A 56,819-nucleotide genomic window follows, 5' to 3' on the forward strand; every position below is an offset into this window, starting at 1 on the left:
GGCCAGCGGACTCCTCGACCATGCGCACCGCGCGCTCCATCACCTCTGGGGAAAACTTGGTAGATTTGCGTTTCATAAGCTCCATTCTCTCAAATGTTGGAGCCTCCCAGATTTCCGGTCCGGTTCACTGAGCCCTCCTATGCGGAGCGGCGATCAACTAGCGGACTGGATAAGTATTCGGTTCAGCTATCAGGCTGGCTCAAGGCCGAAGCAAGTAAGCCTCGCAAGCAGCGACGCAATTTGAAGCAACTGCACCTGGAGCTAAAGGAGCTTGGGTACGAAGGATCATATGACCGCGTGGCGGCGTTTGCCAGGCAGTGGAAGGCGGGTCAATCGGAATGGGTCAATTCGGCGAGCAAACGCACACTTTATGGCTATAGCGTTGGGAAAGATCGTGACTGAGCTTTTCGGACGTCGACTACCATTGTTGGCGCGCGTGTCCTTGCCCCTGATTGTCGTTTTATTCGGGCTCTATTCGTTGCCGTTCAGTACACTTCGCAAAGAAAATACCGGACCGATTGCAAATTTTGCTGATTGGAAAATTTCGGCAGACCATTTGGCTGTCTCTAAAGCCGCGATGCGTCTGAGCGATGGTGGCCGGATTCTCGCGGCCGATGAAATCGCCGGCGTCATTTCCCGGTTCGAAAATCATCCGCGCTTAGTCAGCACACGAGGAATCTATCTGGACCTGACGAAACCCTTTTTCGGGGAACAAGAATTCGCCGCCAGGTCTGCCTTGTACGGTTTTATCACAAACAATACCCTCCAGGATTTGGACAAGGTGCGTACCAGTCTCCGTGAACTCGACGTTTCAGTCGTCGTCCTGTATCGCAATCTGGATAGCAAAGATCGCAGAGACTTGATGCTCGAAGAGCAATATCAATTACAAAGCGTTATAAACGGCTACTCCATATGGGTAAGGAACCAGCGAGAGCATAGTTAGGTCGTCGGATTCCACTGACACCTCGGTGAGGTGCGCTAGAATGTTGTCATGAGTGCACCAACCCTCGACCCCGGCCAGATCGCCTTCATGCGCAGCGGCGTATCGATCAGCGTGGCCAGTTGCGACCGCAACGGCATGCCGCAGCTGGTGCGCGCCATCGGCTGCCGCGTCAGCGACGACGGCCGCCGCGTCACCGTCTTCGTGCCGGAAAAGAAATCGCAGGCGGTGCAGCGCGATATCTTTGCCACCGGTGCCATTGCGGTGGCCTTCACCCAGCCGTCGACCCACCGCACCATGCAGCTGAAAAGCCGCGATGCCCGGGTGTCGGCGCTGCAGCCGGACGATGTCCAGCTGGTCGAGGCCTACCGCGACGCCTTCGTAGCCGAGGTGGGCGCAATCGGCTTCCGCGAGGCGATGGTGCGCACGCTGCTTTCCTGCCTGCCGGAGGAGTTGGTCGCGCTGAGCTTCTGTCCCAGTGAAGCCTATAGCCAGACGCCCGGCCCCAACGCCGGCAAGAAGCTGGAGGCCGGGGAATGAGCGCCATCATGCTCGACACCATCCGCGAGTGTTTTGAGGGCGTGATCCCCGCAGTGCTCGGCACGGCCGACCTGGACGGCATGCCGAATGCCTCTTACCTCTCGCAGGTGCAATACATGGACCGCGAACATATCGCGCTGTCCTACCAGTTCTTCAACAAGACGCGCGCCAACATCCTGGCCAACCCGAACGCGCGGCTGAAGGTCGTCAACCCGCATACCGGAGCGCAGTACACGCTGGCGCTGCAATACCTGCGCACCGAAACCTCGGGCCAGCTGTTCGAAAGCATGAAGGCCAAGCTGGCCGGCCTTGCCTCGCACGTGGGCATGGCCGGCGTATTCAGGTTGCTTGGCTCGGACGTGTTCCGCGTCACGGAAATCGTCTGCGTCGACCGCGACGTGGCGCCCCCTCCACCGCCGCCGCGCAATACGCTGGCCGCGCTGCGCCTGTGCTCCGAACGCTTGCTGGCCTGCCGTGACCTGGCGCAGTTGTTCGACGAAACCATGGCCTGCCTGGACGAGAAGCTGGGCATCAGCCATGCCATGCTGCTGCTGCACGATCCACAGGCGGGCTGCCTGTACACAGTGGCCAGCCATGGCTATGAACATTCGGGCGTAGGCTGGGAAATCCCGCTGGGGCAGGGCGTGATCGGCGTGGCGGCGCGCGAAGGCACGGCGATCCGCATCAGTCATATGACGGCCGAATATAGCTACAGCCGCGCGATCCGCCAGCAGGCGGAAGGCAGCGGCCTTGCGCAGTCCCTGCAGACCGAAATCCCGTTCCCCGGCTTGGCCGAATCGCGCAGCCAGCTGGCCGTGCCGATCCAGGGCTGCGAGCGCCTGCTCGGCGTGCTGTACGTGGAAAGCCCGCAGGACCTGCGCTTCACCTACGACGATGAAGACGCGCTGGTGACGCTGTGCGGTCAACTGGCGATGGCCATGCATATCATGCAGAACGTTCCTGCGCCCGAACCGGAACCGGAACTGGAGTCGGCGCCGGCTGTACAAGGGGCGCCTTTGGTGGTGCGCCATTTCGCCGATAACGACTGCGTTTTCTTCGGCAACGATTACATGATCAAGGGCGTGGCCGGCGCCGTATTGTGGGCGCTGCTGCAGGACTTTGTCGCGCATGGCAAGACCGCCTTCAGCAACCGCGAACTGCGGCTGGACCAGCGCGTGCGCCTGCCCGACGTCAGCGACAACCTGGAAGCGCGCCTGGTGCTGCTGGCGCGGCGCCTGTGCGAACGCGAGGCGCCTGTGCGCATTGAAAAGACGGGGCGCGGACATTTCCGCTTATGCGTCCAGCGTCCCTTGCAGTTGGCGGAAGCCTGATTATGCCGCCAGTGCCGGCGGCGCAGCCAGCGCTGCATCCAGCTTGGCCGCATCGCGCTCGCTGATCAAGCTGCGCGCCATGGCCAGCACACCTTCAAAAACCGGCGGCGGCATGCCGGCGCGCATGCCAAGCAGCATGCCTGCGCGTTCGGCCGGATTCAGCGCCGGGATCATCCAGCGCATGGTGGCCTGCATTTCCTCCGGCGGGATCACGGCCAGGATGCGTTCATGGATCGCATGCAGTTCCTCATCCGAATAGCAGGCCCACAGCACGGCATTGTGCTCGGTCTCCTCCAGGTTCATATGCACCAGGTTTTCGCCGACGAACACCGACAGCTGCAGGTGCAGGTGGTCCAAGTGCTGGAAGCGCGCGGCGCCGATGGCGCTGGCGCAGTGATCGCACAGTGCCAGCAGCTTGTCGATGGCCCAGTCGTGATGGTCGTGGTCGCCCTCCGCCACTTGCGCGGAGCCGCGTCGGCGCGCGTTCATCGCGGGGTGCACGAAGTCGTGCTCATGCTGCAGGTGCTTGCGCATCATGGACAGCAGCTCGCGCACCTGCGCCAGCGCGCCCTGCAAGTCGTCGTTATCGGCCGCATCGGTGCGGGACAGGCGCGCTTGGGTATCGCTCATGAAGTTGCGCAGCGCCTTATGGATGCCGGCGTACATATTGATTCGTGGTTTGTTCATTTCATTTGTCCTCGGGTTGGTACGAAGACAATGGTAGGCATTAGGACATCAGCGCGTTCTTAAAAACTCCCTCAGCAAACCTTAAAAACTTCTTAAGTTATTCGGCGGCGCCTAATAATGGTATCTGAAACGATTCGTTCCTTGCGGTAAGGGTAGCTGCATATGATGCGGCGAAAGGAGAAACGATATGAGCGTTATCAACCGCAAGCGCCGAGCCGTAGTCGGAGGCTTATCCACGCTGGCGCTGGCGCCTGCCGCAGTACTTGGCGCCGCCGCCGCGAAACCCGCTGCCCCGCCAAACATCCTGTTCATCCTGGCCGACGACATGGGCTGGGGCGACCTTAGCGTGTACGGCCAGACCGAATACCGTACGCCGCACCTGGACAAACTGGCCAGGCAGGGCGTCCGCCTGACTCAGGCCTACTCCAACTCCGCTGTTTGCTCGGCCACGCGTTTCGGCCTGATCACGGGCCGCTACCAGTACCGCCTGCGCGGTGGACTGGAGGAGCCGATTTCCGGAACGGGCAATCACGGCTTGCCGCCCGAGCATCCGACGCTTCCGTCCTTGCTGAAGCAGGCCGGCTATAGCACCGCCTTGTTCGGCAAATGGCATTTGGGCTATCTGCCGGCTTTCGGCCCCCTGAAAAGCGGCTATGACAGTTTCTTCGGCAATTATGGCGGCGCCATCGACTACTTCACGCACAAGCCGGGTGTCGGCCCGAACGTCAAGGAAGACCTGTACGAAGGCGAAGTGCCGGTCAGCCAGGTTGGCTATTACACTGACTTGCTCGGCGATCGTGCCGCCAATTACATCGGCAAGCAAGACCGCAGCAAACCATTCTTCCTGTCGCTGCATTACACCGCGCCGCACTGGCCATGGGAAGGGCCAAAGGATGAAGAAGTCTCACGCTCCATCAGCGCTATCTCCCACTACGATGGCGGCAACCTGGAAACCTATGGCCGCATGGTGGAAGCGCTGGACGCCTCGATTGGCCGTGTATTGGCAGCCCTGGAGCGGCGTGGCCTGGCCGAGAATACCATCGTCATTTTCACCAGCGATAATGGCGGTGAGCGCTTTTCGCGCACCTGGCCATTCAGCGGGCAAAAGTCCGAACTGCTGGAAGGCGGCATCCGCGTGCCCGGCCTGGTGCGCTGGCCGGCGCGCATCAAGCCCGGCCAGGTCAGCCAGCAGGTGGCCATCAGCATGGACTGGCTGCCCACGCTGCTGGCGGCGGCGGGCACCGCACCCGATCCGGCTTATCCGCCGGATGGCGCCAACCTGCTGCCGGTGTTGCTGGGCGAGCAGGGCGTGCAGCCGCGCAGCCTCTATTGGCGCTACAAGGCCAATGCGCAGCGAGCATTGCGCGACGGGGACTGGAAATACCTGAAAATCCGCGAGCAGGAATTCCTGTTCAACCTGGCCCTGGACCAGCGCGAACGCGCCAACCTTGCACAGCGCGAGCCGGAACGCCTGGCAGCCCTGCGCGCGCAGTGGGAGCGCTGGGATGCCGGGATGCTGCCGATCAGTGCCGATGTGCGCACGTACGGCGTCAGCGGCCGCGTGCAGGCCGATAAATACGGGCCAGAGTCAAACGGTAAGTAAAGTCGGGGTAAATAAAGTCGGGGTCAGCTCTGGCAATCGGACATGAATTTCGCATCGCGAAATTCATGTCCGATTGCCAGAGCTGACCCCGACTTTTAAGGTGAACGCTGCCGCGTTTTCAGGGTAGTGCCGTCGGGGCCGAACAGGAGGACGTGCTCGCCCATGCGCGGGCGGCCGTCGGGGCCGGGCTCGAGCGGGACGGGCGGGGTGGACTGGTAGAGCCAGACTTCGCGTCCGCTGTCGAAGCGCCTGCTGAGCTGGGGCGGACCGAAGGCGGCCAGGGCTGCCTTGCGGTCGCGTGGGGCGGCGGGGCTGGCGGGCGGCGGGTCGTCCATGTATTCAAAGCTGAGCAGGGTGTCGTCCGGCCAGCTGCGGTCCCAGATCGGGGCGAAGTAGCTGCGGTCGAGCAACACCTGGCAATCGCAGTAGGGCATTTCGCTGGCGGGCGGATTGCCGGCGTACAGGTCGTGGAAGGGCAGGGTGGCGCGCCGTTCGCCAGCCTCCAGGGTGATGGAGAACAGTGGGCGTTCCGTGAAGAACATGTAATTGCCCTGTGGGTCGCTGCAGACTTTATCAGGGCTGCGCAGGTACTCATCCAGCCAGGCGAACAGGTGGGCGTTGTTGGAGACCAGTCCGGCCTCCATGCCGACCAGGCATTCCAGCCGCAGGTCGCCCAGGCGCCGCCTGCCTTCCGGTACGCCTGGGCTGCGCACCTCCGCGCGCCAAGTCATGGACAGCGTCTTGCGGTTGGCCAGCACGGCGGCATCTTCGCGCCACAGCTGCGCGTCGGCATCGAGGGTGAAGCTGTTGTCGGCGGCTATTGCCACCGGCTTGGCCGTGGTGTCGCCCACCACCTTCAGCTTGATGCCGCGCATGTCCGTGCCCGGCTGGCGGGGCAGGAGGCGGAAGCGCAGTGTCGCCTGCGGCGCCAGCGCGTGCTCGCGCCGGAATAACTCCACGCCTTGCAGCATCTTGCGGTACGATTTGTCCACCGGCGAGCGGGTGCTGGGGACTTCCACCGTGGGGACCGACAAGGCCGCGGCTAGCAGCAAAGCAGTTTTCCACATAATTTCAGATTGTGGCATCCTCCTGTAATCAATGCATCCAGAATGCGCCAGCAGTGCGCACATTTACTGATGATCAATGACCCGCCTGTGCTTGAGAGTTTGTCTACCCGTTATGAACTTCTGGTGGCCAACATCAGCGACTATGCGATCTATATGTTGGACACAGGGGGCCGCATCAGCAGCTGGAACGCGGGCGCCCAGCGCTTTAACGGCATCAGTGAACGGGAGGCGCTCGGCACGCATTTTTCACGCTTCCATACGCCGGAAGACCGTGAGGCGGGCCTGCCGCAGCAGGCCCTGGCCACGGCTTTGCGCGAAGGCCGCTATGAGGCCGAGGTCTGGCGCGTGCGCAAGGACGGCACGCGTTTCTGGGCCAGCGTGGTGATCGACCCGATCTTCACACACGAAGGCGAGCATGTGGGCTTCGCCAATATCACGCGCGACATCACGGAGCGCAAGCAGGCGGAGGAAGCGCTGCGTGAAAGCGAGCAGCGTTTCCGCCTGCTGGTGCAGGGCGTGATCGATTATGCGATCTACATGCTGTCGCCCGAGGGCCTGATTACCAACTGGAACCTGGGCGCCGAACGCATCAAGGGCTATGCGCCGGAGGAGGTGCTCGGCACCCATTACCGCCGCTTCTTCACGGAGCCGGACAGGGCCAGCGGCGTGCCGGAGCGGGCGCTGGAAATTGCTGCGCGCGAGGGGCGCTATGAGAGCGAGGGCTGGCGCGTGCGCAAGGATGGCACGCAATTCTGGGCCCATGCCGTGGTCGATGCGCTCTATGACGATGACGGCTCGCTGCTCGGCTTCGCCAAAGTCACCCGCGACAACACCGAGCAGCGCAAGGCGCAGGAGTCGCTGGAGCAGGCGCGCGCAGCACTGTTCCAGGCGCAGAAAATGGAATCGATCGGCCAGCTCACGGGCGGCGTCGCGCACGACTTCAACAACCTGCTGGCGGTGGTCTCGAACGGCATCGATATCCTGCGTACCGCGCCGACGCAAGAGGCCAGTGCGCGCGTCCTGGACAGCATGCGGCGCGCGGTGGACCGCGGCGCCTCCCTGACGCAGCAGTTGCTGGCCTTCGCCCGCCAGCAGCCGCTGGCGCCCAGCGTGCATCAGTTGAACCGCCTGGTGAACGGCTTCGAGGGCGTGCTGCGGCGCGCGGCCGGGCCGCTGATGCGCTTCGAAATGGACCTCGATCCCCACCTGCGGCCGGCCTCGATCGACGAGGCGCGTTTCGAGGCTGCGCTATTGAACCTGGTGGTCAATGCACGTGACGCCATGCCGGAAGGCGGCACGCTGGAAGTCACCACGCGCAACGTCACCCTGGCAGAAAACCAGGCTGGGGCCCTGCCGGCAGGCGATTATGTGCGCGTGAGCGTGGCCGATACCGGCAGCGGCATGAGCGAAGAGGTGCGCCAGCGTGCCTTCGAGCCGTTTTACACCACCAAGGAAGTGGGCAAGGGCACTGGCCTGGGCTTGAGCCAGGTGTATGGCTTCATGGCCCAATCGGGAGGGGCCGTGACAATCGATACCGAAATCGGCAAAGGCACCACGGTGAACCTGTACCTGCCGGCGCTGGAAGGAGCGTTGCCGGAAGTGCGCTCGATGCGCGGCGGGCGCGAAGAGCGGGTGCTGATCGTGGAGGACGATCCGCTGGTGATGGAATCGGCGCGCGAGCTCTTCCAGAGCATGGGCTACAGCACCGTGCACGCCAGCGACGCGGCCGATGCGCTGCGCACGCTGCAGCGCGATGGCGAATTCGACGTTCTGTTCAGCGACGTGATGATGCCGAACGGGATGTCGGGCCTGGACCTGGCGCGCGAAGTGCGCAAGGGCTACCCGGCCATCAAGATTATCCTGGCCTCCGGTTTCCCGCAGGCTGACGAAGAATTTTCCATCGTCGGCAAGCCTTACCGCCTGGCCGACCTGGCCCGCCAGCTGCGCATGGGCTGAGGTACACTCTACGCCTTTACAGAAGCCGTAGGGGAGACACGATGAAAAAACTGGTATTGGGGGGACTTGCCATGCTGATGGCCGGCAGCGCCATGGCGGCAACGGTGCAGGACGTGGCGGAGCGCTACCGCAAGCTGGCGCTGGCGATCGGCCAGCATGACAGCAGCTATGTCGATGCCTATTACGGCCCGCCGGAACTGGAACAGCAGGCGGCGAAGAACAAGCAAAGCCTGGCTTCGATCAAGTCGGACGTGGCGCTGGCGCAGCGCGACATCGCGCAGCAAAAGGCCCGCGACGCCGACGAGGCGCTGCGCATCGAATTCCTGTCCAAGCAGCTGAAGGCTATGCATGCCCGCGTCGAGATGCTGGAAGGCCGCAAGTTCAGCTTCGACGAAGAGACCGCGCTGCTGTATGACGCGGTGACCCCGCACCACGACCGCGCCTATTACATGGCGCTGGTGGCGCAGGTGGACAAACTGCTGCCCGGGACCGAGCCGCTGCCGGAACGCCTGAAGGCCTTCCGCGCCAAACTGGTGATCCCGAAAGACAAGCTGAAGGCGGTATTCGACGCATCGATCGCGGCCTGCCGCGAGCGCACGGCGGCCTTCATGGAGCTGCCGAAGAACGAAAGCTTTGTGCTGGAATTCGTGACCAACAAGCCATGGTCCGGCTATAACTGGTACAAGGGCAATGCGCACAGCCTGATCCAGATCAACACCGAATTCCCGATCTATATCGACCGTGCGGTGGACCTGGGCTGCCACGAAGGCTATCCCGGCCACCACGTCTACAATGCCTTGCTGGAGCAGTCGCTGGTCAAACAGCGCAACTGGGTGGAGTTCAGCGTGTACCCGCTGTTCTCGCCGATGTCGCTGATTGCCGAGGGCAGCGCGAACTATGGCATCGAGATGGCTTTCCCCGATGAGGAGCGCCTCGCTTTTGAGCAGAAGGTGCTGTACCCGCTGGCGGGCCTGGATCCGGCGCTGGCGCCGCAATATGCACAGCTATTGAAGCTGCTGGGTAAGCTGAGCTACTCCGACAACGATGCGGCGCAAGCCTACCTGGAAGGGAAATGGACCCGCGAGCAAACCATCGAGTGGCTGGTGAATGTGTCGCTGTACCCGCCGGAGAAATCGGCGCAGCGCCTATCCTTCTATGACGCCAATCGCGGCTACGTGATCAACTACAACCTGGGCAAGGACATGGTCAAGGCCTGGACTGAAAAACATGTGACGGCCACCGATCCGGCGGCCGCCCGCAAGCAGCGCTGGGAAGCATTCAAGAGTTTGCTCTCGTCGCCGCGCCTGCCTTCCGGTCTTCGCTAGGCTTAAGCAGCTTTCTTGGAGCTCAGGCATTCCTTCATGAATGCCTTGCGCTCATCGCCCTTCTTGCCTGCCGCGTCGGCGTTGCAGGTCTTCATCTTGTCCTGCTGCGTCGCCGGCGCGGCAGGCTTTGCGCTCAGGCATTGCTTCATGAAGGCTTTGCGCTCATCGCCTTTCTTGCCTTCCGCTTCCTTATTGCAGGTCGTCATCTTCATTTGCTGGGGAGTCTTCGCCGGAGCCGGGTCCGCGGCAAAGGCAGCGGAACAAGACAGGGCCAGCACAGCAATGATCAGTTTTTTCATGGGCGGTTCCTCGTAACAGTTGGGTTGGTCTGCGCTTGTAACTATACATAGTTTTTGGCGGGCAAACACCTATAGTGTAAGTAGCTCTTCTGAAGGAGATTGCCATGAGCCGCAAATTCATCGATTGCCGGGAATTCCCCGGCGACACCTATTGCAGCGTTGCTATTTCGGCAGACAGCGAAGACGAACTGATTGAGATCGCCGTGCAGCATGCCATTTCGGCCCACAAGCATGCGGACAGCCCGGAACTGCGCAGCGCCATCCGCAGCATGATGCATGACGGCATGCCGCCGGAACATGTGATGCCCCCCGGCGCCAGCACGGGCGCAGCGGAAAGCGCACACCGGCACTAAGCCGCGCGCGCCGCAGTAGGCTGGGCTTCCAGGTAGCGGATCAGGTCGCGGCCCAGCACGCGCAGGCGTGCCGTGTCGACCTGGCGTTTTTTATAGGCGTCATGGCTGGCTGGACCTTCCAGCGTGCGGCCATGGCTGGCCTTGTCCATCAGCTGGATTTCATATTCGAAGAAGAAGCCGACGTCATAGTCCGGGCCGCTTGTCGCCGGATCGTCCGACGGCACGTGGATCATCTTGCGCACGGTGACCTGGATGCTATTGAAGCCGGCGCCGCTGTGCGGGTTGTCGGCGCGCGTCTGCGGCGAGGATATCTCCATCATTTCCGCATCCATTTTTTGCAGCAGTTCGGCCGGATAGCCGTCGGCGGCTTCCAGCAGGCAGCGGTATTGGGTGAACACTTCCTTGGCCGCTTCCATGTCGAGCAAGGTGTTGCGGGTGCGCTGGGAATCGACGTTGGTCACCGAAATTACATGCGCGCGCTGCAGGGTGCGCAGGGCCAGCAGGCATTCAAAACGGGTGTTGAACACCATGCGCACGCCAAGGTGGTCGAAGATGTCGGCTGCCAGGTAGGCGGCTTTTTGCAGCAGCTTGAGCAGGATGCTGGCGCGGCTCTTGTTGTTCTTGCGGTCAAAGTGCAGCAAAGGCAGGCAAATCTCGCCATCGCTCAGGTAATGCTGGCCATCTTCTTCGCGGATCACCTCATCCAGGCTGGCAAAAACCTGCTGGCGGATGGTGTTGAAATAGCGCAGTTTGAGGTTGTTATCGATGTAGAAAACGCCATGCATCACCTTCAGCACGGCGCAGGACCACATGCGGCGCAGTTCGACCTGCTCGTTGCCGTGCAGGGAGGCGAATACCAGCAAGTCCAGCGGGTCTTCCGGCAGCCGCACTTCCGCCGGGATCAGGGCTGCTTGTTCGGGTGTCAGGAAGGTGGTGCACACGAAGTCGAGCGCTTCACCGTGGGCTTTGGCGATCACTTCGCAGGCATGCGGATTGTCGATGTCGAAGCCGTATTCGCGCACGAATTCGCGCGCGTCGTGATGGTTGCGCAGGGCCAGTCCACCGAGGTCGATTGCCGACACGCCGGATGCGATGGCATTCAGGTAAGTCCAGTTCAGGGAAAACTTGCCCTGGCACTTTAGTGATGGATGCATGGTAAGGAAAGTATTGCAGCGTTGGGTGCATGCCGCAAGGTGAGGTGTTGTTTGCAGATCGTACTTGTGTGTTACTAAATAACTAATGTAAGATTTTCTCGGTGGTAACTTTTATAACGAAATAATTAGACAGGAACGACCGTGACCAATCCGTATTCCATGCCGCAAGCAGAGCTGACCGAAACCGTCGGCGACGAAACCTATGAACCGAAGTTTTTTGCCCTTGATGGCCGTATTGGCCGCGTGCGCTACTGGGCGTACAGCATTGGCTGGGGTTTGCTGATACTGCCGGTGATTATCCTGACCACCGGCCTGGGCGCATTGACCGGCTCCTTCAGTAATTCTGCCGGCGCCGGCGGCCTGATCGGCATGGGGATCAGCTATTTGTTGTCCACTGCTATTGGGATTCTGCTGGCACGCCGCCGTCTGGCGGACCTGGGGCAAACGCGTTGGTTGGCAGCGTTGATGGCGGTCCCCTACTTGAATGGACTTTTCGGGCTATACCTGCTGTTCGCACCAGGCGACGTGGACTCCAATGAGTACGGCCCGGCACCAGAAGCGAATTCGACGGGCGTGAAATTGCTGGCCTGGATTCCGGCTGTTCTGTTCATCCTCGGTATCGTTGCCGCCATCGCCATCCCGGCATATTCCGGCTACGCAGCCAAGGCACGCGCCGCACAAATGAGTAATGGCCAGTAATTGATGCAAAACCCTTACGCCGCGCCGCAGGCGGGCCTCGAGTTTCCGCTCGAAGCTGCCGGCGCGACGCGGCTGTTTGCATGGAATAGCCGTATTGGACGTGCGCGCTTCGTGGCGTACACCTTTGCCGGCCTGGTGTTCGCGGTTTTCTATTTTGCGGCCGTGGGCGCCGTTGGCAGGGCGCTCGATAGGTACTACATCCCTGGTGACATGGCCGTGTGGGGGCACATGGCGATCGTGTTTCTGGCGCCTGTGCTGGCCCTGGTGAATGCGACGCGCCGCCGCCTGCACGATTTCGATGTCAGTGCCTGGTGGGCTCTATTCCTGCTGTTCCCAATCTTCCAGTTTGTTTTCCTGATCTACCTGCTGGTGGCTCCAGGCACACCGAACGCCAATCGGTTTGGGCCGGTGCCGCCGCCCACTGAGCGCAGCGTCTTGGCTGCGGCGGTGCTGGGCGGTCTGGCCTTGCTGTGGCTTACAGTGCTCCGCTCTCCTTGATATCGAGGTAGCGGTTGAGGAGGGCGCTGGCCAACTGTTCGGGCGCGACGTCGACCAGGTGGCCGGCGCGCAGGCCGAGGCGGCGGATGGCTTCCTGGCGCTGTTGCAGGTAATGCTCGCTGGCGGCCAGGCGCAAGGCGTCGTCGAAGCCGTTCACCGGTGCGGTGCTGGCGGCATCCAGCGCGCGCTCGCGCAGGCTGGCGCACATCACCAGGTGGCGCGAGGACAGCAGGTCCACGGCCTGGCGCAAGGCCACATCATCTTCGTCGCGCACGTTCGTTACCAGCACCACAAAGGCGCGGCGGCCCAGGCGGTTCAGCAAGTCGTTGGCGGCGCGCAGGTAGTCGGGTGCGGCTTCGCCCGGCTGCAGGTCGTACACGCCGGCCAGCGTGCGGTCCAGGCCTATGCGGCCCTTGGCTGGCGGCAGCCAGCGGTTGTCCACGCCGAAACTCATCAAACCCACGGCATCGCCCTGCTTGCCGGCCACGAAGGCCAGCGTCAGTACGGCGTACAAGGCATGGTCGAAGTGGCTGGTGTCGCCGTCGCGCGCCAGCATGCGGCGGCCGGTGTCGAGCAGGAATACCACCTGCTGGTCGCGTTCGAGCTGGTATTCGCGGCTGATCGGCTTGCGGTGGCGCGCCGTGGCTTTCCAATCAATCGAGCGCAGGCTGTCGCCGCGCCGGTACTCGCGCAGCTGGCGGAAATCGGTGCCTTCGCCGCGCTGGCGCTTGACCAGCGAACCGGCGGTGGGCGCCTGGCGGTCGGTGGCGCGCAGGGCTTGTCCCAGCAGGCGCGCCACATCGGGGAAGACCTTGGCCGTTTGCTGCGGGCCGATGCGGTGGGTCGCTTGCCACAGGCCGAGCGGGCCGGCGATGCGCAGCCACGGCGTGCCGAATTCGCCGTCGCCGCGCTCCAATGGGCGTACGCGGTAGGCTATGGTGGAGAAGGCGCCCGGCGCCAGCCGCGTTGCGTGCGGCATGCCTTCCAGTTCCCAGCCCGCCGGGTAATCGTCGAACACGTCGAGCTGCAACGGCGCCGCGCCTTCGTTGTGGACGGTCAGGCGCACGTCGTGCCAGGCGCCGACAGGCAGCACGCCGGCCAGCTGGCGCTCGGCGCGCAAGGCGGGCCGGCGGCGCGCCAGCAGGGCGTCGGCGCCGGCCGCCAGCAGCAGAGCGCCGCCCAGCACCTGCCAGGGCAGCTGCAACTGCGGCCACACGCTGGCAGGCACGCCAAGCGCGGTCAGCCCCAGCAGGGCGTGGAACATACGGCGGGTTGGCTTCATCAGTTGCGCGGCGCGGCGACGGATTCGATCAGGGCGGCCAGCACGTCGTCCGCGCTCAGGCCATCGAGTTCGCTTTCCGGCGACAATGCAATGCGGTGGCGCAGCACGGGCAGGCTGGCTTTCTTGATGTCGTCCGGGGTGGCGTAATCGCGGCCGCCCATCAGGGCCATGGCGCGCGCCAGGCGGATCAAGGCGATGCTGCCGCGCGGGCCGGCGCCGACAGATACGCCGGGCCATTGGCGCGTTGCGCGCACCATGCGCACGGCGTAGTTGGCGACGGCGTCGTCGACGCGGATGCGCGCCACCAGCTGCTGCAGGGCGACCAGGGTTTCCGGCTTGATCAGGGTGCGCACCTGGGCCACTTCCAGCGAATCGCCGACGCGGTCCTGGGTCACGGCCAGCAGCATCGCGGTTTCTTCCTTCTCGCTCGGATAGGCGATTTGCGCCTTGATCAGGAAGCGGTCCAATTGCGCCTCCGGCAGCGGGTAGGTGCCTTCGCTTTCCAGCGGATTCTGGGTCGCCAGCACCATGAAGGGGGCGGCCAGCGTATGTGCTTCGCCTTCAATGGTGACCTGGCGTTCCTGCATCGCTTCCAGCAGCGCGGATTGGGTCTTGGCCGGCGCGCGGTTGATTTCGTCGGCCAGCAGCAGGTGGGTGAACACCGGGCCCTTGCGGATGCTGAAGGTCTGCTGGCGCTGGTCGAACACGGCGTGGCCCATCACGTCGGCCGGCATCAGGTCTGGCGTGAACTGGATGCGCGAGAAGTCGCCGGAGAAGGTCTTGGCCAGCGCCTTGACCAGCAGGGTCTTGCCCAGTCCTGGCACGCCTTCCAGCAGCACGTGGCCGCCCGCCAGGCAGCAGGCCAGTACCTGCTCCACGACTGCCTGCTGGCCGACGATGGCGCGTCCGATTTCCTCGCGCAGCTTCTGCACGATGTCGACTGCTTGCGACAGGCGATCGGCCGGGATGGCGTTGTTGGTTGGGGTGGACATGCTATCGCTCATGGTGGGCTCGCAATTGTTGGAGTATGGAGATCTGTCGTGTGAAATCGGCGGCGCGCGCGGCAGGTGCGCCCAGCAGGGCGTCGCTCACCAGCGCTTCCGGCAGTTGGGTCAGGCGCGCCAGGCGGCGTGCGCGTTCGTTGCCGTCCAGGGCGTGCAGTTCCGGCAGGCGGCGCAGCAACTGCTGCAGCGTGCGTTTGCGCACCGCTTCCAGCAGCAGGATGCGGCCTTGCGGCAGCTTCCACAGCCAGCGGCCGCTGGCTTCGATATGTTCGATCAGGGCGCGCCGCACGCTGTCGCCTGCCGGCAGCAGCGGGCCGAAACGGCGGGTGGCGTTCCAGGTCCAGAGCAGCAGCAGGGCGGCCAGGCCAAGCAGCACCGGGCGGCAGTGTTGCCACAGCCAGGCGGCCCAGCTGACGGTTTCGTTGTGCTGCACTACCAGGACCGGCGCTGTGGGGCCGCTTTGCGCGGCCAGCAGGAGCAGCAGCTCGCCGTGGTCGAACTGGCGCAGGCCCTGATTGTCGAAATAGCTTTCCACCCGGTCGGAAGCGACCATCGCCACTTTGCCCTTTCCTTCGGCGTAGACCAGGACGGACAGTTCAAGGGTGTCGCCCCACAACGGCGCTGGGCCCTTGCCTTCGAAGCGCTGCAGGCTGTCTTCCTGGCGGCGCAGTTCGATGGTGTTGGCGGCGCCGGGCGCGTTCAGGCAGACCAGGTGGGCGGGCGGTTCCGGCTCATCGTCGTCCTCCTCCTCATCTTCGTCCTTCTTGGCTTTGCGGGCTGCCGCCAGCTTTGCGCGGCGCTTGGCTTCCAGCGGGTCCAGGCGGCAGGCTTCATCCACACGCGTGCGGCCCGACATGGCGACGCCGAAGTGTTTGCCCATCGGGTCTGGCAGCTGTTCGCTGATGACCTCAGGCTTGTCGGCCTTGTCGTCGGAGTTCTGCACCCAGCCCGGCGTCATGATCAGGGTATTGCCGCGCTTGACCCAGTCCAGCAGCAGCCTGGCCTGGCGTTCATCCGGCTGGCGCGCATAAGGTGACAGCAGCAGCACACCGTCAGGCAACTGGTTCAGCAACTGGTAGTTGAGCATGGGTTCGAGCCGCACCTTGTGGCCGCTCGCTTCCAGCAGGCGCGTTGCGGCCAGCATCGGGTTCTTGACCTGCTCATCGGAGAAGTGAACCTGGCCGCGCCAGACCTTGTGGAAGAACAGATTCCATAATTCGTAGCCGCCGCCGGCCAGCAGCGCCAGGGCCAGCACGATCAGGAGGGAGTAGCGCCGTTTCATGCTGCCTCGCGATCGAAATGAGCCTGCCAGCTGCCGCACAGCGCAGACACGGTGTCGCTGGCCGGCCAGCGCGCGCCGTACGCTGCGTTCAGCCACAAGGTGGTGGCCTGGTCGGCCAGCGCCAGGCTGGCGTTATCCAGCTTGCCTGCCGCGTGTGCGTTGCGCGCGTGCGCCAGGCATTCGCCTTCGGTGTCGCCCTGGTGCAGGGTGAGCGACTGGCGGCTGACCAGGCGCGATAGCGTGGCGCGATAGAGCAGGGCCAGCGCGGCACGCTGCTGCCCTTGCTGCCACAGCGCGCGCACGGCGCTGGCGACGTCTTCCGGCAAACTCTCTTCGCGGATATCGAGGCCGCCGACTTCGGTGGCCAGTTTTGGCACGTGCGAGGACGAGAAATTGAAGCGCAGCGGCGCTGCGTAACGCCACAGCAGCCACACCACCAGGGCGATCGCCCCGATGATCACGCCGACCTTGAACACGCCGGCGAGGATGGCGGCCAGCCAGCGCGGCAGCAGGGGTTTGGATTTGTCCTTTTTCTTTTCTTCTTCCGGCGGCACGCGCAATTCCCATTCCTCTTCGCAGCGGTAGCCGCGCAAGTCGGTGTGTGCATAGACCTGGTCGAGCTGGCGCCGCACTTGCGCCTGTTCCGGCGAGAGGTCGGGGCCGCGGCCATTGCCTTCAGCCATCAGGTCCTTGGGCGGGGCGCAGTGCTGCGGGGCGGCGCCGGCGGCGGTTGCGGGAACCGGCTCGGCAGCCTGCACCGGCGGCGGCATGCCCAGCATGGCCATGGCCAGCAGCGGCGCCGCCATCAGCAGCGCGGCGGCATGGCGTGCCGTGGGACGGGCAGCTGGTGCGCGCAGCTGGCGCAGCACGATCTCCAGGTCCCAGGCTTCCAGCGTGGCGCGGCGATTCAGGTAAAGCGTGAAAGTGCAGGCCGTGTAGATCGGTCCGATCACAGCGGCGGCCAGGCACCAGGCGCCGGTGGCCAGGGCCGCCTGCAGCGCCGCATGGTCCTGCATATCGAAGAGGGCAAAGGGATTGGGCGTGGCGGCAGGCAGGAACAGGCTGACCAGGGCAAGCATGCCGAACATCAGCACCATTTCAAAGGTTGAGCAGGTGCCGCCGAACATCAGGGCCGCGCCGCCGGTGCCGTTGCGCGCAATGGTGGCGCGGCGTGCGGTGGCGGACTTGCCGCGCGCCTGCTCCAGAACCCACACCGGCTGGTGCAGGCCGCGACCGGCCATGAAGGGGCGCCACCAGGTCAGCATGCGGAACCAGCCGCCGCCCAGTTCGTGCGGCCAGGCGCGCAAGGCGGCGCGCCAGCTGGTTTGTTCACCGAACACCTGGCGTGCGAGCACGTGCAGCGGGGCCCGTTCCAGCAGGGGGCGCAGCCACCATGGCAGCAGCCAGCCGTAAATGGCGCCCGGCCAGTGCCAGCTGATCAGCACCGCCACCACCGACAGCGGAATCCAGAGCGCCAGCCAGGCCAGCCACACGTCGGCGCCGCCGGCGTGCAGCAGGGCGAAGCCAAGGTCCAGGCCTTGGGCATTGCTGCGCGGGCGCAGGTCCAGGCGCAGCTTATCGAGTTGCATGCTTGCCTTTCTCGCGGCCGGCGAAACCAAAGAACAGGAAGACCAGGGCCCAGCACACGGCGCCGACACTGAACTTGACTGCTGGCGGGAAGCTGCTGGCCGACCAGAAGGCTTCGAAGAAGGCGGCCAGCACGGTGAGCAGGGCGGCGCCCGCCACCACCGGGTACATCTGGATGCTGGCTTGCTGCAGGGCCTCGCGGCGGCGCAGCCGTCCCGGCTTGACCAGGGCCAGGCCGAGGCGGATACCGGACAGGCCGGACAAGACCAGGCCGGTCAGTTCAAAACTGGAATGGGTCACGACGAAGGACCAGAAATTGATGCGGGTAGCCGGATCGAGGCTAAGCCAGGCCGCCACCACGCCCATCTGCATGCCGTTGAACAGCACACTCAGCAAGGCCGGGATGCCGCCGAAAATGCCGCTGGCAAAAGTGCGGAAGCCGATCGAGACATTGTTCCAGATGTAGTGGCCGAACATCTGCACGTCGCCCTCGGTACCGCCGCGGCCGGTCTTGATCGCCGACGGTGAGTACATCTGGTGCATGCGCGCCAGGTCTTCCGGCGACGAGAACAGGTAAGCATTGTGCGCATCATGCGCCACCAGCAGGCCGATGGCGATGGCCGGGCCCAGAAGGCACAGCAGCACCAGCAGCAAGAGCTTCCATTCGGCACGCACGCGGCGCGGCAAGTCAAGGCGCAGCCATTGCAGCAGCACGGTGGGACGTTCCACCGCCACGCCGTACAGGGCGTGATGGCAGCGCGCCACCAAGCTGTGCAGGTAGGACACCAGCTGCGGCGAGTAGCCGCGCTGGCTGGCCAGCGCCAGGCATTGGCACAGGCGGCGGTATTGCTCCGGCAAGGCTTCGCGGCCCTCCGCGCCTTTGGCCAGCAGGGCGTCGATCTCGCTCCACAGCGGACCGTAGGTGGTTTCGAATTGGGCTTGTTTCATCGGACCAGTCCCGCCGCCATGCCGCGCAAGCGTTCCAGCGATTCTTCACCTTCGCGGCCGGTCAGCGGCGACGCGATGTCGGCCAGTTCCAGCATGCGTCCGTGCGGCAGCCGTTTTTCGCGTGCAAACAGGTCGGCCAGCGCGCGCTGCTGGTCCGGTGTTAGCGGGAATGGCAGCGGCAGCGGCGCCGCTTCCGGCACCTCGCTGCGCTTGGGCGGCTTGTCGCGGTACACCACCTGGGTGCCGGCCACGATATCGCCCAGGCGGCGGAAATGGCGGTCGCACAGCATGCAGAGCAAGCCGGAAGCATATGCCATCGGCAGGAAGTCCGCCACCAGCAGCAGGTTGCGCAGCACCGATTCGCGCCAGCGCACAGGCAGGCCGTCGGCGCGCAGCACCTGCAGGCCGACCACGTATTTGCCGAGGGTGCGGCCGCTGGCATACACCTCGCACAGCACTGGATAAGCCCAGTAGCCCAGGAACAAGGCCAGCAGGAACAAGCCGCTCGATAGTTTTCCGGAAGGGACGGTCGCGCCAAGGATGGCGGAAATGATACCGGTGACCACCAGCCAGACCAAAAAGTCGATCGCCCAGGCGTAAGCGCGTACCACGGGACCGGCGGGAGTCAGTTGCAAACGCACGCCTTCAGGGGTGATCAGTGACAGGCGGCCATCAAGGAAACAATTCATGTCTTTTATTTAACCATAAAATTTCCTTAATGAAAATGTTTTACGCCTGCCGCCTCCTCTAATTGTCGGTAATCACGCGACAGGCGCACCGAACCGATCGCTTGCCAGATCGCTTCGATACGCTGCGGGTCGCGCTCATAGGCGCCACGCGCCACCATCAGGTGCAGGTTGACGGTGGAAAAGGGCTGCTCCGCTTGCTGAACCCGGCCTTTGAAGCGCGCGTCTTCCTGCGCCAGTTTGCTCGCTTCCAGGCCTTGCAGGATGGCCGCGTCGAAGCCGCCGGCGGCCAGCATGCGCAGCGCATCGGCGGCCGACTTCACGGTTTCATGCGGGTCGTAGCTTTTTTCGCGCAATTGCTGGGCCACCAGGTAGCCTGATTGCACGACGACCGCCTTGCCGGGGACCTGCAGCTCGTGGCCGTCCCAGCGCGCATTGCCCCCAACACGCAGGAAGACCAGGGCAGTATCTTCAAACATGGCGCGCGATGGATCTTCCCGGCCGTCTGGCAGTTGCGGGATGCGCGACCAGGCGCGCCGGCTGACGGCGTCGGCGGCGCCAATGACACCGTCAACCTGGCCGAGCTTCAATTCACTCAAGCAGCGCTTCCACGGTTTGGGCGTGTAAGTGAAATGTTCGTTGAGGAGAGTTTCGACCCTTTTCAATAATTCGAAATTCAGGCCTTTGCCGCTGGGAGTGCTCCAGGGCCGCTGGTCGACATCTTCGTAGCAAAGGCGCAGCGGCGGGCCTTTCGCCGCATGGGCTGCCGTGCCGGTCATCAAAGCCAGCAGTACGCAGAGGCTTTTGTAGCTCATGCAACCAAGATTATCATGCGGGTGCACCCTGGCGGTTGTTTTGTTGGCATAATGACAGCGAATAATCTTTTCAGAGAGACGCAATGCGCGCAATGCGGCAGGCAATTTCAAGCGGGACCCAGCACCTGCGACCGGTGCAGGATGACGCGCTTTCGGCACGCTACGTCGAAATTGGGCTGGCGGTGCGCGAGGCTTTCCGTACGCCCGCCCTGCGTGAAACGTTTATCGCCCGCCTTAAACCGCACCGCCGCCTGATCGCCGGCAGCGTGCCGGCCGGCATACAGCAGCATGGCTTGCTGCCGGCGCGGGCGGCGACCTGCCGCTTGTCCGACGTTTCCGACGCCGACCTGGCGCAATGGCTGGTCGACGACGGCCGCCTGATCTACGGTGAATTCACGCAGCAGGAACTCGACAATTATTTCAACGAGATGGCGCCGTACCTGCCGCCGAAAGGCCATTTCATCGATCTGGGCAGCGGCTTGGGCAAGGTGGTCATGAGCGCGGCGCTGGCTTTTCCCGGCCTGCGCTGCACGGGTGTTGAGCTGCTCACCTACCGGCACGAAATGGCGCAGGTGCGGCTGGCGGAAATGCTGGCGGCGGGTGTCGCCGAAAACCGGGGCGTGGCGGCCAATGTAGCGCGCCGTATCCGCCTTGTGCAGCAGGACATGTTCGACGCCGATGTCAGCGATGCCTCCCTGGTGTATGTCTACAGTACCTGCTTTGCGCCATTGATGGACCGGCTGGCCGACAAGCTTGCGCGCGAATTGCAGCCGGGCGCGCTGGTGACCACGGTCACCTTCCCCATGCAGCACCCGGCCTTTGAACTGGTGAAGCAGTTTTCTCCGCCAAGCGTGGCGTGGACGACGGTATACCTGTATCGCCGCCGCAGCGCACTTGATCCGCTGCCGGCTGAACCGCCTAAATTCCTTTACGAGCAGGATAGCGCGGCATGGGAGTACGCTGTTCGTGCCGCCTTCGCCGCTTACGACGCGACATCAGGAGCCTGACGTGGATATCCGCGCGATGACCTTGCCCGAGCTGGAGATGGTGCTCGAATGGGCGGCGGCGGAAGGGTGGAATCCGGGCTTGTCCGATGCCGCCAGTTTTCATGCTGCCGATCCTGGCGGCTTCCTGCTCGGCACGCTGGATGGCGAACCGGTGGCCAGCATATTCGCGGTGCGCTATGGCAGCGGCTTCGGTTTTATCGGCGGCTATATCGTGCGGCCTGCGTTTCGCGGCAAGGGCTACGGCATGCAGATATGGCGCGCCGGCATGGCGCTGCTTGCTGGGCGCAACGTAGCGCTGGATGGTGTGCCGGCACAGCAGGCCAATTACGCCCGCTCCGGTTTCAGGCTGGCGCATCGCAATGTCCGTTACGAAGGGCGGGGCAGCACCTTGCCGGCGCCAAGCCGCGTGCTGCCGCTGGGTGCGGAAGATATCGATGAACTGTTGGCCTACGACCGCGCCTTCTTTCCTGAAGATCGGGTCGTGTTCATGCGGTGCTGGCTGCAGCAGCTTGGCAGCGTCATGCTCGGCGTGCGCGAGGGCGGCGCGCTGCTTGGCTACGCCGTCTTGCGTCCATGCCGTAACGGCTTCAAGGTTGGGCCGCTGTGCGCCGAGTCGCCGGACGTGGCGGATGAATTGCTGCAAGCCCTGCGCGGGCGCGTGCCAGAGGACGAGCCGATTTTCCTCGACGTGCCGGAGCCGAATGCTGCGGCGGTGGCGCTGGCGGCGCGGCACGGCATGCGCGCCTGCTTCGAAACCGCGCGCATGTACACGGGCGCCGACCCTGCATTGCCGCTTGCGCGCCAATATGGCATCACAACTTTTGAATTAGGCTGAAAAAGTGCTTGACCCTGACGTGGCGTCAACCTTGAGGATGGCTGCATGTACACCGTAAAACAGCTCTCCGACATCACCGGCGTCACCGGGCGCACGCTGCGCTACTACGACAGTATCGGCCTGCTCAAGCCTACGCGCATTGGCGATAACGGCTATCGCTATTACAACGAAGCGGCTTTGCTGCGCTTGCAGCAGATCCTGTTCTACAGGGAGATGGACGTGCCGCTGGCCGCCATCTGCGACATCATGTCGCAACCTGGCTTCGATGTATTGGCGGCGCTGCAAAGCCATAAGCAGGCGCTGGCCGGCCGGCTGCAGGAATTGCAAGGGCTGATTTCCACGGTGGACAAAACCATCCTCCACCTGAAAGGAAAGCAGACCATGAAAGCAGTTCAGATGTTCGACGGCTTGCGCGAGCGCCAGCACAAATACCAGCAGGAAGCGGAGCAGAAGTACGGCAAGGATGCCGTGCAAGCCTCGGCCCGCCAGTGGCAAGGCTACAGTGAAGGCAAGCAGCAAGCCCTGATCGATGAAGGCAACGCGATCTACGCTGAGCTGGCGGAAGCGATGCCGCATGGCGCCAGCAGCGACGGCGTGCAAGCCCTGGTCGCCCGCTGGCACGACCACATGCAGCACTTCTGGCCCGCTGAGCGCGAGCACCTGCCGCGCCTGGCCGCCACCTACCGCGACGACCCACGCTTCCGCGCCAACTTCGACAAAATCCACCCCGACCTCGCGCCTTTCATGGTCGAAGCCGTCAGCATCTACGCCGCCTGACGCGGAAACGCAGCGGCGTGGTTGACAGGGCTGCGCGGAGGCGCGGAGAATGGCTGCTCCACAACCCTGCTGGATAGGAGGAAGTCATGAAGCTCCGTCGTATCGCGCAGTACCTGGTTGTTGTTGCTGGATTCACGCTGGGCGGCGCCGCCATGAGCGCTGCGCCGGATAAGAAGAAGGCCGCGCCGCCCGACGACAAGGCGGCGATGGAAATGATGGCCAAAGCCGCCATGCCTGGCGAAGCGCATAAGAAGCTCGATCCGCTGGCCGGTAAATTCACGGTCAAATCCAAAATGTGGATGGACCCGTCCAAACCGCCTGAAGAAACCGACGGCTCCACTGAGCGCAAGTGGATCATGGGGAACCGCTACCTGCAGGAGAACTACCAGGGCAAGTTCATGGGCCAGCCTTTCGACGGCATGGGCATCCAGGGTTATGACAACGTGACGAAGAAGTACTTCGGCAGCTGGATCGATTCCGGCGGGACCGGCATGACGCTGGCGCATGGGGCCATGAACGGCAACACCATCAAGTACAAGGGCATGATGTCCGACCCAATGAGCGGCAAGGAAATCCCCTACACCATGAGCGTGGCCATTACCGACAACGACAACCACAAGCTGGAGATGTGGGGACCCGGGCCGAATGGCAAGGAAATGAAGTGGATGGAAATGAGCTACACCCGCGTCAAGTAGCCAAGTCCCCCCCGGCACGCCGATGCTGGTTCGCCTGCAGCGGCGTGCGCTGTGCCACCTCCAGCAAGATTCCCCACGTTGTCCGGCAGTAGAAGCCAGGCCCGCCGCGCAACTCCTGCAGCGCTGATAAGCCGGCAACCCCGGCAGCGGCCAGCTCCGCATGCTTGGCGCAGACAGCGCCGGCGTCATCGACCAGGAAGCCGATATGGAAAGTCTTCGGATAGACGGGCGCTTCGTTGCGGGTCAAGACCAGGGTAACGCCGCCGTCGCCGGACAGCACGGCCATGCCGCAGTTGCCCTTGGTAAGCAGCAGGGAAAAGCCGAAATGATCGGCCAGGAAAGCGGAAGCCGCAGCCACGTCGGGCACGGAAAGGTCGAGATGATTGAGTTGCATAGTCACTCCAATGTTGGTGGGCCCAACGGGAGTGCCTGGAGATCGACCGGCCACGCCCCGACGAGCCCGAGACGCAAATGCGCCGGGATCGTCGTGGGTTCTCATGCCTGACAGCGCATGGAGCAGAGCTCTCCGGAAGGAGAGGGGCCGGGCTTACCTGAAACCGGTCCTGCCTTTTTCGACTGGGCGGATCATAGCATGACTTCAGCTGCGGCCAAGGCGCGGTACTTTGCGCCCCGCAGCGCCGGACGAATCGGCCTCGACCCGGAACACGCCGACCGCTTGCAGCAGGGCCGCCGATTGCTGCTGCATGCTGGCCGCCGCCGCGGCGGCCTGTTCCACCAGGGCGGCGTTCTGCTGCGTCACCGCATCCATCTGCGAAATCGCTTCGTTAACTTGCGCGATACCGGCGCTTTGCTCGTGGCTGGCGGTGCTGATCTCGTTGACGATCTGGCGCACGCGGTGCACGCTTTCCACCACTTCCTGCATGGTGCTGCCGGCCTGGGCGACCAGCGTGTTGCCGACGCCCACCGTTTCCACCGATGCCCCGATCAGGTCCTTGATCTCCTTGGCCGCCGCAGCGCTGCGCTGCGCGAGGTTGCGCACTTCCGATGCCACGACGGCGAAACCGCGGCCTTGTTCGCCGGCGCGCGCCGCCTCCACGGCGGCATTCAGGGCCAGGATATTGGTCTGGAAAGCGATGCCGTCAATCACGCTGATGATGTCCACAATCTTGCGCGAGGAGCTGTCGATGGAAGCCATGGTCTCCACCACCTGCGACACCACGGCGCCGCCTTTCTGCGCCACTTCCGATGCGTTGGCCGCCAGTTCGTTGGCGGTGCGCGCGCTGTCGGCGTTCTGGCGCACGGTGGCGGTGAGTTCCTCCATCGAGGCGGCCGTTTCTTCCAGCGAGCTGGCCTGGCTTTCCGTGCGCGCCGACAGGTCGCTGTTGCCGGCAGCGATCTCGCTTGAGGCGGTGGCGATGGTATCGGTTGCCGTGCGCACCGAGCTGACGATGCGCGCCAGGTCGTCGCGCATGCCTTTCAGGGCGTTGACCATGCTGCTGTCGTCATCGCGCTTCACTTCGATCGGCACGGTCAGGTCGCCGCCGGCGATGCTGCGCGCAATCGAGGATGCGTAATCGGGTTCACCGCCCAGCTGGCGCAGCATGCCGCGTGCGATGAAGACGCCGATGCCGAGCAATACGGCAGCCAGCACCACGGCGCCCGCCGCAAACGTCATGGCGCGCCCGCGCACGGTGGCATCGACCGTATCGACATACACGCCGGAGCCGAGGATCCAGCCCCATGGTTCAAATCCTTTGACGTAGGAGACCTTTTGCACCGGCTTGTCGCTGCCCGGCTTCGGCCACATGTAATCGACAGGGCCGGCGCCGGCCTTCTTGACCATGTTGACGAATTCTACAAACAGGAATTTCCCGGTCGGGTCCTTGTTGGTACTGAGGTCTTTGTTATCGAGCTCGGGTTTGATCGGATGCATGATCATCTTCGGCTGCATATCGTTCAGCCAGAAATATTCGCCGTTGCCATATCGCAACACCTTGATCGCTTCCATGGCCTTTTTCTGGGCTTCGGCGCGAGGCAGGGCGCCGCTGGCTTCCTGCTTTTGGTAATAGTCGAGTATGCCGTACGCGGTTTCGACCGCCTGCCGCACATTGCTAGTGCGTTCTTCGAGGATGAGCGTGCGTTCGGAAATGAGGAAGATTGCGGTAAGAATGATGATGCCGAGGATGGCCCCGGCGTTGAGCACTGCCAGCTTCTTCGCAATGCTCATCGACTGCGTGAAATTCATGGTTTGCCTCCAGCTGTATCAATCTTTTTATGAACCCAGCATGGCACGGACCGTAGAAAAAGAAAAGGCCCTCGGTCGAGGGCCTTGGACTGCATTTACATTTTATTATTTGGCGCGCTTGGCCGCGCTTTGGTCACGAATCGCGCGGAACTCGGAGTCGCTCGACCAGTTTGGCCAGGCCTTCGATTCGGCCAGGTCGCGGCCCAGGCTATACAGCACGCCCAGGTCGCGCGCCATGCCGGTGAACGGCCACTCGGCATGCCACTCGTCCGAAGGCTGGTGGTAGTTATGCTCGGTGTACGCTTCCTGTGCGGCCTTGCCAGCGGCCAGGCCGCCTTCGATCCAGTCTTCGCCGGAGTCGAGCGACAGTGCGGGCACGCCGCGCTTGGCCATCGAGAAGTGGTCGGAGCGGAAGAAGTAGCCGGCTTCGGTGTGCGGATCAGGCATATAGACGACGTCGACGGCCTTGAACTTGGCGATCAGCATATCCAGCAGGTCCAGCTTGGCGCTGCCGGAAATGGTGAAGTTGCGCGTCGGGCCGTATGGGCTCAGGGCATCCATATTGATCATGCCGACGGTGGTCGCCAGCGGGTAGACCGGGTTGGCGGCGTAGTACTCGGAACCGAGCAAGCCTTTCTCTTCCGCAGTCACAGCCAGGAATACCACGCTGCGGCGCGGCGCAGGCGCCTTGCCGTACACGCGCGCCAGTTCCAGCAGGGCGGCGATGCCGGTGCCGTTGTCGATGGCGCCGTTGTAGATCTTGTCGCCCTTGGCATCCGGTTCGCCGACGCCCAGGTGGTCCCAGTGGCCGCTGTAGATCACGGTTTCGTTGGGAGCGGTGGCGCCTTCGCGCACGCCCAGCACGTTCTTCGACTTGATCACTTGCGTGTCCACAGCGTAGTGGGCCGACAGGCTCACGCCTTTCAGTTCCATCGGCTTGAAGTCGCGCGTCTGCGCCTGCTTCTTGGCCGCTTCGAAATCGAGGCCGGCGCGCTTGAACAGGTCTGCCGCCACGTCGCGCTGGATCCAGGCTTCCATCGGCGCATGCGCCTTGGCTGCATCTTTGCGCACGATGTCGTACATGGTGTTGGTGTTGGAATTCTTTACGGTCGCCCAGCCGTAGGAAGCTGGCGCGGTTTCGTGCACGATCAGGGTGCCGATTGCGCCCTGGCGCGCCATTTCTTCGTACTTGTAGGTCCAGCGGCCGTAGTAGGTCATTGCCTTGCCGCCGAAATCGCCTTCGCCGGTTTCGAAGTCCGGGTCGTTGATCAGCACCACGGCCAGCTTGCCCTTCAGGTTCATGCCCTTGAAGTCGTTCCATTTGCGCTCAGGCGCGTTCACGCCGTAGCCGACGAACACCAGCGGCGCTTTGTCGAAGTCCACGCGCTTGGCGCCATTCATCGCCGCGCGTACCGCGATCTGCTCGCCTTGCGCGAACGGGATGCTGTCTTTGCCGGCTTGCGCCTTCAGCGTCATCGGGCCCTTGATTTCAAAACGGCCCAGCGGCACTTCCTGGTACCAGCTGCGCTTGCCCTTGACCATGTCGCCGCCCGGTTTCAGGCCGGCTGCTTCGAATTGTTTGGCGATGTATTCGGTGGCCTTTACTTCGCCGGCGGTGTTCGGGCCGCGGCCTTCGAATTCATCGGATGCCAAAACTTTAACGTCTTGCGACAGGTGCTGGGGATCGATCTTAGGCACGTCTTGCGCATGCGCTGCGGTAACAGCGAGTAGCACGGTGGCCAGCGCGGTATGTTTCACTGGTAACCTCCTGGGATGGGTGAATGGGACTAAAACCCGGCAAGTATCGGCTTTGCGCGGCCGCAGGTCAAATTCCCGTGGCTGTGTAACACAGTGTTGCTGGAACGGCCGCAGCCGCCCGGGCGGGCCTCGCCTGCGGCATACTTCGCATGATTTTTTTTCACCGGAGCTTTAACGAATGAAACGCACAATCCTCGGCAGCCTGATTTTTGGCCTGGTTTGTTCCCACGCTTTCGCAGCGGACCTGCAATCGGGCATCGACAAGGCCGGCATCGACCAGCAAGTCCGCGCGCAGGACGACTTTTTCCGCTACTCGCAAGGCAAGTGGCTGAGCGACGTGGAGATCCCGGCAGACCGTTCGAGCTGGGGGGCGTTCAACGTAGCGCAGGAAAAGGTGGAAGGCCAGCTGCGTTCCATCATCGAAAAGGCGGAGCAGGACAAGACGCGCCAGCCAGGTTCCGATGCGCAGAAGATCGGCGACTATTACGCCAGCTTCATGGACCAGGCGCGCCGCGACGCACTGGGCCTGAAACCGCTGAACGAGGAACGCGCCCGCATCGCCGCGCTGTCCGACAAGAAGGGCATCGCCACGCTGGCGGCGCACCTGGAGAGCATTGCCAACGCCTCCCCGCTCGACATGAGCGTGCGCCAGGACGCGAGGGATTCGACGCGTTACGTGGTCGGCATCCACCAGTCCGGGCTGGGTTTGCCGAGCCGCGACTACTTCCTGTCCGATAAGGATGCGCGCCTGAGCGACATCCGCGCCAAGTACCAGCTGCACGTGGAAAAAATGCTGGCGCTCGCCGGCCATGCGCAAGCGGCGCAGGAAGCGGCGCAGATCGTGGCGCTGGAAACCGACATCGCCCGGGCCCAATGGTCCGGCGTACAAAACCGCGACCCGGTCAAAACCTACAACAAACTGTCGCTGGCCGAACTGAAAGCGCTGATGCCAGGCTTTGACTGGGACGCCTACCTGAAGGGCGCTGGCGTAGCGGGCAAGATCGATTCCGTGATCGTCGGCCAGCCAAGTTTCCTCGCTGCGCTGGACAAGCTGATTGACGCCACCCCGCTGCCGGTGTGGAAGGCTTACTTCGAATTCCACCTGGTCAGCTCCTTCGCGCCTTACCTGTCGCAAGACTTTGTGGACGAGAACTTCGCCTTCCGCGGCGGCGTGCTGGCTGGTACCAAGGAAAACCGTTCGCTGCAAAAGCGCGCGATCGCGGAAGTAAACCGCGAACTGGGCGAAATGGTGGGCAAGGCCTATGTCCAGGAATACTTCCCTGCCGAGCGCAAGCAGCAGGTGCTGGAAATGGCGCAGAACTTCATCATCGCCTTCCGCGAAGGCATCGACACGCTGGAGTGGATGAGCCCGGAAACCAAATTGCAGGCAAAAGCCAAGCTGGCCAAGATCAACGTCAAGGTCGGCTACCCGGACAAATGGCGCGACTATTCCCGGCTGACGGTGGAGCGCAACGACCTGGTCGGCAACATCCTGCGCTCGCGCGAATTCGCCCACAAGCTCGCTGTCGAAAAGCTGGGCAAGCCGGTGGACCGCGCGGCATGGAGCATGACGCCGCAAACCGTCAACGCCTATTACAGCCAGACGTTGAACGAGGTGGTCTTCCCGGCGGCCCGCCTGCAAGACCCGCTGTTTGACCCGAAGGCGGAACCGGCCATCAACTACGGTGCGGTGGGCATCTCCATCGGCCACGAAATCAGCCACGCCTTCGACGACAAAGGTTCGCAATACGACGGCGAAGGCAACCTGCGCAACTGGTGGACCAAGGAAGACGGCGAGAAGTTCGCGGCGCGCGGCAAGATGCTGGTGGCGCAATACAACGGCTACAGCCCTGTCCCCGGCTACAATGTCAATGGCGAGTTGACCCTGGGCGAAAACATCGCCGACAACGCAGGCTTGATCATGGCCACCCGCGCCTACAAGATCTACCTGAAAGGCAAACCCGCCCCGGTCATCGATGGCTACACTGCCGAACAGCGCATCTTCCTGGGCATGGCGCAAGCCCGCCGCGGCAAGGCGCGCGACGCGGCGCTGATCCAGCAGGTGAAGTCCGACCCGCACTCGCCGTCCGAATTCCGCGTCAACGGCAGCCTGAAAAACCACCCCGGCTTCTACGACGCCTTCGGCGTGAAAGAGGGCGACAAGATGTACCTGCCGCCGGACCAGCGCGTGATCTTCTGGTAATCGCTAGCACCTAAAAAGTCGGGGTCAGCTCCGGCAATCGGACACAAATTTCGCATCGCGAAATTTGTGTCCGATTGCCAGAGCTGACCCCGACTTTTATCTTGCTACAGGTAGCGCGACAGGAGTGCGCCATCCAGCCATTCATCGAGCTGGATGCGCACGATGTGGCCGCTGCCTGGGGCTACCGCGATATCGCTGCCATCATCCGCCAGCAGGCGGTCCAAGGTGATATCGCGGTTGCCGCTTGGGTGCATCACCTCAATGCGATCGCCCACCGCGAAATGGTTCTTCACATCGACGCGCGCCCAGCCGTTCTCCATCCCGATCACGTCCCCGACATACTGGCTGCGGTCCGTCTCCGACGCGCCGCGCATGTAATTCTGGTGCTCCTGCGTGTGGTGGCGCTGGTAGAAGCCGTCCGTGTAGCCGCGGTTGGCCAGGCCTTGCAGCTGGCCGAGCAGGCTTTCGTCGAAAGGGCGGCCGGCGAGCGCGTCGTCGATGGCCTTGCGGTAGACCTGCGCCGTGCGCGCGGCGTAGTAAGCGGACTTGGTGCGGCCTTCCACCTTGAGTGAGGTGACGCCGATTTTCACCAGGCGCTCGACGTGCTCCACCGCGCGCAAGTCCTTTGAATTCATGATGTAGGTGCCGTGTTCGTCCTCGAAGATCGGCATCAGCTGGCCGGGACGGCCGGCTTCTTCCAGCAGGTAGGTCTGGCTGGCGAGCGGGTGGCGCGGCTGCTGGTGCAGCACAGAGATGTCGCCAGTCGCGTCCGGGCAGCCTTCGCCGACCTTGTAGTCCCAGCGGCAGGCATTGGTGCAGGTACCCTGGTTGGCGTCGCGGTGGTTGAAGTAGCCGGAGAGCAGGCAGCGGCCCGAGTAGGCCATGCACAGGGCGCCGTGCACGAACACTTCCAGCTCCATGTCGGGGCAGCGCTGGCGGATTTCCTCGATCTCGTCGAGCGACAGTTCGCGCGACAGGATCACGCGCGTCAGGCCCAGGCGCTGCCAGAACTTCACGTCGGCCCAGTTGACGGCATTGGCCTGCACCGACAGGTGGATCGGCATATCCGGCCATTCTTCGCGCACCATCATGATCAGGCCTGGGTCGGCCATGATCAGCGCATCGGGCTTCATGGCGATGACCGGCGCCATATCGCGCAGGTAGGTCTTGAGCTTGGAATTGTGGGCGAAGATATTGCTGGCCACGAAGAACTGCTTGCCGCGTGCGTGGGCGCCGTCAATGCCTTGCTGCAGCGCCTGCAGGGTGGAGAAATCGTTATTCCTCACGCGCAGGCTGTAGCGGGGCTGGCCTGCGTAGACGGCGTCGGCGCCGTAATCGAAGGCGGCGTTCATTTTCGCCAGGGAGCCGGCGGGCAGGAGGAGTTCGGGGGCGGTCAGCATGAGAGGCAAAATGCGCAAGCATAGCCATGCCGCCACGGCCCCGCCATGACCTGGATCAAATTTCAAGTTGTTAATTGACTGTCGGTGGCCGGGTGCTACATTGGTTGGACAACCTTGCCCGAAAGGATGTCGCCATGAAGCTGCGTTCTTGCAAGTTATGCCCCCTCCTGGCCCTTGCCCTTGCCCTTGCTGGTTGCGTGACGATGTCGCCTGCGCCGGTGCGCATGATTGCCGTCGATGCCGCGCCCAAGGCGATCGGCCCGTATTCGCAGGCCGTGGCCGCGAATGGCTTCGTCTACACCTCGGGCGTGATCCCGCGCGATGCGGCGGGCCAGGTCATGCAAGGCGACATCCAGCCGCAGGTCAACCGCGTATTCGATGTGCAGGAGGCGGTGCTGGCCGGGGCAGACTGCAGCTTGAAAGACGTGGTCAAAGTGACGGTCTATATGACGGAGCTGGGCGACTTCGCCAAAATGAACGAGGCTTATGGCAAACGCTTCGGCGACCATCGCCCGGCCCGTACCACCATCCAGGCTGCGAAGCTGCCAGCCGGGGCGGCTCTCGAAATCGATATGGTGGCGGCTTGCGGGCGTTAGCTTTAGCGAAGCTCGCCGTACAGGGCGAGGAATTCCTGGCTTAGCTTATGGCTGCGGTCCAGGTGGATCATCGGCAGGTTGCGCTCATGCGATTCGCGAATGCGGATCGAGCTTGAGAGCTTGTTCTCGAATACCGGCAGGCCTTCTTCCTTGAGCTGGTCCACCATGCGCTGCGGCAGGTTGGCGCGCGGCTGGAACTGGTTGACCACGATGCCTTCGATCTGCAGGTTCGGATTGTGGTCGGCCTTGATCTCTTTCACGTTGTTGACCAGGGTGTACAGCGCCTGGCGCGAAAAGTCGTCGCAGTCGAAGGGAATCAGGCAGCTGTCGGCGGCGATCAGGGCCGACTGGGTGAAGAAGTTGTAGGCCGGCGGCGTGTCGACGAAGATTTCGTCGTAGTCCTTTTCCAGTTCGTTCAGCGTGTCGCGCAGCTTGTAGATCTTGTGGCGCGACTCGAGCTTCGATTGCAGGTCGCCCAGTTCCGGGTGCGCCAGCATGATGGACAGGTTGTCGAAGGGCGTGGCGTGCACGTATTCGCCGGCCGGCTTGGCGAACATGCTGAAGCTGAGCATCTGTTCGAAGTAGGCGCCCAGGGTGGGCGCCATGTCCCGCGTCGCCGCGCCGAGCACATAGCGGCTACTGTTGCACTGCGGGTCGATGTCGATCAGGAGCGTGCGCTTGCCATGGTGCGCCGCAATGGCCGCCAGGTTCACCGCAATGGTCGATTTACCGACTCCGCCCTTCTGGTTGAAGATAACGCGCTTCATCTGCTGGCCTCCGCATGGCTAAGATTGCATCGATTCTAGCATGATGCGGTGCAGCAAACGCAAGCTTTCAAACCATGTGGCAGGAAGTCGACTCCATGATGCCTTTCAGGTAGCCGCGGCGTACTTTGCCGGCCAGGACCGCCGCTTGCGCATGGCGCGATTGGCGCTCCGCGCCACTCAGCTTGCGCAGCCAGCCGCGGAAGGGGATGGCGCCTTCCACCGTGTTTTGCAGGGCGCCAGTGGCAGCGTTGCCCAGGGCTTCGCGCCCCTGGTCCATGTGGCCCAGTTTTTCTTCAGGGACGTCGAGGTCCGGGCCCAGCTGTTCATCCAGGTCAGCAACCTGCTGCTGCAGGGAGGTACAGCTCATGTCGGAAGGGACCTTGTACGGGTTGCCCATCGCGTCGCGCAGCACGCCGGGGATTTCCACCTTGCTGATATTGAGGTCGCGCAGCGGCGTCTTCGAAATTTCCTGGATGCGGTCCTGCTCTTTTTGGGTGGCGCACGCGCTCAGGGACAGCACGGCCATGGCCAGTATCAGACGTTGCATAGATCCTGAATGGTTAAGAAAAATGCAAGTATAACTAAAGCGGGGCCAATTTATCCAGTACGGATTTGCGGTAGCTCCGGCTCATGCGCAGGCGCTGGGCCGATTGCAGCACCACTTCATATTCGCCGTCTTCGCGCAGCTCCAGCGCGCGCACGTGCTCGAGGTTGACGATGGCCGAGCGGTGGATGCGATGGAAGCCGTGCGGCGCCAGCTCGCCTTCCAGGTCGGACAGGCTGCGGCGCAGCATGTGCGCCCGGCCGCCGGCGTGCAGGGTGGTGTAGTAGTCGCTCGCTTCGACCCAGTCGATGTCGGCGAACTTCACTACCTCCAGTGTGCCGCCATTGCGGATGATGAAGCGCCGCGTTTCACCCGGTACGCGCAAGCGTTCCTTCACGCGTTCGAGCACCCGTTCGAAGCGCCGGTCGTCGAAAGGCTTGAGCAGGTAATCAAGCGCACCGACTTCAAAGGCGCGTAGCGCGAACTGGTGGTGGGCGGTGACGAAGACAATCGCAAACGGCGGCGCGGTGCCCAACTGTTCGAGCAGCTCGAAACCGTCGCACTCCGGCATTTCCACATCGAGGAAGACCAGGTCGGGCCTGGCCGCAGGCAGTGCAGCCAGGGCGTCCTGCGCAGAGCCGCATTGGGCGACCACGCTGATGGCCGGGTCGCGCGCCAGCAGGTGGACCACATTGCTGCGCGCCAGCGGCTCGTCGTCGATGATCATGGCGCGCAGCATTATTGCTCCCGGTAGGGCAGGCTGACGGTAGCCAGCACGCCTTGCTCCACGTCGCGCAACAGCAGCGACTGGGCCGCGCCATACAGCGCCTGCAGCCGCAGGCGGGTGTTGGACAGGCCAACGCCATGCTGGCCGCTTGCCGCCAGGGCCGGGCCTTCATTGAAGACGGTCAGGGTGAGCGTTTCGCCATCGCGCGCGGCGCTTACGCTCAGCGCGCCGCCCTTGGCGCGTTTGGCGATGCCGTGCTTGATGGCGTTTTCCACCAGTGGCTGCAGGATGAAGTCCGGCACCTGGGCGCGCGCCAGGCCGTCAGGGATCTCGAGCTTGCAGCGCAGGCGGTCGGCAAAGCGCAATTGCTGGATCTCCAGGTATTTGCACAGGAAGTCCACTTCGTCTTCCAGGGCCACCAGCTGGCGTTCGGAACTGTCGGTCACGCGCCGCAGCAGGTCGCCCAGCGCGGCGACGGTGGCGATGGCCTCATTGTCCTTTTTCTCGCGAATCAGGCCGGTCACGGTGTTCAGTGCATTGAAGATGAAATGAGGCTCCAGTTGCAGCCGCAGGGCCGCCAGCTGCGCCTGCGCCAGCAGTTCGCGCTGCTGCGACAGGCGCTTGCGCGTCGCAAAAGTCACGCTCACGGCCGCGATGGCGCCATACAGGATGACGTCGCCCACCAGGTTGCCGATGAACCTGGCCTTCCACAGCGGCAGGAATGGGTCTGCTCCCCTAGGGTAGGCGAAGGGGTTGGTCGTGGTTTCCAGCATGGCGGCCCAGGCGGTCCATACGGCGCCGATGGCCAGGCAGGCCAGGGCGTGCACGGACCAGTTGCGGGCCGAACGCGATGGCAGCGGAAAGTGCAGCAGCAGCTTCAGGGCAAGCGGCGTGGCGGCAGCCCAGACGCCCCAGCCTGACACGGTGACGAAGAACAGCGTCCACCAGTTGTGCTGCATGCCCATGGCCTTCATCGACACCACGGTCTGCGTTGCGTCGAACAAGGCCAGTGCCAGCCAGGCGAAGAAGGGAGCGATTGCGGTCATGGCCGCAATGATAGGGGAATTCCCTCACTGCCGGTGACGGGTTTGCAGCGAAACCACAGCCGTTTGCAGCGAACTGCCTCGCGCCGGCCGAGGGGGCGATGGGAGACTACAGGCCTTGATAAACCTGGAGGCCTGAATCATGAAAAGAAGAGAACTGTTCCGCATTTCCACCGTAATGGGCCTGGGCGCGGCGCTGCCGGCGCTGGGCCTGGCCAAGGCGCCGTCTGCCGGCGCGGCTTTCCCGGCATTGCCCTTGCACCCGCCGGCGCAAGGCAGCATCCCGGTAGCCGTCCTGCTTTCAGACAATGCCGTGGTGATCGACTTTGGCGGACCGTGGGAAGTGTTCTCCAATGTCAGCGTACCGGGGCGGGGCGACGGTCCGGCGTTCCAGCTGTACACGGTTGCCGCCACGGAGGCGCCGATCACCACAATGGGCGGCATGAAGATCGTGCCGAACTACACCATCGCGAATGCCCCGCCGCCCAAGGTGATCGTCATCCCGGCCCAGACCGTCAACGACCCGGCCGTGCTGGAGTGGCTGCGGCAGGCCTCGCGCGCTGCCGACCTGACGATGTCGGTCTGCACCGGCGCGTTCGTGCTGGCACATGCGGGACTGCTGGACGGCAAATCAGCCACCACCCACCACAGCGCCTTCAACGAGTTCGCCATGCGCTACCCTGCCGTCTCGCTCAAGCGCGGTGCACGCTTTGTGGAAGAAGGCAAGTTCGCTACTGCCGGCGGCCTGTCTTCCGGCATCGACCTTGCGTTGCGCGTGGTCGAACGCTACTTCGGCCGCAGCGTGGCCAGCAGCACCGCTTACACGATGGAATACCAGGGCCAGGGCTGGCTGGATCCCATGTCCAACAGCATGTATGCCAAGCGGCGGGTGGCGAGCGCCGATCACCCGATTTGTCCGGTGTGCGAGATGGACGTGGACAAGGCGAGCGACCCGGCGTCCACATACCGCAAGCGCACCTACTACTTCTGCAGCGCGGAGCATAAGCGCCTGTTCGACGCGCAGCCGGAAAAGTTCACCTGATCACAGCGCCGCGACGTCGAGGATGGCCTGGGCAAAGTCGCGCGGCGCCTCCTGCGGCAGGTTATGGCCAATGCCGCCAGCCAGCGTGCGATGCTGATATTTGCCGGTGAACTTGCCGGCATAGGCGGCAGGCGCGGCGTGCGGGGCGCCGTTGGCGTCGCCCTCCATCGTGATCGTGGGCACCGAGATCGCCGGGCTTTGCGCCAGGCGCGCTTCCAGCGCATCGTATTTGCGCTCGCCGTCGGCCAGGCCAAGCCGCCAGCGGTAGTTGTGCACCACGATGTCCACATGGTCCGGATTGTCGAATGCCGCGGCACTGCGGGCAAAGGTGGCTTCGTCGAAGGCCCATTTGGGCGACGCAGTTTGCCAGATCAGGCGGTTGAAGTCCTTGCGGTTGGCTTCATAACCGAGGCGGCCACGCTCGGTGGCGAAGTAGTACTGGTACCACCAGGCGAATTCCGCTTGCGGCGGCAGCGGCTTTTTGTTGCCGGCCGGGGTGCCGATCAGGTAGCCGCTGACCGAAACCAGGGCCTTGCAGCGTTCAGGGAACAGTGCGGCGATGATGCAGGCCGTGCGCGCGCCCCAATCGAAAGCGCCGAAGATGGCCTGCGGGATCTTCAATGCATCCATCATGGCGATGATATCCAGCGCGACGGCGGTCTGCTGGGCATTGCGGAAAGTGTCTTTGGACAGGAAGCGCGTGCTGCCATAGCCGCGCAGGTAAGGCATGATCACGCGGTAGCCGGCGCTTGCCAGCAGGGGCGCCACGTCCTCGAAGCTGTGGATGTCGTAGGGCCAGCCATGCAGCAGGATGACCGGCTGGCCGGCGGCCGGCCCCAGCTCGGCGTAGCCGATTTCCAGTTCTGCCGTGCGTACCGTGCGCAGCGTGCCGAGTGAACGGCCGGCGTTGGCCGGCAAGGCAGCCGCCAAGGCGACCGGCGCGAGCACAGACAGTCCCGCCAGGGCGAATGCACCGCCCAGTATGGAACGGCGTTGCTGGTTGACTTTATTGTCCAAGGCATTCTCCGCAAGAAGTTGATGGTTGGGTCAAGTATAGGTAGGAAACGTATCTGGATTGTGTCACGGTATATCATGAAGCAGTTTCAATGATTGGACTCCGCATGCTTATCGTGACCCACAGCGGCAAATTCCACGCAGACGATGCCTGGGCCGTCGCTGTCCTGAATGTTCTATTCCCAGACGCGGACATTATCCGCACGCGCGACCAGGCAGTCATCGATACTGCCGATTTCGCCGTCGATGTCGGCGGCGTCTACGACCCGGCTGCGGGTCGCTTCGACCACCATCAAAAGGGTTTTGACGTGGCGCGCCAGTCCGGTGTTCCCTATGCCAGCGCAGGACTGGTGTGGCGCGAGTACGGTGCACGCTGCGTGAGCGCACTGGCGCTGGCCCATACAGGGCACGCACTGGCCGACGACAAGGCGCGCGAAATCGCCTACGGCATCGATGCCGACGTGGTGCAATACCTCGACCTGTCGGACGTGGGCGCGGCCAAGAGCGCACCGGGCGGCTATGGCCTGTCGGCGGTGGTTTCCGGCTTCAACACCAACTGGCTGGACGAGGACAGGCTGGGCTACGGCGCCGCGGCGGAGGAATACCGCTTGTCCCAGTTCCGCCGCGCCATGGCCTTGCTGACCGACGTCATGGTCAACGCGGTGCGCTACCGCGTCGGCGCCTTGCTGGCGCTGGCGCAAGTGCGCCAGGCGCAGGTCCTGGAAGACGGCAAGCTGCTGTTCCTGAAGAATGCCGCCCTGCCGTGGACCCAGGTGGTGCGCAAGGAAATGCCGAAAGTACTGTTCGTCATCAGCTACAGCATCGGCGAGCAGCGCCACGTCCTGCACACCGTGCCGGTCAGTGCCGAGAGCTTCGATGCCAGGGCCGACCTGCCGGCTGCTTGGGCCGGCTTGCGCGACGCCGAACTGGCAGCGGTCACCGGTGTGCCGGACGCCGGCTTCTGCCACAACGGCCGCTTCATCGCCACGGCCAAGTCGTATGAAGGCATACGCGCCATGGCGGCACTGGCACTGGAAGACGTAGCTACTAATATGCAAGGAAAATAGTCGCTAGCTAAGTGCTTTCCGTACGGGGAAAATAAGCTACTCTATAGCCTCAGCTCCTTGGAAAGGACGCCATGCGCATTTCGACCAAGCTTACCGTCGTCGTTGCGACGGTCTTCGCCGTGATCGGCGTTGCCGGGCTGTTGACCATCAACCAGATGCGCGACATCACGCAGCGCTCGATCGGCTCCGAGGCGGTAAACCTGGCGCAGGCCATGTCGACCCTGATGGCCTTCGAAGTGACCCAGCATGCGGGGGAAGCGCGCCAGCGGCGCTACCAGGAGTTGGTCGATTTTTTCGTCACGCATGAAAAGCGCGATATCGAGATTGTCGCGCCCGACCTGACCATCCTGGCGGATGTCACCACCAACCATATCGGCACCTCCATTGAGGCGGGCGAACGGCGGCAGGTCATCGCCCAGACCTTGCGTGACGGGCAGGCGCGCATGACCAGGGAAGCCGCTACTGAAAACGAACCGGAAATGCGCCAGGTGGTGGTGCCGGTGCGTGACGGCGCCAGAAACATCATTGCCGCCCTGGTGTTCGAATACACGCCGCTGTACAACGATATGACCGCACTGGCGGCGAAGGCTTTCCGCCAGCTGGCCATCCTGGCCCTGGCAGGTGCGGCGCTGGCCCTGGGCTGCGCGCTGTACCTGGCGCGCTCTGTGTCGGCGCCCTTGCGCCAGCTGACCGAAGCGGCCCTGCAACTGGGGCGCGGTCAGCGCGCGCAGGCGGCAGTGCGCGACGCCAGCGACGAGATCGGCGAACTGGCTACCGTCTTCAATTCCATGAGTTCTGCGCTGCACCTGCGCGAACGCGCAATGGAGTCGACCTTCAATGGCATCATGATCGTCGACCTGGGCAAGCCCGGCTTCCCGCTCGAATACGTCAACCGGGCATTTGAGCGCATCACCGGCTACACGGCGGCACAGGTGCTGGGCAAGCCTTCGGACTTCCTGGTGCGCGGCGACGTCGACCAGCCCGGCCTGCACGAAATCCGGCTGGCCATGCGCGAGGGACGGGAAGCGCACGCGGTGCTGCGCGGCTACCGCCGCGACGGCGAACCCTTCTGGAATGAAGTCAGCATTGCCCCGGTGCGCAGCGACGACGGACCGCCCAGCCATTACGTGGCCATCATCAGCGACATTACCGAGGCGCGCAACGATTCCGACCAGCTGGCGCACCAGGCCCAGTTCGATATCCTGACCGGCCTGGCCAACCGCAGCCTGATGATGGACCGCCTGAAGCAGGCGATCGGCAGCGCGCAACGGCACGGCGAGCGCATCGTGGTCGCCTTCATCGACCTCGACGACTTCAAGCTGATCAACGATAACCTGGGCCATGAGGCCGGCGACCAGCTGTTGCGCGAAGTGGCGCAGCGCCTGCAGGCAAGCATACGCCCGCGCGACACGGCGGCGCGCTTCGGCGGCGATGAGTTCGTGCTCCTGCTGCGCGAAGGCGAGCAGGGCGCGCTCGGGGAAGCGCAGCTGACCGAACGGATTCGCGCCGTGCTGGAAAGCGTGGCTGCCCCGCTCACGCTGGCCGGGCGCGATATCCAGGTCCATTGCAGCATCGGCCTGGCTGCCTTCCCGCAGGACGGCGCCGATGCGGAAATCCTGGTCAAGCACGCCGACACCGCCATGTACCGCGCCAAGGAGCTGGGGCGCAACGGCTTCCAGTTCTTCACCGAAGCCTTGCAGCTGCGCGCGCAGCAGCAGCTGGAACTGGGGGCGAGCCTGCACCTGGCGCTGGAGCGCGACGAATTCGAACTGCACTACCAGCCGCAGGTAAGCCTGCGCAGCGGTCGCGTGGTCGGGCTGGAGGCGCTGCTGCGCTGGCGCCACCCGGACAAGGGCTTGCTGGGACCGGGCCATTTCATCTCCTTCGCCGAAGAATCGGGGCTGATCATCCCGATCGGCGAGTGGGTGCTGCGCCGCGCCTGCAAGCAGAACAAGGCCTGGCAGGATGCCGGCCTGCCGCCGTTGCCGGTGGCAGTCAACATCTCGGCGCGCCAGTGTGCGCAGCAGGAACTGGAGGCCGTGGTGCGCGCGGCGCTGGCAGACAGCGGCCTGGCGCCGCACTACCTGGAGCTGGAACTGACCGAGAGCATTTCAATGGCCGACCCCGAACACAGCGTGCCCATGATGGAGCGCATGAAGGCCATCGGCGTCGAATTGTCGATCGACGATTTCGGCACCGGCTATTCGAATATGAGCTACCTGAAGCGCTTCCCTATCGACCGCCTGAAACTCGATATCTCCTTCGTGCGGGAAATCACGACCGACCCGGGCAGCCTGGCCATCTCGGACGCCATCATCACCATGTCGCACAGCCTGCACCTGGAAGTGGTGGCGGAAGGCGTGGAGACGGAAGGCCAGCTGGCGCTGCTGGCCCAGCGCCAGTGCGATATCGTGCAGGGCTTCTATTTCAGCAAGCCGCTGGCGGCCGATGCGCTGGAAGCGCTGCTGCGCGCCGACTACCGCCTGCCGGGCCACCTGACCGGGCGCGCGGCCGATGCACCGGCCCTGCTGGTGCTCGACGACGACACCCATATGCTGGATTTGCTGGACCTGGTGTTGAGCAATGAAGGCTACCGCGTGCACGCCGTCAGCGACCCGGAGCAAGCGTTCGAGATCCTGGCCCGCCACCAGGTGGCGGTGCTGCTGTGCGACCAGCGCATGCCGGCCATCAGCGGGGTGGAATTCCTGAGCCGGGTACGCCGCATGTATCCCGAGGTGCTGCGCATCATGCTGAGCGCTTGCGACGATGCCGAATCGACGCGCCAGGCGATCAATATGGGCGCGGTCTACAAATTCATTGAAAAGCCGGTGGAGCAGGCTACGCTGGTAGCCCTCGTGGCCGAGGCCTACCAGCTCTATCACGCCGGGCGCGGTCAGCAGACCGCCTGAGGCTTAGTTGCCGCAGCCCATGGTGCGGATACGGTCATAGGCAGCCTTGGCCTGCACCAGGCCATAGCCGTAGTAGACATCGCGGCCGGGCGCGCCCAGGTCCATCGCCGACTTGTCGAGCGTGCTGCGCATCTGGCTCGCGCTGCAGTTCGGGAAGTAGCTCCACACCAGCGCCGCTACCGCTGACACATGCGGCGTCGCCATCGAGGTGCCGTTGAAGACCGCGTAATTGGTGGCGCTCACCGTCACGGTAGCCTGCTGGCCGAGCTGGCCCAGCAGAGCCGCGCCCGTGGTGTCCGACGCGCCGACCGATGGAATATTGGTGACCGTGGTCCCCAACGTGCCATTCAGGTCGCCCGCCACATTGTTGTACACCACCGCGCCGACACCGCCGCTGGCCTGGCAGTTCGAGACCTTGGTGGCAAACGATACCGAACCGCGCCTGATCAGGCAAACCTTGCCCGCCATCGCACTATCGGTCGCCGTGCCGAGGCCAAAGTCGGCCAGCGGCGCTGTCGCTGAACCGGCCGGCGAGCCTTCCATCGGCAGTACCGGATAAGGCACAGCGGCGACCTGCAGGGACGCATCGCGCCCGGTACCCATCGGCACCGTGGAGAGCACGCTGACGCCCGGCGCCGACAGCTCGACTTTCGGCGTGAACTGGGAGAAGGTAGCGATCTGCTTGTTCTCGTCCAGGGCGCCGATCGACATCACGCTGCTATAGCCGGCCGGGAAGGACTGCGTATTGTTGCCATCGTTGCCGGCGGCAGCAATCGACAGCACGCCGCGCTTTGCCAGGCCGTCGAAGGCGCGTTCTTCGGCAATGCTGGGGGCGCCGCCCCCGAGCGACATGCTGATCACATTGGCCCCTGCATCGCCGCACTTGTTGGCGGCCGCGATCAGGGTCGATGTATACGTCCATTCGTCGGCGCTGAAGACCTTGACGATGTGCAGGTTGAGCTTGCGGTTGGGATTGACGCCGACCACGCCGATGCCGGCATTGTTCATCGCAGCAATGGTACCGGCGACGTGGGTGCCGTGGTGCAGTTCATCAGTGTACCAGTAGCCGGTGCCAGGATTATTCTCACCGCTGACATGGTTGGCTTTCAGGTCTTCATGCGTCATATCGATACCGGAATCGATGATGCAGATGGTGCGGTTTCCGGCGTAGGTGTCAGGCAGCTGGTCGGCCTGCACCATGGGGATGCCATAAGGAACCTGCTGGCCTGCCAGGTAAGGCGAGCCGGTGGACGGCGTGCTGATGCCCAGGGGCACGCGTTTCTGGTCCTCTTCTACAAATTCGATCTGGTCGTTTTTGCGCAGAGCATCGACGGCCTTGGCGGGCAGTTCGGCAGCCGAGGCGTTGATATTGGGCAAGTCCTGCACGATTTTGCCGCTCGCCGCCGCGAGTGCCGCTTTACCGTTGGCTGCGCCGCCGGCCTTGAAGCCGACGATGACGCGGACATTGTCATTGCTTGCTGCAGTTGCATGGGAGAATTGGCTGGCAAGTGCGGCCGCCACGAGAGACATCATGAATGGGTTCTTGGGCATGTTGAGTCCTGGGAGTCAGAAGGGATGAAAGGCCTTGGACATCGGCTCAGCCGCGGGTAGCAGCTAGCAAAATGATGCTAGAAGCCTTCCCTGCTCAGGTCAATCGTGGCGCGGCTTTTAGTTGATAAGTTTGCGCATAAAACTACACAAATGCCGCACGGCAATGCGAGCACCGCCTTACCACTGGCGGAACAAGTGGGCATAGGTAGCGCTGACGGGCAAGCGTTCTCGGCGCTGTTTCAACTGCAGCGTCAGGGCGCCGTTCTGGTCGCGGCTGATGCAGCGGATGGCCTGGGTGTTGACCACGGTACTGCGGTGGATCTGCCAGAAGCGGGCCGGATCGAGCCGGGCCAGCAAGTCCTTCAGCGAGGCGCTGACCAGCGCTTCATGTTCGGCCGTGACCACCGCCACATACTTGTGGTCGGCACGCAGGTAGCAGATCTCGTCCACCCCGATCAGCTGCAGGTCGCGCCCTATTTGCACTGTGATCCAGTGCAGTGGCGCACTGTCGGCCACGGTGGCGGCCCTGGCGGGCGCCGCCACCGGTACCGCCTGTGCCAGGCGTGATTTGATGCGCTGCACGGCGCGCGCCAGGCGCGCCGGGTCCAGCGGCTTCATCAGGTAATCGACAGCGCCTTCGTCGAATGCGCGCAGCGCGAACTGGTCGTAGGCGGTGACAAACACCACCTGGGCACGGCCGCCGGCCAGCCGCGCCAGTTCCAGGCCATCGAGGCCGGGCAGGCGTATATCGAGGAACAGCACGTCAGGCCGCTGGCTTTCCATCGCCTGCAGTGCGGAATAGCCGTCGCTGGCCGTGCCGCACAGCTCCAGCTCGGGCCATACGCGGGCTAGTTGCTGGCGCAGTTCCGCGGCCAGTACGGCTTCATCTTCCGCGATCAGGGCCTTGACGCACATGGTGGAGCCGTCAGCCCGTGCTGGGACGCCAGGCCTTGTCCTTGTATTCGACGATATAGGCGCGGGCGTTGGCGCCGCCGATGTTTTCCGTGGTGTGCCATCCGGCCGGGCTGGCGAACATGCGGCCGGCGGGCACGTCGGCGGATTTGCTGCTGCCGTCATCCAGCATTTCCTTGACCTTGATGTCGGTCAGCTGCATGGTCAGGTGGGCGGGATGGTAGTGGCGGCCCTGGCCGCACACGCCCAAGCCGGGCCGGGACACGTATTCGAGTACGCGCACCTTGTCGTCTTCATACACGACCTTGTACGTGCGCGGGCTGACTTTGGCGGCGTCCTGTGCCAGGACGCTGCTGGCGAGCGTCATGCAAGCCATGATGAGGGGACGATGGAGGCGCATGGGGGCTTCTCCTGTATGGCCGTAGCAATTCATGATAGTCCCATTTGGCAGCCGTCGGCATCGAAATTTGCCGCTAGCGCTACCCGTGTCGCATTGCCTTCCACCTCGCGCGAGATAGTGCCGCGCTGGCCATAGAAGTCACGGAAGCTTTGTGCCTGCGGTGTCATTGCATATTGCAAGCTTTGGTCCGTCGTTGCAGCGCAATTGTCTTCGACCAGCAGGCGGAAGCCTGACGCCGCCGCTTGCAGGCGCACCTGCAGGAATAAGCGGGGCTGGGTTGCGCGCTGGGCGCGCCGGAGGGCATCGTCGATGAGCGGCAGCAGCGTCATGGGCGGGAAACGCAAGCCATGCATGGCGGGCGCGACATCGATGTCCCAGTCCAGCCGCTCGCCCCAGCTGCCGGCGTGCAGCCGCAGGTAGGCATGCGCCAGTTGCACTTCATCGCCCAGCGTCGCGCCGCCGCCATGCAGGTGCGGCAAGGCGGCCTGCAGGTAAGCGATCAGCCGGTCCAGTTGCTGTTCGGCGGCATTGTGCTGGCCACGGTACAGCGCCTGGATGCGGCCGATTTCGCGCACCAGCAGGGCAGGCTCGATGCGCGCCTTGAGGATGTTCAGGCGCGACTCCACCATCAGGCGCTTGGCATCCGCGCAGTCGCGGCGCGCACTCCACAGGCGTGCGGCGGCTTGGCGCGAGCGTGCATCCACGCTCAGTCCGGCGGCCAGCAGGGCGCCGCCGGTCAGCGCGAGCCACAGCATATGGACAAAGAGGCCAACGTAGTCGTAGGCGATGAAGCGGTGCTGGAAATAGGATGGCGGCACAGCCAGCGCGGCGGCCAGCAGCGCTCCCGCAGCGACAGCGGCGGCCAGCAGCGGTGGCCGCCAGCGCGGGGCGGCGGCAATGCGTTCGGCGGCCGTGATCGCACCCACCATCACGGAGGCGAACAGCAAGCCGTTGACGAAGACGACGGCGGCCCCGCCCAGGCAGTATTGCCAGCCGCCGACGTCCAGGTCGATCGGCAGCACGCGCAGTTCGTCGATGGCGCCGGTAACAAGGCCGACCAGCAGCAGCAGGGGCAAGCGGGCGCGCATGCATTGGCGCCAACTGGACGCCGGCAACGCTGCCGCGTTCACTTCGCCTGCCTGCCGGCGGGGCGCGCAGTGTGCGTCGGGCCCAGCATCTGCCGCAGGGTCGTCGGCAGCGTGCAGCGGCCATCGTGGCGCGCCGTGATGCAGGGGAATCTCAATGCTGGCCACCACGCCGCGCGGCATGTTCCGCTGCAGGGCCAGCGCCGCGCCTTGGCCAAACAAAGTCCGCAGGCGCGCGCGGATATTCACCAGTCCAACGCCGCTGCCGCAGCTGGACTGGAAGCCGACCCCATTGTCGGCCACGCTCACCTGCAGGCGCCCTTCCTGCACTTTGGCGCTGATGTCGACGCGGCCGCCTTCGGCCGCTGGCGCCAGGCCATGCTTGATGGCGTTTTCCACCAGCGTTACCAGCATCATGGGCGGGAAGGCATGGCTGGCAAGCTCGTCCGGCAAGTCAATAACGAACTGCAAGCGATTGCCCATCCTGATGTGCAGGATCTCCAGGTAAGCGCGGGCCAGTTCGCATTCGCTGGCCAGCGTGGCGCCGTCATCGCGGATCTGGGGCAAGGCTGCGCCAAGGTACAGACGCAGGCTGGACAGCATACGGTCGGCCTCCGCCGCGCCCGCCTGGTACAGGCATTTCACGGTGGCCAGCGTGTTGAACAGGAAGTGGGGTTCGATCTGCGCCTCCAGCACTTTCAAGCGCGCCTCCTCCGTGCGCCGCTGCAGTACGGCGCGGTCCAGCGCCAGGCGCCGGGTGCGCAGCGCTGCACGTGCTGCCTGGCGGCGGCGGCCCCAAACCAGGGTGAACAAATCGGCCAACAGGATGGCGCGCAAGGCTTCGCCAGTTAGTTCCAGCAAAGGCGGGTAGTAGCCTGCCGGGTAGCGGAACAGGGTCAGTGCGGTAAAGCCGGCAGTCGTAGCGGCGGTGGCGGCGGCCAGCACTGCTGCCAGGCGCCAGTGTCCGTCGCGCTGGAACAGGTGGTCGGTGCCGGCTACCGCCAGCATCGCAAGCAAACCCAGCACGGTGGTATCGCCTAATTGCTCCAGCCAGCCCGCCAGGATCTGTCCCGGCGACCATTCGTACCAGGTACCCGGACTGAACAGCACCTCGGTGGACAGCAGCAGGCATAGCGCAAGGACGGTGAGGACGTAGCGCCATGCTCCGCGTGCAATGAAGAGCCGCTTCATGATTGATAAATTTTACGCGCAGGGGAAGCGCCGTGACAGTAGTATTTCCCAACTACAGCGAGGCGAATATGGCACTGACTAGCAAACTGACAGGTGCGTGTTGGGGCCTGGCGCTGCTCGGCATGCTGCTGGCATCGACGGCGGCGCGGGCCGATGCGGTGACGGACTGGAATGGCGCTGCCTGCACGATCCTGTCCGGCGCCCACTTGAATGCGGCGCGGGCGGACCGTGTCCTGGCCATCATGCACACCGCCATGTACCGGGCGGCGCGCGCCAGCAGCTCGCAAGCCGGCGTGGACCTCGATGCCGCACTGGCCGCCAGCGGGCGCACCACCTTGCTGGCACAGGCGCCCTCCGAGCAAGCCGCGATCGAGGCGGCCTACCAGTCTGCATTGGCGAAGGCGCGTGCCGATCCTGGCGCGCGCGCCGCCGGCATCGCTGCCGGGCAAGCGGCTGCGGCGGCAGTGCTCGCCGCGCGCAGCGAGGATGGCGCCAGCCTCGACATGGCTTACCAGCCGGGCGGTAACTCGCCCGGGGAGTACGTGCCGACCATGCAAGAGATCGCACCGGTGCTGGTGCATTGGGGCCGCCGCAAGCCATGGCTGATGGCCAGTGCCGACGCCTTCCGGCCGCCGCCGCCCCCCGCTTTGTCCAGCGCAGCCTGGGCGCGTGACTTGCAGGAAATGCGCGATTTTGGCGGCCGCAACAGCACGCGCCGCAGCGCTGCCGAGACCGCCACAGCGCGTTTCTGGGCAGCCAATTCGCCGCTCATATTTTTCAACCTGGCGCGTGGCGTTGCGCAGATGCCGGACCGCAGCGTCCTGCGCAACGCCCGCCTGTATGCAGCGCTGGCGCAGGCAATTGACGACACCACGATCGCTGTATTCGACGCGAAATACCACTATCGTTTCTGGCGCCCGGTGACGGCGATAGGACGCGACGATCCGGCCTGGACCCCACTGCTCGACACGCCACCCCATCCCGAATATCCCTGTGCGCATTGCGCTGTGGCCAGCGTGGTGGCAACCGTGCTGCAGGCCGAACTGGGACGCGCCAGCCCGCCGCTGCTCGAGACCAGCAGTCCGAGCGCAGCCGGCGAGCGGCGCCAATGGCACTCGCCGGCCGCCTTCAGCCAGGAGGTGGCGTTGACGCGCATCCATGGCGGGGTGCATTTCCGCAGTTCGACCGAGGCCGGCACGGCGCTGGGCCAGCGCATCGGTGCGCTGGCCGCCAGCAGTTTCCGGCTTGGCAGGGACTAGCGTCCCACCAGAGCCGGCGAAAGTGCGGGCCCGATCGAAGCGGTCGTGCCCTTGTCGTCATCGTCGTCATACCTGAACACGACGCGGAACTGCACTGTGTAGGCCGCCTGGTCAGGCGTGCGGCAATGCAGGCGGCGTACGGCCATGCGCACCGGATCGCGAAATTCCCAATAGCTTGCCCTGGTTTGCAGGTCGCTTAACTGCTCGCCCTTCAGTGTGAACTTGACCATCACCTCGGCCGGCGTATCAATTTGCCACGCCGCCTTGCTCAGCCTCTCTTGCAAATCACTGATGCCGTTCGGACACGCCGCGGTGAGCGGCATCTCGTGGCTGACGATCACGGCGGGCATCGCCTCGGGCGCTTGCTGCGCCAGGGCAGGAATGGCGAACGCCATGCTGGCGGCGCCCAACAACAGGCAGGACTTGTTCATGAGCTTGCTCCTCGTGGTGGAAATGGGTCGGCACTTGCAGCCTAGGCCGCGCTGCCTGCCAAGGCCATGCCCACCCGACGAAGACCGCCATGACGGGGACCGAACCCCTCCTGCCGCCGACGAAAGCCGGAAATAAAAAACGCCACCCGGAGGTGGCGTTGCTTGCTTTGGAGGGCAGGCTTAGAACTGGTTCATGGTGTTGTCTTTACCGGCCGCCTTCAGGGCCGCTTCGCCGCTGAAGTATTCCTTGTGGTCGTCGCCGATGTCGGAACCGGACATGTTCTGGTGCTTGACGCAGGCGATGCCCTGGCGGATTTCCTTGCGCTGCACGCCGGCCACGTAGCCCAGCATGCCCTGGTCGCCGAAGTATTCCTTGGCCAGGTTGTCGGTCGACAGGGCCGCGGTGTGGTAGGTCGGCAGGGTGATCAGGTGGTGGAAGATGCCTGCTTCGCGCGCCGCGTCGGCCTGGAAGGTGCGGATCTTCTCGTCTGCCTCGATGGCCAGCGCGGTGCTGTCGTACTCGGCGTTCATCAGCGCGGCGCGGTCGTAGGCCGACACGTCTTCGCCTGCGGCCTTCATGCGGTCGTAGGCTTGCTGGCGGAAGTTCAGGGTCCAGTTGAACGATGGGCTGTTGTTGTACACCAGCTTGGCGTTCGGGATGACTTTGCGGATTTCCTTGACCATGCCGCCGATCTGGCCGATGTGCGGTTTCTCGGTTTCGATCCACAGCAGGTCGGCGCCGTTCTGCAGCGAGGCGATGCAGTCCATGACGCAGCGTGCTTCGCCGGTGCCTGGGCGGAACTGGAACAGGTTGGAAGCCAGGCGCTTAGGACGCAGCAGCTTGCCGTCGCGTTTGATGATCACGTCGCCGTTGCCCAGGGCGTCGGCCGACACTTCGTCGCAATCGAGGAAGGAGTTGTACTGGTCGCCCAGGTCGCCCGGCTTGCTGGTGACGGCGATCTGCTTGGTCAGGCCGGCGCCCAGCGAGTCGGTACGTGCCACGATGATGCCGTCGTCCACGCCCAGCTCCAGGAAGGCGTAGCGCACGGCGCGGATCTTGGCCAGGAAGTCTTCGTGAGGCACGGTGACCTTGCCGTCCTGGTGGCCGCACTGCTTCTCGTCCGACACCTGGTTTTCGATCTGGATGCAGCAGGCGCCGGCTTCGATGAATTGCTTGGCCAGCAGGTAGGTCGCTTCGGCGTTGCCGAAACCGGCGTCGATGTCGGCGATGATCGGTACCACGTGAGTGACATGGTTGTCGATCTTGTCCTGGATGGCTTTCTTGGCGTCGCCGGTGGCGGCGTCCAGCTGGCGGAACAGGCCCCCCAGTTCGCGGGCATCAGCCTGGCGCAAGAAGGTGTACAGCTCCTTGATCAGGGCCGACACGGCGGTTTTTTCGTGCATCGACTGGTCAGGCAGCGGGCCGAACTCGGAGCGCAGCGCAGCGACCATCCAGCCCGACAGGTAGAGGTAGCGGCGATCGGTGCTGTTGAAGTGCTTCTTAATCGAGATCATCTTCTGCTGGCCGATGAAACCGTGCCAGCAGCCCAGGGACTGGGTGTACTGGGATGGGTCGGCATCGTAGCGGGCCATGTCGGCGCGCATGATCTTGGCGGTGTAGCGGGCGATGTCCAGGCCGGTCTTGAACTTGTTCTGGGCGCGCATGCGTGCGGCCGCTTCCGGGCTGATGGCGTTCCAGGCGCTGCCGTTACGTTCCTTCAGGGCTGCGATGGCGTTGATGTCGTCTTGGTAGTGGGACATGGTCATTTTCCTAGCAAAAAAGCGGATTAAGAAAGGCGAAGCACTTGAGATAATGATAGGCCGTTCCGCTGCGTTGCACCATGTCTTATATAAGACATATAAGTTATTTTTTATCGTTTGATTTCAATGACTTAATTTTAGTTTCTTATGATATGAAACGCCTTTTCGTAGAATGAACTGAGCGGCATGGTGCGCCGCCGAGCAATTTTCTACGATGTGGAATCCGGTTTTCGCGATGTGGAATTAATGGCTCACTTTCGGCATGACGCCGGAATTTTTAAATGGATCGACGACATTGCCGAAGTGAATGCGGAGATCTTGCGCTGGTCTGAAATTGGACATGTGCGACCGGAAGGTGAGGGGATCGATCTTTTTTAACGTACCGGGGAAGCAAAGGCTGACCAGTTCGTCAGGCGCGCGTTTGACGATATTGAGGGTGAAGTCTTCGATGCCCCGCTTCCAGGTATTGCCGGTAGTAAGAATGTAGGAGACGTCGAGCCCGTCGAAGTATGTTTTCTTGCCGACGGTCTTGGCGCGGGCGGCCTTGAAGCCCGGCTCGACGCAATAGTTCTTTTGGAATTGGGCGGCATCATCGTACATCGCCGATCCGCTTCCGGCAGCGACGAATGGGCGGTATTCGTGGTGCACGCGCACCAGCTTGTTGGCCGCGAATTTTTGCGTCCAGATATAGTCGACCTTCGCCATCCAGCCTGGGCCCTCAGGCGCTTCGCTCCACAAACCAAGTTCGACCAATGCCGCGATCTGGCCCTCGCTTAAGCCGGGAGGAGTGCTGTCATCGCCGCTCGCAAATACGCTTGGGTTGGCGATTTGCGTATCGTTCAAGCCGAGTTTCTTCAGTTGGGCGGTAACGTCCTTGCCTTCTTGTGTCAGGGCGGAGATACGACTCGTAAACGTTACTGGCTTGCCGTCGACTTGAATAGAGAAACCATTTGGCTCGCCATAATAGGCATTGCTGGGAAGGATGACGGCTGAGTAGGGCGGCAGGGGAAACACGATGGTTTCTTCCACGTCTTTGCTCGACTCGTTCAGGAACTCGTAGTCGACGCTGATCTTGTCGTAGCTGATGGTCAGCACTTCCTTTTTCATGGCGATGGCGTCGGTCTTGCCGAATACGATGCCGCCTACGCCGACTGCGGCAACCCCGTCATTGGCCAGTGCCGCCGTTGGCAGAAGGAGCGTCGCTAAGGCGAATTTCAAGGTGTTGGGCATGCGCTGGCCGGAAAAAAAGAAACAATTATAAGTGCCCATATTTCGACCAGGCCTGCTTTCGCATTTCCTCGGAACGGTCACGGCGCCGTCATAAAGCGCCGCTATCGTGTTGGTTTTTCAACCATGCTGGAACAACATCCATGAAATACAAGGCCTCCCTGAAGGCGGCGATCAGCGTCGCCGTCGCCGCACTGATTGCCGGCTGCGGCAACAGCAATAACAGTGGCACGTCCTCGTCCACCGACGGACAAACCAACACCGGCACGCCAACCAACGTCATCTTCTTTCTGGGCGATGGCATGGGCATGGCGACCATGACCGCGGCGCGTATCTATGCGGTTGGCGAAGACGGCGAACTGACCATGGACACCCTGCCGGAAACTGCTTTCGTCAAGACGTTCTCCAACGACGCGCAAGTCACTGACAGCGCGCCTTCGATGTCGGCTTATATGACCGGCGTGAAGATGAACAATGAAGTGATCTCGATGTCGTCCGACACCAAGGCCATCGATCCGGTCAACGATGCCAACGGCAACAAGCTGGGTAACAACTGCGGCAGCGGCAATGGCAAATCGGTTCCGACCCTGCTGGAACAAGCCAAGGCCAAGGGCCTGTCGACCGGCGTGGTGACCACCACCCGCGTGACGCACGCTACCCCAGCCGCCACCTATTCCCACATCTGCCACCGCGACCTGGAAAACGATATCGCTGCACAAGCGGTACCAGGCGGCACCGGCTACAACGCCGCACTGGGCAACGGCCTCGACGTCCTGCTGGGCGGCGGCCGCCAGTTCTTCCAGACCGTCGCGAACGGCGGCAAGCGCTCTGACGGCCGCGACCTGATCGCTGAAATGAAGGCCATGAACTACGCCTACGCCAGCAACGCCGCCGAATTCAACGCCATCGACGGCACCAAGACCGGCCGCCTGCTGGGCCTGTTCACGTCCAGCCACATGAGCTACGACCTGGACCGCGACCCGGCAAAAGAGCCTAGCCTGGCCGACATGACCACCAAGGCCATGGATGTGCTGTCCAAAAACAGCAAGGGTTACTTCCTGATGGTAGAGGGCGGCCGCATCGACCACGCGCTGCACGAAACCACCGCCAAGAAGGCGCTGCAGGACACCCAGGCTTTCGACAACGCGATCAAGGCCGCCCTGGCCAAGGCCCGCAGCACCGATCCTGACCTGAAGAACACCCTGATCGTGGTGACCGCCGACCACGACCACACGCTGGTGCTGAACGGTTACGCCAAGCGTACCGGCAAGACCACCGCCGCCAATGCCGGCGTGCTGGGCGTGGTGAAGGATTACGTCACCGGCGCCGTGACCAAGGACGCCGACGGCGCACCGTACTCCATCATCGGCTTCGGCAACGGCGAAAACCGCACCCAGAGTTCGCGCACCGCCATGGCCAGCCTGGACGACAGCGTGACCAGCGCCAATACCTACCATCAGGAAGCTGTGGTGCGCGTATCTGCCGGTAACGAGACCCACGGCGGTACCGACGTCTTCCTGGGTGCAATCGGCAAGGGAGCCGACACCTTCAACGGCACCATCGACAACACCAAGGTCAACGCCCTGGTAAAAGCCGCCGCCGGCCTGTGATCACATTCAAAGAACTGGAACCGCATATGAAGCACACTCTGATTGCCGCCGCTCTGGCACTGGGTTTCGTCAACGTTGCCAACGCATCCGGCGAAGCCAAAAACATCATCTTCTTCCTGGGTGACGGCATGGGCCCGTCCACCATCACTGCATCCCGTATCTATAAGTACGGTGAAGACGGCAGCCTGAATATGGACAAGCTGGAGCGCACCGCGCGCGTCAAGACCTACTCCTTCGACGCCCAGACCACCGACTCCGCGCCGTCGATGGCGGCCTACATGACCGGCGTGAAGATGGCCAATGAAGTCATCTCCATGTCGTCGGACACCGTCGCAACCCCGCCATCCAAGGATGCCAACGGCAACCTGGGCGTGAACAACTGCGCCGCCAACAACGGCACCGCCGCCACCACGATCCTGGAACTGGCCAAGGCCAAGGGCAAGGCCGTCGGTTCGATCACCACCACCGAACTGACCCACGCCACGCCTGCTGCAACCTATTCGCACATCTGCAACCGCAATGCGCAGTACGCCATCGCAGCCCAGGCCGTGCCAGGCGGCGCCGGCTACAACACCGCGTTGGGCGACGGCGTCGACGTGCTGATGGGCGGCGGCCGCAATCACTTCACTCCATTCAACGCCACCACCAACAAGGCCGGCCGCGCCGATGGCCGCGACCTGCTGGCTGAATTGGCCGCCAAAGGCTACACCGTGGCCGCGACCAAGGCGGACATGCTTGCCGCTCCAAACGGCAAGAAGTTCATCGGCCTGTACAGCAGCAAGAGCCACCTGGAATATGAGCTGGACCGCAGCGCCACCCCGCCGGTAGGCGAAGGCGCGACCCAGCCAAGCCTGGCCGAAATGACCGTCAAGGCCATGGACCTGCTGTCGCAGAACCCGAACGGCTACTTCCTGATGGTGGAGGGCGGCCGCATCGACCACGCCCTGCACGGCACCAACGCCAAGCGCGCACTGACCGACACCATCGCCTTCGACGACGCCATCAAGGCCGCGCTGGACAAAGCGAAGCTGACCGACCCGACCCTGGCCAACACCCTGATCGTGGTCACCGCCGACCACGACCACACCCTGGCCTTCAACGGTTACGGCAAGCGCGGCAACCCGATCCTGGACATCAACCGCGACTACAAGACCGGCCAGCCAAGCAAGGACGCCGACGGCAACACCTACACCACCCTGGTGTTCGGCAATGGCCCGAACCGTCCTGACCTGCGCACCAACGTCGATAGCGCCACCGCGCTGGGTGACAACTACCTGCAGGAAACCGGCGTACGCCTGTCCAGCGAAACCCACGGCGGCGGCGACGTCAAGCTGTTCGCCACCGGCGCCGGTGCAGCCTCCAAGACCTTCAAAGGCACCATCGACAACACGAAAGTGTTCACCCTCCTGAAGTCCGCCTTCGGCTTCTAAACGCAGCACGGTGCCTGACCCTGCGGGTCAGGCACCGGTTTACCGGTTCTAAGAATCATGACCCTCAGCAAAGCATTCCTTGCCCTGGCACTGGCCTTCACCGAAGCCCAAGCCGCCACCCCTGCCGCCGCCCCACCGCTCGACCTGCGCATCCAGTACTACAGCAAAGCCATCACCCCCGAAGGCGTGACGCGCGAAGTCCGCTACGAAGAAACCATGCTGCGCCGCCCCGGCCACGTCTGGGTCGCCCGCGTCGTGCCGCCGCAAGCCGCGGTTGCCGCCCAGGCCACTGACCACGACCACAGCGTGCACAAACACTTCAATCCCGTCCTGCTGCCGCGCCACGTACAACTGGCAGGCGACAAGACCCAGCTCGAATACGTTGACGCCAAAAACAAGGAAGTGATCGCCGTCCCGCAAGGCGAATATGGCAATGTCGACTTCGACGGCTCCTGGACCAACGCCTACTACCTGTTCGACCCCAAGCTGTTGCAGGCGATGCCGCTGTCGCAACGCCGGTCCACCGTACCCGGCGCACGCTGGCGCGAGCTGGTGCGCAACGGCTCCTTCCGCCGCGTGTTGTGGGACGAACAGCGCCAGATCCCGCTGGTGATCGAAAGCGGCGACCAGGCCGCCACCGTCTTCCACCGGATGGAAGTGCAAGCCCAGGCCAGCATCGCCACGGCACTGCCGTGGCAGCAGCTGAAAGGCTATTCGCAGCGCGAGTACGGCGACTTCCTTGACTGAGCCCAGCGCGGGTAGATAGCTTTCTGGAAACTTTAGGTTATATAATTAATAACCTTAATTTTTTTATAGGAACCAGTTAGTGAAGCTACTCACCGCCATCATGCTCAGCGCAGGGATCCTGTCGCCAGCATTCGCCGCTGCACCAGCCACGCCGGCTACCGCCTCGGCTGTCAAGGCTACCCCGGTCAAAGTGACCTCGGTTGAGGGAATTACCGAATACCGCCTGGCCAACGGCTTGCGCGTGCTGTTGTTCCCGGATGCGAGCAAGCCAACCCTGACCACCAATATCGTGTACATGGTCGGCTCGCGCCACGAGAACTATGGCGAAACCGGCATGGCTCACTTGCTGGAACACCTGCTGTTCAAGCCGACCGCCAATTTCGGCGTCAAGAAGGGCACCAAGACCCCGGTGGAAGTGCTGAACCAGATCGGCGGCCGTTTCAACGGCACCACCTGGTATGACCGTACCAATTACTTCGCCACTTTCCCTGCCAACGACGACAACCTGAAGCAGATGCTGGAGCTGGAAGCGGACCGCATGGTCAACTCGCCGATCAGCCAGGACGACTTGTGGAACAACAAAACCCAGAAGGGCGAAATGACGGTCGTGCGCAACGAGTTCGAACGCGGCGAGAGCGATCCGTTCCGCGTCACGCTAGAGCGCACCATGTCGGTCGCCTTCGACTGGCACAACTACGGCAAATCGACCATCGGCGCCCGCTCCGACATCGAGGGCGTGAGCATCGATCGCCTGCGCGCTTTCTACCAGCGCTACTACCAGCCGGACAATGCGATCCTGATGGTCGCCGGCCGCTTCGATGAAGCCAAGGTACTGGCCCAGGTCAACCAGCTGTTCGGCAAAATTCCAAAGCCGGCCCGCGTGCTGGCGCCGACCTATACCGCGGAGCCGACCCAGGACGGCGAACGTTCGGTCACCATCCGCCGCACCGGCGGCACCCAGCTTGTCGCCGCCGGTTACCACGTTGCCCCGGCCAGCCATGCCGATGCGGCAGCCTTGCAGGTGCTGGGCAAGATCCTGACCGACGCACCGGCCGGCCGCCTGCACAAAGCCCTGGTGGATGCCAAGCTGGCGTCTTCCGTCATGGATCTCGATTTCAACCAGATGGAGCCGGGCTACCGCCTGTTCGCCGCCGTGGTGCCGAAAGACGGCCAGACTGCAGCGGTGGAGGAGGCAATGCTGAAGGCGCTGGAGGACATCAAGTCCAATCCGGTCACCGACGCCGAGGTGGAGCGCGCCAAGGCCGCCATCGCCAAGGACATCGACCAGACGGTCAACGACACCGCGCGCTTCACCATCGCCCTGACTTCGGCGCAAGCTGCCGGCGACTGGCGCCTGTTCCACCTGCGCCGCGACCAGGTCGAGAAAGTCGACGTGGCAGCAGTGCAGGCGGCAGCGCTCAAGTACCTGAAGCCGGCTAACCGCACCCTGGCGCGCTTCATCCCGACCGACGCGGCTGACCGCACCGAAGTTCCGAAGACGCCGGATGTTGCCGCAATGGTCAAGGACTACAAGGGCCACGCAGCCATCACCCAGGGCGAAGTGTTCGACCCAAGCCCGGACAATATCGAAAAACGCACCCAGCGTTTGGTGCTGGCCAACGGCATGAAGCTGGCGCTGCTGCCCAAGAGCACCAAGGGCAATACCGTCAGTGCCTCGATCCAGCTGCGCATGGGCACCGCCGAGAACCTGACCGGCAAAGCCACCGCCGGTGAGCTGGCCGCGTCGCTGCTGTTGAGCGGCACGGAACGCCTGTCGCGCCAGGAAGTCAAGGACGCACTGGACAAGCTGAAGGCGAACGTGAACATCAATGGCGGGGCGGAAGGCGTCACAGTCAACGTCACCACCACGCGCGGCAACCTGGCCGCGGCACTGGACCTGTTGGCTGAATCGCTGATGAAGCCGGCATTCACCGCCAAGGATTTCTCCGAGCAGCAGCGCGACATGATCTCGGGTACCGAGCAGCAAATGACCGAGCCGCAACCGCTGGCCAGCAACGCCTTGGCGCGCCTGACCAATACTTTCCCGGCCGGCCACGTGCGCTACGCCATGACCTTGCCGGAGCAGTTGGCGGAAGAAAAGGCGGCGACCCTGGAACAAGTCAAAGCCTTCCACAAAGCCTACTATGGCGCGGGCAACGCCACCTTGGCCGTGGTGGGTGACTTCGACGTCGCCGCCGTGCAGGCGCAAGCCGCCAAATTGTTCGGCAACTGGAAGGCCGAGCAGCCATACGTCCGCATTGCCGCCAGCATGAAAGACGTGGCGGGCCAGAACGTCTTGCTGGAGACGCCGGACAAGGCGAACTCGGTCCTGTTCGCGATCCAGCCGGTGCCGATGAAGGACGACGCGGCGGTTTATCCGGCACTGCTGATGGGCAACTACATGCTCGGCGGCGGCGCCTTGCGCAGCCGGCTGGCAGATCGCATCCGCCAGAAAGAGGGCCTGTCGTACGGCGTCGGTTCGCAACTGTCCGTGCCAGCGCGCGACCCGGCCGGCATGTGGCTGGCTTTCGCCATCAGCGCACCGCAAAACACCGCCAAGGTGGAAGCG

General features: G+C 63.5%; 50 protein-coding genes and 1 pseudogene (1 of these 51 running past the window's edge). 24 read left to right on the forward strand and 27 right to left on the reverse strand.

Going from position 1 to position 56,819, the window contains the following annotated elements:
• Positions 1–129: 129 nt before the first annotated feature.
• The 4 genes and pseudogenes from GM658_RS29405 to GM658_RS23375 all read left to right on the forward strand — a co-directional run.
• Positions 130–322, forward strand: a pseudogene (locus GM658_RS29405) (IS21 family transposase); the annotation flags it as partial.
• Positions 323–394: 72 nt separating this feature from the next.
• Positions 395–943, forward strand: a complete 549-nt coding sequence (locus GM658_RS23365; RefSeq protein ID WP_155456472.1) for a hypothetical protein — start codon at positions 395–397, stop codon at positions 941–943.
• A gap of 48 nt (positions 944–991) precedes the next feature.
• On the forward strand, positions 992–1,480 hold the full coding sequence (locus tag GM658_RS23370; protein ID WP_155456473.1) for a hypothetical protein: 489 nt from the start codon (positions 992–994) through the stop codon (positions 1,478–1,480).
• Entirely contained in the window at positions 1,477–2,811 is a 1,335-nt protein-coding gene (locus GM658_RS23375; protein ID WP_155456474.1) for a GAF domain-containing protein, read from the forward strand. Before GM658_RS23370 ends, GM658_RS23375 begins: the two co-directional genes overlap by 4 nt.
• On the opposite strand, the gene GM658_RS23380 is transcribed toward GM658_RS23375, so the two are convergent.
• Positions 2,812–3,498 carry a hemerythrin domain-containing protein gene (locus GM658_RS23380; protein WP_155456475.1) on the reverse strand — a complete coding sequence of 229 codons (687 nt, stop codon included), beginning with the start codon at positions 3,496–3,498 and terminating at the stop codon, positions 2,812–2,814.
• A 187-nt stretch (positions 3,499–3,685) separates the two neighbouring features.
• On the opposite strand from GM658_RS23380, the gene GM658_RS23385 reads away from it, so the two are divergent.
• Entirely contained in the window at positions 3,686–5,101 is a 1,416-nt protein-coding gene (locus tag GM658_RS23385; protein WP_155456476.1) for a sulfatase family protein, read from the forward strand.
• Between the two features lie 95 nt (positions 5,102–5,196).
• On the opposite strand, the gene GM658_RS23390 is transcribed toward GM658_RS23385, so the two are convergent.
• On the reverse strand, positions 5,197–6,168 hold the full coding sequence (locus tag GM658_RS23390) for a hypothetical protein (RefSeq protein ID WP_155456477.1): 972 nt from the start codon (positions 6,166–6,168) through the stop codon (positions 5,197–5,199).
• Between the two features lie 99 nt (positions 6,169–6,267).
• On the opposite strand from GM658_RS23390, the gene GM658_RS23395 reads away from it, so the two are divergent.
• On the forward strand, positions 6,268–8,124 hold the full coding sequence (locus GM658_RS23395) for a hybrid sensor histidine kinase/response regulator (RefSeq protein ID WP_308613005.1): 1,857 nt from the start codon (positions 6,268–6,270) through the stop codon (positions 8,122–8,124).
• A 41-nt stretch (positions 8,125–8,165) separates the two neighbouring features.
• Positions 8,166–9,449, forward strand: coding sequence for a PDZ domain-containing protein (locus tag GM658_RS23400; RefSeq protein ID WP_211841918.1), 1,284 nt, complete (start codon positions 8,166–8,168; stop codon positions 9,447–9,449).
• A 2-nt stretch (positions 9,450–9,451) separates the two neighbouring features.
• Here GM658_RS23400 and GM658_RS23405 read toward each other — a convergent pair whose 3' ends face one another.
• A complete protein-coding gene (locus GM658_RS23405; protein WP_155456479.1) occupies positions 9,452–9,748 on the reverse strand; it encodes a PsiF family protein in 297 nt (98 codons plus the stop codon).
• Positions 9,749–9,852: 104 nt separating this feature from the next.
• On the opposite strand from GM658_RS23405, the gene GM658_RS23410 reads away from it, so the two are divergent.
• Positions 9,853–10,101: a DUF1059 domain-containing protein gene (locus GM658_RS23410; RefSeq protein WP_155456480.1), complete on the forward strand. Its 249-nt coding sequence runs from the start codon at positions 9,853–9,855 to the stop codon at positions 10,099–10,101.
• Here GM658_RS23410 and GM658_RS23415 read toward each other — a convergent pair.
• Entirely contained in the window at positions 10,098–11,255 is a 1,158-nt protein-coding gene (locus GM658_RS23415) for a TIGR04552 family protein (protein WP_155456481.1), read from the reverse strand. The two genes, GM658_RS23410 and GM658_RS23415, sit on opposite strands and share 4 nt — an antisense overlap.
• Positions 11,256–11,396: 141 nt before the next feature.
• Here GM658_RS23415 and GM658_RS23420 point away from each other — a divergent pair, with 141 nt between their 5' ends.
• Both GM658_RS23420 and GM658_RS23425 read left to right on the forward strand, forming a co-directional pair.
• Positions 11,397–11,954, forward strand: coding sequence for a DUF805 domain-containing protein (locus tag GM658_RS23420; RefSeq protein ID WP_155456482.1), 558 nt, complete (start codon positions 11,397–11,399; stop codon positions 11,952–11,954).
• 3 nt (positions 11,955–11,957) lie between these two features.
• Complete coding sequence (locus tag GM658_RS23425; protein WP_155456483.1) at positions 11,958–12,452, forward strand: DUF805 domain-containing protein; 495 nt, start codon at positions 11,958–11,960, stop codon at positions 12,450–12,452.
• Here GM658_RS23425 and GM658_RS23430 read toward each other — a convergent pair.
• Genes GM658_RS23430 through GM658_RS23460 form a run of 7 tightly spaced genes read right to left on the reverse strand, consistent with a single transcriptional unit; the run spans position 12,430 to position 20,056 of the window.
• Positions 12,430–13,734 carry a DUF58 domain-containing protein gene (locus GM658_RS23430; protein ID WP_155456484.1) on the reverse strand — a complete coding sequence of 435 codons (1,305 nt, stop codon included), beginning with the start codon at positions 13,732–13,734 and terminating at the stop codon, positions 12,430–12,432. The genes GM658_RS23425 and GM658_RS23430 overlap by 23 nt on opposite strands.
• Positions 13,734–14,726 carry an AAA family ATPase gene (locus GM658_RS23435; RefSeq protein WP_229417034.1) on the reverse strand — a complete coding sequence of 331 codons (993 nt, stop codon included), beginning with the start codon at positions 14,724–14,726 and terminating at the stop codon, positions 13,734–13,736. The genes GM658_RS23430 and GM658_RS23435 overlap by 1 nt, the downstream gene beginning before the upstream one ends.
• A gap of 1 nt (position 14,727) precedes the next feature.
• The gene (locus tag GM658_RS23440) at positions 14,728–16,020 is read right to left on the reverse strand and encodes a DUF4350 domain-containing protein (RefSeq protein WP_155456486.1); all 1,293 of its coding nucleotides are present in this window, start codon (positions 16,018–16,020) and stop codon (positions 14,728–14,730) included.
• Positions 16,017–17,609, reverse strand: a complete 1,593-nt coding sequence (locus tag GM658_RS23445) for a DUF4129 domain-containing protein (protein WP_155456487.1) — start codon at positions 17,607–17,609, stop codon at positions 16,017–16,019. Before GM658_RS23445 ends, GM658_RS23440 begins: the two co-directional genes overlap by 4 nt.
• Positions 17,596–18,555, reverse strand: coding sequence for a stage II sporulation protein M (locus tag GM658_RS23450; protein WP_155456488.1), 960 nt, complete (start codon positions 18,553–18,555; stop codon positions 17,596–17,598). Before GM658_RS23450 ends, GM658_RS23445 begins: the two co-directional genes overlap by 14 nt.
• Positions 18,552–19,244, reverse strand: coding sequence for an RDD family protein (locus GM658_RS23455; protein ID WP_155456489.1), 693 nt, complete (start codon positions 19,242–19,244; stop codon positions 18,552–18,554). The genes GM658_RS23450 and GM658_RS23455 overlap by 4 nt, the downstream gene beginning before the upstream one ends.
• 26 nt (positions 19,245–19,270) lie before the next feature.
• The gene (locus tag GM658_RS23460) at positions 19,271–20,056 is read right to left on the reverse strand and encodes a substrate-binding periplasmic protein (protein WP_155456490.1); all 786 of its coding nucleotides are present in this window, start codon (positions 20,054–20,056) and stop codon (positions 19,271–19,273) included.
• Positions 20,057–20,148: 92 nt separating this feature from the next.
• On the opposite strand from GM658_RS23460, the gene GM658_RS23465 reads away from it, so the two are divergent.
• From GM658_RS23465 to GM658_RS23480, 4 genes are all read left to right on the forward strand, one after another.
• Positions 20,149–21,063 carry a class I SAM-dependent methyltransferase gene (locus GM658_RS23465; protein WP_170298935.1) on the forward strand — a complete coding sequence of 305 codons (915 nt, stop codon included), beginning with the start codon at positions 20,149–20,151 and terminating at the stop codon, positions 21,061–21,063.
• Between the two features lies 1 nt (position 21,064).
• Entirely contained in the window at positions 21,065–21,898 is an 834-nt protein-coding gene (locus GM658_RS23470; RefSeq protein WP_371865236.1) for a GNAT family N-acetyltransferase, read from the forward strand.
• Between the two features lie 45 nt (positions 21,899–21,943).
• Positions 21,944–22,675, forward strand: a complete 732-nt coding sequence (locus tag GM658_RS23475; RefSeq protein ID WP_155456492.1) for a MerR family transcriptional regulator — start codon at positions 21,944–21,946, stop codon at positions 22,673–22,675.
• 86 nt (positions 22,676–22,761) lie between these two features.
• Positions 22,762–23,370 (forward strand): DUF1579 domain-containing protein, encoded by a 609-nt coding sequence (locus GM658_RS23480; RefSeq protein ID WP_155456493.1) that lies wholly within the window; start codon positions 22,762–22,764, stop codon positions 23,368–23,370.
• Here GM658_RS23480 and GM658_RS23485 read toward each other — a convergent pair.
• The 3 genes from GM658_RS23485 to GM658_RS23495 all read right to left on the reverse strand — a co-directional run bounded on the left by GM658_RS23485 (position 23,363) and on the right by GM658_RS23495 (position 27,334).
• Complete coding sequence (locus tag GM658_RS23485; protein WP_155456494.1) at positions 23,363–23,764, reverse strand: VOC family protein; 402 nt, start codon at positions 23,762–23,764, stop codon at positions 23,363–23,365. The genes GM658_RS23480 and GM658_RS23485 overlap by 8 nt on opposite strands.
• A gap of 204 nt (positions 23,765–23,968) precedes the next feature.
• Positions 23,969–25,576: a methyl-accepting chemotaxis protein gene (locus GM658_RS23490; RefSeq protein WP_229417035.1), complete on the reverse strand. Its 1,608-nt coding sequence runs from the start codon at positions 25,574–25,576 to the stop codon at positions 23,969–23,971.
• A gap of 105 nt (positions 25,577–25,681) precedes the next feature.
• Positions 25,682–27,334 (reverse strand): M28 family metallopeptidase, encoded by a 1,653-nt coding sequence (locus tag GM658_RS23495; protein ID WP_170298936.1) that lies wholly within the window; start codon positions 27,332–27,334, stop codon positions 25,682–25,684.
• Positions 27,335–27,512: 178 nt separating this feature from the next.
• On the opposite strand from GM658_RS23495, the gene GM658_RS23500 reads away from it, so the two are divergent.
• Positions 27,513–29,537 carry a M13 family metallopeptidase gene (locus tag GM658_RS23500; protein ID WP_155456496.1) on the forward strand — a complete coding sequence of 675 codons (2,025 nt, stop codon included), beginning with the start codon at positions 27,513–27,515 and terminating at the stop codon, positions 29,535–29,537.
• A gap of 104 nt (positions 29,538–29,641) precedes the next feature.
• Here GM658_RS23500 and trhP read toward each other — a convergent pair whose 3' ends face one another.
• Complete coding sequence (trhP, locus tag GM658_RS23505; RefSeq protein ID WP_155456497.1) at positions 29,642–30,937, reverse strand: prephenate-dependent tRNA uridine(34) hydroxylase TrhP; 1,296 nt, start codon at positions 30,935–30,937, stop codon at positions 29,642–29,644.
• A 134-nt stretch (positions 30,938–31,071) separates the two neighbouring features.
• On the opposite strand from trhP, the gene GM658_RS23510 reads away from it, so the two are divergent.
• Entirely contained in the window at positions 31,072–31,533 is a 462-nt protein-coding gene (locus GM658_RS23510; RefSeq protein ID WP_211841919.1) for a Rid family detoxifying hydrolase, read from the forward strand.
• A 2-nt stretch (positions 31,534–31,535) separates the two neighbouring features.
• Here GM658_RS23510 and GM658_RS23515 read toward each other — a convergent pair whose 3' ends face one another.
• The 4 genes from GM658_RS23515 to GM658_RS23530 form a co-directional block, all read right to left on the reverse strand.
• Positions 31,536–32,300 (reverse strand): ParA family protein, encoded by a 765-nt coding sequence (locus tag GM658_RS23515; RefSeq protein WP_155456498.1) that lies wholly within the window; start codon positions 32,298–32,300, stop codon positions 31,536–31,538.
• 67 nt (positions 32,301–32,367) lie between these two features.
• Positions 32,368–32,847, reverse strand: a complete 480-nt coding sequence (locus tag GM658_RS23520) for a hypothetical protein (protein WP_229417036.1) — start codon at positions 32,845–32,847, stop codon at positions 32,368–32,370.
• Positions 32,848–32,881: 34 nt separating this feature from the next.
• Positions 32,882–33,583, reverse strand: coding sequence for a LytR/AlgR family response regulator transcription factor (locus GM658_RS23525; protein WP_211841920.1), 702 nt, complete (start codon positions 33,581–33,583; stop codon positions 32,882–32,884).
• Positions 33,583–34,617, reverse strand: coding sequence for a sensor histidine kinase (locus tag GM658_RS23530; RefSeq protein ID WP_155456499.1), 1,035 nt, complete (start codon positions 34,615–34,617; stop codon positions 33,583–33,585). Before GM658_RS23530 ends, GM658_RS23525 begins: the two co-directional genes overlap by 1 nt.
• 139 nt (positions 34,618–34,756) lie before the next feature.
• Here GM658_RS23530 and GM658_RS23535 point away from each other — a divergent pair, with 139 nt between their 5' ends.
• Entirely contained in the window at positions 34,757–35,656 is a 900-nt protein-coding gene (locus tag GM658_RS23535) for a DJ-1/PfpI family protein (RefSeq protein ID WP_155456500.1), read from the forward strand.
• Here the strand turns inward: GM658_RS23535 and GM658_RS23540 are convergent, their stop codons facing one another.
• Positions 35,657–36,673: an alpha/beta fold hydrolase gene (locus GM658_RS23540; protein ID WP_155456501.1), complete on the reverse strand. Its 1,017-nt coding sequence runs from the start codon at positions 36,671–36,673 to the stop codon at positions 35,657–35,659.
• An 89-nt stretch (positions 36,674–36,762) separates the two neighbouring features.
• On the opposite strand from GM658_RS23540, the gene GM658_RS23545 reads away from it, so the two are divergent.
• On the forward strand, positions 36,763–37,737 hold the full coding sequence (locus tag GM658_RS23545; RefSeq protein ID WP_229417037.1) for an MYG1 family protein: 975 nt from the start codon (positions 36,763–36,765) through the stop codon (positions 37,735–37,737).
• 71 nt (positions 37,738–37,808) lie between these two features.
• Positions 37,809–40,646, forward strand: a complete 2,838-nt coding sequence (locus GM658_RS23550) for an EAL domain-containing protein (protein WP_155456502.1) — start codon at positions 37,809–37,811, stop codon at positions 40,644–40,646.
• 3 nt (positions 40,647–40,649) lie between these two features.
• On the opposite strand, the gene GM658_RS23555 is transcribed toward GM658_RS23550, so the two are convergent.
• From GM658_RS23555 to GM658_RS23570, 4 genes are all read right to left on the reverse strand, one after another.
• Positions 40,650–42,197, reverse strand: a complete 1,548-nt coding sequence (locus GM658_RS23555; protein WP_155456503.1) for a S8 family serine peptidase — start codon at positions 42,195–42,197, stop codon at positions 40,650–40,652.
• A 177-nt stretch (positions 42,198–42,374) separates the two neighbouring features.
• Positions 42,375–43,112: a LytR/AlgR family response regulator transcription factor gene (locus tag GM658_RS23560; RefSeq protein ID WP_155456504.1), complete on the reverse strand. Its 738-nt coding sequence runs from the start codon at positions 43,110–43,112 to the stop codon at positions 42,375–42,377.
• A 10-nt stretch (positions 43,113–43,122) separates the two neighbouring features.
• On the reverse strand, positions 43,123–43,509 hold the full coding sequence (locus GM658_RS23565) for a hypothetical protein (RefSeq protein WP_155456505.1): 387 nt from the start codon (positions 43,507–43,509) through the stop codon (positions 43,123–43,125).
• Between the two features lie 29 nt (positions 43,510–43,538).
• Positions 43,539–45,785 (reverse strand): histidine kinase, encoded by a 2,247-nt coding sequence (locus GM658_RS23570; protein WP_155456506.1) that lies wholly within the window; start codon positions 45,783–45,785, stop codon positions 43,539–43,541.
• Between the two features lie 68 nt (positions 45,786–45,853).
• On the opposite strand from GM658_RS23570, the gene GM658_RS23575 reads away from it, so the two are divergent.
• Positions 45,854–47,044 (forward strand): vanadium-dependent haloperoxidase, encoded by a 1,191-nt coding sequence (locus GM658_RS23575; protein ID WP_155456507.1) that lies wholly within the window; start codon positions 45,854–45,856, stop codon positions 47,042–47,044.
• Here GM658_RS23575 and GM658_RS23580 read toward each other — a convergent pair.
• From GM658_RS23580 to GM658_RS23590, 3 genes are all read right to left on the reverse strand, one after another.
• Complete coding sequence (locus GM658_RS23580) at positions 47,041–47,475, reverse strand: hypothetical protein (RefSeq protein WP_155456508.1); 435 nt, start codon at positions 47,473–47,475, stop codon at positions 47,041–47,043. The two genes, GM658_RS23575 and GM658_RS23580, sit on opposite strands and share 4 nt — an antisense overlap.
• Before the next feature lie 180 nt (positions 47,476–47,655).
• On the reverse strand, positions 47,656–49,236 hold the full coding sequence (locus GM658_RS23585; protein WP_155456509.1) for an isocitrate lyase: 1,581 nt from the start codon (positions 49,234–49,236) through the stop codon (positions 47,656–47,658).
• Positions 49,237–49,479: 243 nt separating this feature from the next.
• Entirely contained in the window at positions 49,480–50,505 is a 1,026-nt protein-coding gene (locus tag GM658_RS23590; RefSeq protein WP_155456510.1) for a DUF4424 family protein, read from the reverse strand.
• 101 nt (positions 50,506–50,606) lie between these two features.
• On the opposite strand from GM658_RS23590, the gene GM658_RS23595 reads away from it, so the two are divergent.
• From GM658_RS23595 to GM658_RS23610, 4 genes are all read left to right on the forward strand, one after another.
• Positions 50,607–52,073, forward strand: a complete 1,467-nt coding sequence (locus GM658_RS23595; RefSeq protein WP_155456511.1) for an alkaline phosphatase — start codon at positions 50,607–50,609, stop codon at positions 52,071–52,073.
• 26 nt (positions 52,074–52,099) lie between these two features.
• The gene (locus tag GM658_RS23600; RefSeq protein WP_155456512.1) at positions 52,100–53,503 is read left to right on the forward strand and encodes an alkaline phosphatase; all 1,404 of its coding nucleotides are present in this window, start codon (positions 52,100–52,102) and stop codon (positions 53,501–53,503) included.
• A gap of 57 nt (positions 53,504–53,560) precedes the next feature.
• Positions 53,561–54,250, forward strand: a complete 690-nt coding sequence (locus tag GM658_RS23605) for a hypothetical protein (RefSeq protein WP_155456513.1) — start codon at positions 53,561–53,563, stop codon at positions 54,248–54,250.
• Positions 54,251–54,329: 79 nt separating this feature from the next.
• On the forward strand, positions 54,330–56,819 hold the 5' portion of the coding sequence (locus tag GM658_RS23610; protein WP_170298937.1) for a M16 family metallopeptidase. It continues 330 nt past the right edge of the window; 2,490 of the gene's 2,820 nt are visible here — the first part of the coding sequence; the start codon lies at positions 54,330–54,332; its stop codon lies beyond the right edge, outside the window.

Origin of the sequence: Massilia eburnea (assembly GCF_009720745.1) — a bacterium.
Lineage (GTDB): Bacteria > Pseudomonadota > Gammaproteobacteria > Burkholderiales > Burkholderiaceae_D > Rugamonas > Rugamonas eburnea.

Bases quoted from the DNA above. Each gene is read 5' to 3' on its own strand.
- GM658_RS23370 (WP_155456473.1), top strand. From the start codon at position 992: ATGAGTGCACCAACCCTCGACCCCGGCCAGATCGCCTTCATGCGCAGC.
- GM658_RS23375 (WP_155456474.1), top strand. From the start codon at position 1,477: ATGAGCGCCATCATGCTCGACACCATCCGCGAGTGTTTTGAGGGCGTG.
- GM658_RS23380 (WP_155456475.1), bottom strand. From the start codon at position 3,498: ATGAACAAACCACGAATCAATATGTACGCCGGCATCCATAAGGCGCTG.
- GM658_RS23385 (WP_155456476.1), top strand. From the start codon at position 3,686: ATGAGCGTTATCAACCGCAAGCGCCGAGCCGTAGTCGGAGGCTTATCC.
- GM658_RS23390 (WP_155456477.1), bottom strand. From the start codon at position 6,168: ATGTGGAAAACTGCTTTGCTGCTAGCCGCGGCCTTGTCGGTCCCCACG.
- GM658_RS23400 (WP_211841918.1), top strand. From the start codon at position 8,166: ATGAAAAAACTGGTATTGGGGGGACTTGCCATGCTGATGGCCGGCAGC.
- GM658_RS23405 (WP_155456479.1), bottom strand. From the start codon at position 9,748: ATGAAAAAACTGATCATTGCTGTGCTGGCCCTGTCTTGTTCCGCTGCC.
- GM658_RS23410 (WP_155456480.1), top strand. From the start codon at position 9,853: ATGAGCCGCAAATTCATCGATTGCCGGGAATTCCCCGGCGACACCTAT.
- GM658_RS23415 (WP_155456481.1), bottom strand. From the start codon at position 11,255: ATGCATCCATCACTAAAGTGCCAGGGCAAGTTTTCCCTGAACTGGACT.
- GM658_RS23425 (WP_155456483.1), top strand. From the start codon at position 11,958: ATGCAAAACCCTTACGCCGCGCCGCAGGCGGGCCTCGAGTTTCCGCTC.
- GM658_RS23430 (WP_155456484.1), bottom strand. From the start codon at position 13,734: ATGAAGCCAACCCGCCGTATGTTCCACGCCCTGCTGGGGCTGACCGCG.
- GM658_RS23435 (WP_229417034.1), bottom strand. From the start codon at position 14,726: ATGTCCACCCCAACCAACAACGCCATCCCGGCCGATCGCCTGTCGCAA.
- GM658_RS23440 (WP_155456486.1), bottom strand. From the start codon at position 16,020: ATGAAACGGCGCTACTCCCTCCTGATCGTGCTGGCCCTGGCGCTGCTG.
- GM658_RS23445 (WP_155456487.1), bottom strand. From the start codon at position 17,609: ATGCAACTCGATAAGCTGCGCCTGGACCTGCGCCCGCGCAGCAATGCC.
- GM658_RS23450 (WP_155456488.1), bottom strand. From the start codon at position 18,555: ATGAAACAAGCCCAATTCGAAACCACCTACGGTCCGCTGTGGAGCGAG.
- GM658_RS23455 (WP_155456489.1), bottom strand. From the start codon at position 19,244: ATGAATTGTTTCCTTGATGGCCGCCTGTCACTGATCACCCCTGAAGGC.
- GM658_RS23460 (WP_155456490.1), bottom strand. From the start codon at position 20,056: ATGAGCTACAAAAGCCTCTGCGTACTGCTGGCTTTGATGACCGGCACG.
- GM658_RS23465 (WP_170298935.1), top strand. From the start codon at position 20,149: ATGCGGCAGGCAATTTCAAGCGGGACCCAGCACCTGCGACCGGTGCAG.
- GM658_RS23475 (WP_155456492.1), top strand. From the start codon at position 21,944: ATGTACACCGTAAAACAGCTCTCCGACATCACCGGCGTCACCGGGCGC.
- GM658_RS23480 (WP_155456493.1), top strand. From the start codon at position 22,762: ATGAAGCTCCGTCGTATCGCGCAGTACCTGGTTGTTGTTGCTGGATTC.
- GM658_RS23485 (WP_155456494.1), bottom strand. From the start codon at position 23,764: ATGCAACTCAATCATCTCGACCTTTCCGTGCCCGACGTGGCTGCGGCT.
- GM658_RS23490 (WP_229417035.1), bottom strand. From the start codon at position 25,576: ATGAATTTCACGCAGTCGATGAGCATTGCGAAGAAGCTGGCAGTGCTC.
- GM658_RS23500 (WP_155456496.1), top strand. From the start codon at position 27,513: ATGAAACGCACAATCCTCGGCAGCCTGATTTTTGGCCTGGTTTGTTCC.
- trhP (WP_155456497.1), bottom strand. From the start codon at position 30,937: ATGCTGACCGCCCCCGAACTCCTCCTGCCCGCCGGCTCCCTGGCGAAA.
- GM658_RS23510 (WP_211841919.1), top strand. From the start codon at position 31,072: ATGAAGCTGCGTTCTTGCAAGTTATGCCCCCTCCTGGCCCTTGCCCTT.
- GM658_RS23515 (WP_155456498.1), bottom strand. From the start codon at position 32,300: ATGAAGCGCGTTATCTTCAACCAGAAGGGCGGAGTCGGTAAATCGACC.
- GM658_RS23520 (WP_229417036.1), bottom strand. From the start codon at position 32,847: ATGCAACGTCTGATACTGGCCATGGCCGTGCTGTCCCTGAGCGCGTGC.
- GM658_RS23525 (WP_211841920.1), bottom strand. From the start codon at position 33,583: ATGCTGCGCGCCATGATCATCGACGACGAGCCGCTGGCGCGCAGCAAT.
- GM658_RS23530 (WP_155456499.1), bottom strand. From the start codon at position 34,617: ATGACCGCAATCGCTCCCTTCTTCGCCTGGCTGGCACTGGCCTTGTTC.
- GM658_RS23535 (WP_155456500.1), top strand. From the start codon at position 34,757: ATGAAAAGAAGAGAACTGTTCCGCATTTCCACCGTAATGGGCCTGGGC.
- GM658_RS23545 (WP_229417037.1), top strand. From the start codon at position 36,763: ATGATTGGACTCCGCATGCTTATCGTGACCCACAGCGGCAAATTCCAC.
- GM658_RS23550 (WP_155456502.1), top strand. From the start codon at position 37,809: ATGCGCATTTCGACCAAGCTTACCGTCGTCGTTGCGACGGTCTTCGCC.
- GM658_RS23555 (WP_155456503.1), bottom strand. From the start codon at position 42,197: ATGCCCAAGAACCCATTCATGATGTCTCTCGTGGCGGCCGCACTTGCC.
- GM658_RS23560 (WP_155456504.1), bottom strand. From the start codon at position 43,112: ATGTGCGTCAAGGCCCTGATCGCGGAAGATGAAGCCGTACTGGCCGCG.
- GM658_RS23565 (WP_155456505.1), bottom strand. From the start codon at position 43,509: ATGCGCCTCCATCGTCCCCTCATCATGGCTTGCATGACGCTCGCCAGC.
- GM658_RS23570 (WP_155456506.1), bottom strand. From the start codon at position 45,785: ATGAAGCGGCTCTTCATTGCACGCGGAGCATGGCGCTACGTCCTCACC.
- GM658_RS23575 (WP_155456507.1), top strand. From the start codon at position 45,854: ATGGCACTGACTAGCAAACTGACAGGTGCGTGTTGGGGCCTGGCGCTG.
- GM658_RS23580 (WP_155456508.1), bottom strand. From the start codon at position 47,475: ATGAACAAGTCCTGCCTGTTGTTGGGCGCCGCCAGCATGGCGTTCGCC.
- GM658_RS23585 (WP_155456509.1), bottom strand. From the start codon at position 49,236: ATGTCCCACTACCAAGACGACATCAACGCCATCGCAGCCCTGAAGGAA.
- GM658_RS23590 (WP_155456510.1), bottom strand. From the start codon at position 50,505: ATGGGCACTTATAATTGTTTCTTTTTTTCCGGCCAGCGCATGCCCAAC.
- GM658_RS23595 (WP_155456511.1), top strand. From the start codon at position 50,607: ATGAAATACAAGGCCTCCCTGAAGGCGGCGATCAGCGTCGCCGTCGCC.
- GM658_RS23600 (WP_155456512.1), top strand. From the start codon at position 52,100: ATGAAGCACACTCTGATTGCCGCCGCTCTGGCACTGGGTTTCGTCAAC.
- GM658_RS23605 (WP_155456513.1), top strand. From the start codon at position 53,561: ATGACCCTCAGCAAAGCATTCCTTGCCCTGGCACTGGCCTTCACCGAA.